Annotated in this window: 49 protein-coding genes, 3 tRNA genes, 1 rRNA gene and 1 riboswitch (1 of these 54 running past the window's edge); of the genes, 36 read left to right on the top strand and 17 right to left on the bottom strand. The window is 44.1% G+C overall.

The annotated features are described in order from the left end of the window. Nucleotides 1-499, top strand: partial view of a hypothetical protein gene (locus ICC18_RS15730; RefSeq protein WP_188175400.1) — the 3' end only. 635 nt of this gene lie to the left of the window's left edge; 499 of the gene's 1,134 nt are visible here — the last part of the coding sequence; the start codon falls outside the window, past its left edge; the stop codon is at nucleotides 497-499. 164 nt (nucleotides 500-663) lie between these two features. Next, a complete protein-coding gene (locus ICC18_RS15725) occupies nucleotides 664-1,260 on the top strand; it encodes a serine/threonine protein kinase (RefSeq protein ID WP_188175399.1) in 597 nt (198 codons plus the stop codon). 74 nt (nucleotides 1,261-1,334) lie between these two features. Here the strand turns inward: ICC18_RS15725 and ICC18_RS15720 are convergent, their stop codons facing one another. Genes ICC18_RS15720 through ICC18_RS15710 form a run of 3 tightly spaced genes read right to left on the bottom strand, consistent with a single transcriptional unit; the run spans nucleotide 1,335 to nucleotide 5,503 of the window. Continuing rightward, on the bottom strand, nucleotides 1,335-3,251 hold the full coding sequence (locus ICC18_RS15720; RefSeq protein ID WP_188175398.1) for a DUF707 domain-containing protein: 1,917 nt from the start codon (nucleotides 3,249-3,251) through the stop codon (nucleotides 1,335-1,337). 25 nt (nucleotides 3,252-3,276) lie between these two features. Further along, a complete protein-coding gene (gene galU / locus ICC18_RS15715) occupies nucleotides 3,277-4,143 on the bottom strand; it encodes a UTP--glucose-1-phosphate uridylyltransferase GalU (RefSeq protein ID WP_188175397.1) in 867 nt (288 codons plus the stop codon). A gap of 40 nt (nucleotides 4,144-4,183) precedes the next feature. Then, complete coding sequence (locus tag ICC18_RS15710; RefSeq protein WP_188175396.1) at nucleotides 4,184-5,503, bottom strand: UDP-glucose dehydrogenase family protein; 1,320 nt, start codon at nucleotides 5,501-5,503, stop codon at nucleotides 4,184-4,186. Between the two features lie 310 nt (nucleotides 5,504-5,813). Here ICC18_RS15710 and ICC18_RS15705 point away from each other — a divergent pair, with 310 nt between their 5' ends. The 9 genes from ICC18_RS15705 (at nucleotide 5,814) to ICC18_RS15665 (ending at nucleotide 14,180) form a co-directional block, all read left to right on the top strand. Further along, entirely contained in the window at nucleotides 5,814-6,572 is a 759-nt protein-coding gene (locus ICC18_RS15705; protein WP_188175395.1) for a glycosyltransferase family 8 protein, read from the top strand. Between the two features lie 133 nt (nucleotides 6,573-6,705). Next, nucleotides 6,706-7,839 (top strand): UDP-galactopyranose mutase, encoded by a 1,134-nt coding sequence (gene glf / locus ICC18_RS15700; protein ID WP_188175394.1) that lies wholly within the window; start codon nucleotides 6,706-6,708, stop codon nucleotides 7,837-7,839. After that, entirely contained in the window at nucleotides 7,836-8,999 is a 1,164-nt protein-coding gene (locus ICC18_RS34560; protein WP_188175393.1) for an enolase C-terminal domain-like protein, read from the top strand. The genes glf and ICC18_RS34560 overlap by 4 nt, the downstream gene beginning before the upstream one ends. A gap of 15 nt (nucleotides 9,000-9,014) precedes the next feature. Further along, nucleotides 9,015-9,788, top strand: a complete 774-nt coding sequence (locus ICC18_RS15690) for a hypothetical protein (RefSeq protein WP_188175392.1) — start codon at nucleotides 9,015-9,017, stop codon at nucleotides 9,786-9,788. A gap of 19 nt (nucleotides 9,789-9,807) precedes the next feature. Beyond that, nucleotides 9,808-10,581 carry a hypothetical protein gene (locus ICC18_RS15685; protein ID WP_188175391.1) on the top strand — a complete coding sequence of 258 codons (774 nt, stop codon included), beginning with the start codon at nucleotides 9,808-9,810 and terminating at the stop codon, nucleotides 10,579-10,581. 99 nt (nucleotides 10,582-10,680) lie between these two features. Next, the gene (locus ICC18_RS15680; protein WP_188175390.1) at nucleotides 10,681-11,454 is read left to right on the top strand and encodes a hypothetical protein; all 774 of its coding nucleotides are present in this window, start codon (nucleotides 10,681-10,683) and stop codon (nucleotides 11,452-11,454) included. A 22-nt stretch (nucleotides 11,455-11,476) separates the two neighbouring features. Continuing rightward, complete coding sequence (locus ICC18_RS15675; protein ID WP_188175389.1) at nucleotides 11,477-12,280, top strand: hypothetical protein; 804 nt, start codon at nucleotides 11,477-11,479, stop codon at nucleotides 12,278-12,280. Beyond that, the gene (locus tag ICC18_RS15670; RefSeq protein ID WP_188175388.1) at nucleotides 12,277-13,245 is read left to right on the top strand and encodes an SDR family NAD(P)-dependent oxidoreductase; all 969 of its coding nucleotides are present in this window, start codon (nucleotides 12,277-12,279) and stop codon (nucleotides 13,243-13,245) included. The genes ICC18_RS15675 and ICC18_RS15670 overlap by 4 nt, the downstream gene beginning before the upstream one ends. A 125-nt stretch (nucleotides 13,246-13,370) precedes the next feature. Continuing rightward, entirely contained in the window at nucleotides 13,371-14,180 is an 810-nt protein-coding gene (locus ICC18_RS15665) for a glycosyltransferase family 8 protein (RefSeq protein WP_188175387.1), read from the top strand. A gap of 76 nt (nucleotides 14,181-14,256) precedes the next feature. On the opposite strand, the gene ICC18_RS15660 is transcribed toward ICC18_RS15665, so the two are convergent. Then, a complete protein-coding gene (locus ICC18_RS15660; RefSeq protein WP_188175386.1) occupies nucleotides 14,257-15,393 on the bottom strand; it encodes a glycosyltransferase family 4 protein in 1,137 nt (378 codons plus the stop codon). A 4-nt stretch (nucleotides 15,394-15,397) separates the two neighbouring features. Next, nucleotides 15,398-16,555, bottom strand: coding sequence for a glycosyltransferase family 4 protein (locus tag ICC18_RS15655; RefSeq protein ID WP_188175385.1), 1,158 nt, complete (start codon nucleotides 16,553-16,555; stop codon nucleotides 15,398-15,400). 190 nt (nucleotides 16,556-16,745) lie between these two features. Here ICC18_RS15655 and ICC18_RS15650 point away from each other — a divergent pair, with 190 nt between their 5' ends. The 16 genes from ICC18_RS15650 (at nucleotide 16,746) to ICC18_RS15575 (ending at nucleotide 32,482) form a co-directional block, all read left to right on the top strand. Further along, nucleotides 16,746-17,546 (top strand): glycosyltransferase family 8 protein, encoded by an 801-nt coding sequence (locus ICC18_RS15650; protein WP_188175384.1) that lies wholly within the window; start codon nucleotides 16,746-16,748, stop codon nucleotides 17,544-17,546. 12 nt (nucleotides 17,547-17,558) lie between these two features. Beyond that, nucleotides 17,559-18,323, top strand: coding sequence for a glycosyltransferase family 8 protein (locus ICC18_RS15645; protein ID WP_188175383.1), 765 nt, complete (start codon nucleotides 17,559-17,561; stop codon nucleotides 18,321-18,323). A gap of 167 nt (nucleotides 18,324-18,490) precedes the next feature. After that, nucleotides 18,491-19,264 carry a HipA family kinase gene (locus tag ICC18_RS15640; RefSeq protein WP_188175382.1) on the top strand — a complete coding sequence of 258 codons (774 nt, stop codon included), beginning with the start codon at nucleotides 18,491-18,493 and terminating at the stop codon, nucleotides 19,262-19,264. A gap of 85 nt (nucleotides 19,265-19,349) precedes the next feature. Further along, nucleotides 19,350-20,117 carry a glycosyltransferase family 8 protein gene (locus ICC18_RS15635; RefSeq protein ID WP_188175381.1) on the top strand — a complete coding sequence of 256 codons (768 nt, stop codon included), beginning with the start codon at nucleotides 19,350-19,352 and terminating at the stop codon, nucleotides 20,115-20,117. Nucleotides 20,118-20,129: 12 nt separating this feature from the next. Beyond that, nucleotides 20,130-20,900 (top strand): glycosyltransferase family 8 protein, encoded by a 771-nt coding sequence (locus ICC18_RS15630; protein WP_188175380.1) that lies wholly within the window; start codon nucleotides 20,130-20,132, stop codon nucleotides 20,898-20,900. 46 nt (nucleotides 20,901-20,946) lie between these two features. Then, nucleotides 20,947-21,756, top strand: a complete 810-nt coding sequence (locus ICC18_RS15625) for a glycosyltransferase family 2 protein (protein ID WP_188175379.1) — start codon at nucleotides 20,947-20,949, stop codon at nucleotides 21,754-21,756. Nucleotides 21,757-21,812: 56 nt separating this feature from the next. Beyond that, nucleotides 21,813-23,009, top strand: a complete 1,197-nt coding sequence (locus ICC18_RS34555; protein ID WP_188175378.1) for a glycosyltransferase family 4 protein — start codon at nucleotides 21,813-21,815, stop codon at nucleotides 23,007-23,009. Nucleotides 23,010-23,031: 22 nt separating this feature from the next. Beyond that, nucleotides 23,032-24,177: a glycosyltransferase family 4 protein gene (locus tag ICC18_RS15615; RefSeq protein ID WP_188175377.1), complete on the top strand. Its 1,146-nt coding sequence runs from the start codon at nucleotides 23,032-23,034 to the stop codon at nucleotides 24,175-24,177. A 193-nt stretch (nucleotides 24,178-24,370) separates the two neighbouring features. Then, nucleotides 24,371-25,306 carry a glycosyltransferase gene (locus tag ICC18_RS34550; RefSeq protein ID WP_188175376.1) on the top strand — a complete coding sequence of 312 codons (936 nt, stop codon included), beginning with the start codon at nucleotides 24,371-24,373 and terminating at the stop codon, nucleotides 25,304-25,306. A gap of 310 nt (nucleotides 25,307-25,616) precedes the next feature. Then, nucleotides 25,617-26,432, top strand: a complete 816-nt coding sequence (locus ICC18_RS15605; protein WP_188175375.1) for an FkbM family methyltransferase — start codon at nucleotides 25,617-25,619, stop codon at nucleotides 26,430-26,432. A 21-nt stretch (nucleotides 26,433-26,453) separates the two neighbouring features. Then, nucleotides 26,454-27,290: an alpha-1,2-fucosyltransferase gene (locus tag ICC18_RS15600; RefSeq protein WP_188175374.1), complete on the top strand. Its 837-nt coding sequence runs from the start codon at nucleotides 26,454-26,456 to the stop codon at nucleotides 27,288-27,290. A gap of 537 nt (nucleotides 27,291-27,827) precedes the next feature. Continuing rightward, the gene (locus ICC18_RS15595) at nucleotides 27,828-28,751 is read left to right on the top strand and encodes an O-fucosyltransferase family protein (RefSeq protein WP_188175373.1); all 924 of its coding nucleotides are present in this window, start codon (nucleotides 27,828-27,830) and stop codon (nucleotides 28,749-28,751) included. Nucleotides 28,752-28,803: 52 nt separating this feature from the next. Then, nucleotides 28,804-29,637 carry an alpha-1,2-fucosyltransferase gene (locus ICC18_RS15590; protein WP_188175372.1) on the top strand — a complete coding sequence of 278 codons (834 nt, stop codon included), beginning with the start codon at nucleotides 28,804-28,806 and terminating at the stop codon, nucleotides 29,635-29,637. Between the two features lie 33 nt (nucleotides 29,638-29,670). Then, nucleotides 29,671-30,513 carry an alpha-1,2-fucosyltransferase gene (locus ICC18_RS15585; RefSeq protein ID WP_188175371.1) on the top strand — a complete coding sequence of 281 codons (843 nt, stop codon included), beginning with the start codon at nucleotides 29,671-29,673 and terminating at the stop codon, nucleotides 30,511-30,513. A gap of 3 nt (nucleotides 30,514-30,516) precedes the next feature. Continuing rightward, nucleotides 30,517-31,557, top strand: a complete 1,041-nt coding sequence (gmd, locus tag ICC18_RS15580; protein WP_188175370.1) for a GDP-mannose 4,6-dehydratase — start codon at nucleotides 30,517-30,519, stop codon at nucleotides 31,555-31,557. Beyond that, on the top strand, nucleotides 31,544-32,482 hold the full coding sequence (locus ICC18_RS15575; RefSeq protein ID WP_188175369.1) for a GDP-L-fucose synthase family protein: 939 nt from the start codon (nucleotides 31,544-31,546) through the stop codon (nucleotides 32,480-32,482). The genes gmd and ICC18_RS15575 overlap by 14 nt, the downstream gene beginning before the upstream one ends. Nucleotides 32,483-32,532: 50 nt before the next feature. Here ICC18_RS15575 and ICC18_RS15570 read toward each other — a convergent pair whose 3' ends face one another. Then, nucleotides 32,533-33,561, bottom strand: a complete 1,029-nt coding sequence (locus tag ICC18_RS15570; protein ID WP_188175368.1) for a mannose-1-phosphate guanylyltransferase — start codon at nucleotides 33,559-33,561, stop codon at nucleotides 32,533-32,535. Nucleotides 33,562-33,874: 313 nt separating this feature from the next. On the opposite strand from ICC18_RS15570, the gene ICC18_RS15565 reads away from it, so the two are divergent. Together ICC18_RS15565 and ICC18_RS15560 are read left to right on the top strand one after the other, a co-directional pair. Then, the gene (locus tag ICC18_RS15565; protein ID WP_188175367.1) at nucleotides 33,875-34,990 is read left to right on the top strand and encodes a CotS family spore coat protein; all 1,116 of its coding nucleotides are present in this window, start codon (nucleotides 33,875-33,877) and stop codon (nucleotides 34,988-34,990) included. A 26-nt stretch (nucleotides 34,991-35,016) separates the two neighbouring features. Continuing rightward, nucleotides 35,017-36,159, top strand: coding sequence for a glycosyltransferase family 4 protein (locus tag ICC18_RS15560; protein ID WP_188175366.1), 1,143 nt, complete (start codon nucleotides 35,017-35,019; stop codon nucleotides 36,157-36,159). Between the two features lie 88 nt (nucleotides 36,160-36,247). On the opposite strand, the gene ICC18_RS15555 is transcribed toward ICC18_RS15560, so the two are convergent. Beyond that, on the bottom strand, nucleotides 36,248-43,093 hold the full coding sequence (locus ICC18_RS15555; RefSeq protein WP_188175365.1) for a WIAG-tail domain: 6,846 nt from the start codon (nucleotides 43,091-43,093) through the stop codon (nucleotides 36,248-36,250). Between the two features lie 276 nt (nucleotides 43,094-43,369). Then, nucleotides 43,370-44,542, bottom strand: coding sequence for a glycosyltransferase family 4 protein (locus ICC18_RS15550; protein WP_188175364.1), 1,173 nt, complete (start codon nucleotides 44,540-44,542; stop codon nucleotides 43,370-43,372). Nucleotides 44,543-44,795: 253 nt separating this feature from the next. On the opposite strand from ICC18_RS15550, the gene ICC18_RS15545 reads away from it, so the two are divergent. Then, nucleotides 44,796-45,884, top strand: a complete 1,089-nt coding sequence (locus tag ICC18_RS15545) for a YheC/YheD family endospore coat-associated protein (RefSeq protein WP_188175363.1) — start codon at nucleotides 44,796-44,798, stop codon at nucleotides 45,882-45,884. Between the two features lie 59 nt (nucleotides 45,885-45,943). Here ICC18_RS15545 and nagZ read toward each other — a convergent pair whose 3' ends face one another. Both nagZ and ICC18_RS15535 read right to left on the bottom strand, forming a co-directional pair. Further along, nucleotides 45,944-47,182 carry a beta-N-acetylhexosaminidase gene (gene nagZ, locus ICC18_RS15540; protein ID WP_188175362.1) on the bottom strand — a complete coding sequence of 413 codons (1,239 nt, stop codon included), beginning with the start codon at nucleotides 47,180-47,182 and terminating at the stop codon, nucleotides 45,944-45,946. A 171-nt stretch (nucleotides 47,183-47,353) separates the two neighbouring features. Beyond that, nucleotides 47,354-48,517 carry a glycosyltransferase family 4 protein gene (locus ICC18_RS15535; protein WP_188175361.1) on the bottom strand — a complete coding sequence of 388 codons (1,164 nt, stop codon included), beginning with the start codon at nucleotides 48,515-48,517 and terminating at the stop codon, nucleotides 47,354-47,356. Nucleotides 48,518-48,702: 185 nt separating this feature from the next. Further along, a riboswitch (cyclic di-GMP riboswitch) is annotated at nucleotides 48,703-48,799 on the top strand. An 84-nt stretch (nucleotides 48,800-48,883) separates the two neighbouring features. Here ICC18_RS15535 and ICC18_RS15530 point away from each other — a divergent pair. The 3 genes from ICC18_RS15530 to ICC18_RS15520 all read left to right on the top strand — a co-directional run bounded on the left by ICC18_RS15530 (nucleotide 48,884) and on the right by ICC18_RS15520 (nucleotide 51,344). Next, on the top strand, nucleotides 48,884-49,126 hold the full coding sequence (locus tag ICC18_RS15530) for a hypothetical protein (RefSeq protein WP_223192615.1): 243 nt from the start codon (nucleotides 48,884-48,886) through the stop codon (nucleotides 49,124-49,126). A gap of 138 nt (nucleotides 49,127-49,264) precedes the next feature. Continuing rightward, a complete protein-coding gene (gene asd, locus ICC18_RS15525; protein ID WP_188175360.1) occupies nucleotides 49,265-50,053 on the top strand; it encodes an archaetidylserine decarboxylase in 789 nt (262 codons plus the stop codon). Nucleotides 50,054-50,081: 28 nt separating this feature from the next. Beyond that, a complete protein-coding gene (locus ICC18_RS15520) occupies nucleotides 50,082-51,344 on the top strand; it encodes an MFS transporter (protein WP_188175359.1) in 1,263 nt (420 codons plus the stop codon). Between the two features lie 70 nt (nucleotides 51,345-51,414). On the opposite strand, the gene ICC18_RS15515 is transcribed toward ICC18_RS15520, so the two are convergent. Both ICC18_RS15515 and pdxR read right to left on the bottom strand, forming a co-directional pair. After that, a complete protein-coding gene (locus tag ICC18_RS15515) occupies nucleotides 51,415-52,854 on the bottom strand; it encodes an NAD-dependent malic enzyme (RefSeq protein ID WP_188175358.1) in 1,440 nt (479 codons plus the stop codon). 125 nt (nucleotides 52,855-52,979) lie between these two features. Next, the gene (gene pdxR / locus ICC18_RS15510; RefSeq protein WP_188175357.1) at nucleotides 52,980-54,476 is read right to left on the bottom strand and encodes a MocR-like pyridoxine biosynthesis transcription factor PdxR; all 1,497 of its coding nucleotides are present in this window, start codon (nucleotides 54,474-54,476) and stop codon (nucleotides 52,980-52,982) included. Nucleotides 54,477-54,615: 139 nt separating this feature from the next. Between pdxR and ICC18_RS15505 the strand changes: the two genes are divergently transcribed. The 3 genes from ICC18_RS15505 (at nucleotide 54,616) to ICC18_RS15495 (ending at nucleotide 56,896) form a co-directional block, all read left to right on the top strand. Then, a complete protein-coding gene (locus tag ICC18_RS15505) occupies nucleotides 54,616-55,239 on the top strand; it encodes a GNAT family N-acetyltransferase (RefSeq protein WP_188175356.1) in 624 nt (207 codons plus the stop codon). 70 nt (nucleotides 55,240-55,309) lie between these two features. Further along, the gene (locus ICC18_RS15500; protein ID WP_188175355.1) at nucleotides 55,310-56,617 is read left to right on the top strand and encodes an aminotransferase class I/II-fold pyridoxal phosphate-dependent enzyme; all 1,308 of its coding nucleotides are present in this window, start codon (nucleotides 55,310-55,312) and stop codon (nucleotides 56,615-56,617) included. Nucleotides 56,618-56,716: 99 nt separating this feature from the next. Further along, nucleotides 56,717-56,896 (top strand): small acid-soluble spore protein H, encoded by a 180-nt coding sequence (locus ICC18_RS15495; RefSeq protein WP_188175354.1) that lies wholly within the window; start codon nucleotides 56,717-56,719, stop codon nucleotides 56,894-56,896. A gap of 44 nt (nucleotides 56,897-56,940) precedes the next feature. Here ICC18_RS15495 and ICC18_RS15490 read toward each other — a convergent pair whose 3' ends face one another. The 5 genes from ICC18_RS15490 to ICC18_RS15470 all read right to left on the bottom strand — a co-directional run. Beyond that, nucleotides 56,941-57,102 carry a hypothetical protein gene (locus ICC18_RS15490; RefSeq protein WP_188175353.1) on the bottom strand — a complete coding sequence of 54 codons (162 nt, stop codon included), beginning with the start codon at nucleotides 57,100-57,102 and terminating at the stop codon, nucleotides 56,941-56,943. A 94-nt stretch (nucleotides 57,103-57,196) separates the two neighbouring features. Continuing rightward, a tRNA-Leu gene (locus ICC18_RS15485) sits at nucleotides 57,197-57,278 on the bottom strand. Between the two features lie 15 nt (nucleotides 57,279-57,293). Continuing rightward, a tRNA-Gln gene (locus ICC18_RS15480) sits at nucleotides 57,294-57,365 on the bottom strand. A gap of 16 nt (nucleotides 57,366-57,381) precedes the next feature. Further along, a tRNA-His gene (locus ICC18_RS15475) sits at nucleotides 57,382-57,454 on the bottom strand. Nucleotides 57,455-57,561: 107 nt separating this feature from the next. Further along, a 23S ribosomal RNA gene (locus ICC18_RS15470) occupies nucleotides 57,562-57,671 on the bottom strand; the annotation flags it as partial.

The following is a 57,671-nucleotide window of genomic DNA, read 5'->3' as shown; positions in this document are numbered from 1 at the left end:
AGATCAGATGCTTGTGAACTCTAAGACTTTTGCGTTGGAGGAAGTGTTTTTTGTCACGTTAGCGTTGGCTTGCGGCGGCAGGATCCGGGAATACCCTGAGGGTAGTGAGTATAATGACATGGTGCATTGGGGAGCGAATATCACTTTCGCAAATGTGCTTCAATCCAGGCAAAATCCTTATTACTATTGGATTCATCCAATCAAGGGAGAAGAATTGATAACGTTGAGCCAACAACTGCGTACAATGTCGGTAGAGGGACCTGCTGGCCAACAGCAGCTTGATGAGAAGGTAGAACCAATACAACCTATAACACGTATCCCCAATAGGAACGGCTCCCTCTACATGCAGGCCAAACGAAAAAAGAATGTTATCCGTAAAAACTTTATATGTAAGAATGCTAAACGGGTTATAAAAAAAAGAAAAAAAACCACGAAAAGTATACCGAAAAAGAAGCGAAAACATGCGATATCAAGGAACCTAGCGAAAAAACGCCGCTAGGTTCTTTTGTTGCCCAACTTCCGTAGCTCCATCCTCACTTAATTATTTATCAATTAATGCCTATGTATATAATTATGATAAATGGTTGAAAATCTACAGCAACAATTCAATATTTTCATATAATAGATCATAGTTATCCAACGATAGGAAAGGTGATAGATGAGATGGATGATTTTAAACTAATCAAATTTAAAAAAATAAAGGAGAATGGTAAAAATAAGATTGTTATTCATAATCCAACAAAATTAATAATGATTGGGCGCGGCGTTCAAGGTGCCGTATTTAAGCTTAGTGAGGATCGTTGCGTAAAAATTTATGTCAAACGAAGCGATGCAGCAAAAGAAGGGGATGCACTCAAAGCAGCGAAGAAACTTCCTTTTGTTCCGAGATTATATGAAGTCGGATCAAACTATGTAATTATGGAATATTTAGTAGGTCCCAATTTAAAAGATCATCTAAAAGAAACGAAAAGTATATCCGAATCGATTACGAAACAAATCATAATGATTCGAAAGCAACTTAAGCGAATTGGATTTATTCGGATTAAGACCACGCTCACGCATTTTATTGTAACAAAAGGAAATGTGCTGAAATCAATCGATCATGTAGATGGACTCACGATGAATGATCCATATAATCCAACGATGTTTCTTGAACTAAAGGAATTGGGTTTATTGAATACATTCTTGGAACAAGCTATGAAAATCGATCCAGACTCATATGATGACTGGCAAAAAAATATCGATTTTAATAAGTTATAGAAAAAAATTTAGCAACAAAGAACCTAGAGAAAAAAACGAAGCCAGGTTCTTTGTTACAGTGTTCCTCATAATGACTATGCCGCTTTTTTCATTTTACGGGATTGAACTTTCTTGACGATGCGTTTCCGTAATGCAGGCGGCTTCCGCAAGCTGTTCCTTTTTACGGTTGAAACTTTTTTGGGACCTGGCCTTTGTATTAACCCGCTCCTCTTTTTGTACTTCTTCACTATTGTCATTTTTGTCTTCGGTTTTAGAAGTCTATTCTTGGGTTTCAGCACCATTTTCTTTTTAGAAACCGGCTTTTTACGAATCCATTTCTTCTTCCTTATTACCAATCGTTTCCTAGTGATAACCCTTCTGAACACTTGCCTGCGCGTCGGCGTGTTTTGCGCATAATACTGTTGTTCCTGCGGCTCAGGCTGCGGTTCAGGATGCACCTCTGCAGCTGGCGCTTGTTCCTGATGAACTACCGGTACATCCTGTTGCGGTTCCTCCATAGGAATTCCTCCGGACATCAACTGACCATTGAAATGGATCAGCCGGTCTCCTCTTACCGGATGCACAGCGTAATAATAAGGATGATGCTGCGCATGATGTGCTTCATTTTGCTCGATTTCACGCTCGTGCCGCATCACGTTAAAAGCGTGGTCGCGCGGAAATTCCCGATATCTCCCGCCGCATGCTGCAGCCAATGTCACAAACAAAACTTCCTCCAAAGCTGTTACTTGGCTCTCGTCTATCATGTTCTCTATCTTGGACATGCCTGTAAAAGCAAGCATCTTTTTTACAATACGGTGCCGGTAAACTTGAATCGGATTCAAATAACGGATAAAGTGATCGGTCTTGAATAAGTGGGCCCATTTGGCCCACTCCTCCCGCATCGGCTTTGTATGCATCGATTCCTCATCGGAGCTCGTTTGCATATCCCAACCCATACAATCGAACCCCTGCATCGTTTCGTTCAGGTAGCTCTCAAATCCGTGCTTAACGAAGAGCATTTCGTCATCCAAATTGACCAGATATTCGTATTTCACCTTATTCTCTTCCAGCCACTTCATCACGTCCCATAAGAATGGAGCTGCGTGCTTACCGGTCAAATGGTGACCATACGGACATAGGGCAACATTCAAGCTTTTGGCAAATTGGATATCGTCGCCTCCGTTATAGAGCACTATGCCCGCTTCCGGATTGAACTTGCGGATATTATCAATTTGCGTGGCAAGAACGCACTCATCTTTGCGGCCCAGAATGGCGAAGATCACTCGTTTGCTTGCCGGTATACCGTCATAATGGGTCATTCGAAAATTAACTGGCGCTTCATATTCTTCCGTAACGCGTTTTAAATGGTCCCACTGCGAACCGGAAATATTTTTATAGAGTTCGCCGCCGCCCACACGCCTCGTATGCTTGACTGTGACATCGTCGATGACGGCTAATTTTTTGTATGGAAATCCAAGCAGCTTGGGCCATACAAAATCGAGTCCCCACCCGGATTCGCTTTTTTCAAAGGTCGGCAAGAGCTTTTGAAATGTTTCTCTGGAATAAAGAGGAACCATAGGCTCAATAAAGTGAGAGTATCTCAAAAAGTAGTTAGGATTTTGAACGGTGATTCCATGCCCAAAATACGAATCGGGCGTTAAAGCCGGCTGTGCCAGTTCAAGTCCCTGCTCCATAAAAATCTTAAACATACGATTGATATCGTATGCATTTGCACTTATATCATCATCCGGCATCCAGATTGCATCATAATGATAGATTCCATCTCCGAAAGCTGCAATCGTATCCTTTACCGTAGGCCATTTTAAACCTGGTATTTCATGATAGAAGTCGCATTCTTTCGCATATCGGCCTGGCGTACTGCCGAAATAACTGAGACAAAGATCGAAGTTTTTATACTTCGCAGGTTGCAGCCATTCTTGGTGAAGTGAGGTGTCGCCAACTCTGCCAATGACAAGAAACCGCTTATCGCCTTTGACTTCAAATTGCGGCATTTCGAACCTCCTTTATATCCCTTGATTATTTCTTCTCCATAAATCTCAGATAGTCGAGGATATGATGTTTTAAATCTTCCCTCTGTGTAGCTAAGGCCAGCGTCGCCTTCACATATCCGAGATGATCCCCGACATCGTGCCATGTCCCGTTAATTTCACAGGCATGCACGGCCTCTTGCTCATTAAGCTTCGAGAGGGCGTCCGTCAGCTGAATTTCTTGACCGACTCCCGGTTCCTGTTTCTCCAGGATATCGAATATCGCTGATGTCAAAATATACCGCCCGATCATAGCAAGGTTTGTCGGCGCTTCCTGCGGCTTCGGTTTTTCTACAAGCTTGGTAATATTGTAGAATTGATCATACAATAGCTGAGCGTCGATGATGCCATAATTCGAAACATCTTTAGGATTGACAGGCTGTACGCCGATGATGGAAGTTTTATAGCGATCAAAATAATCGATCATCTGCTTTAAACATGGAACTTCGGACTGCACGAATGTGTCTCCCAATAGAACGGCAAAGGGTTCGTCATTAATGAACTTTCTTGCGCACCAGATCGCATGACCCAAACCTTTCGGTTCTTTTTGGCGAATATAATGGATATCGATGAGCTGTGCCGGCTTCTGCACCTTTTCCAGCATGTTCAGCTTTCCTTTTTGCTGTAAATGATATTCCAGTTCAAAAGCGTTGTCGAAATGATCCTCAAGCGACCGTTTGCCTTTTCCAGTCACAATGATGATATCCTCAATGCCTGATGCCACTGCCTCCTCAACAATAAATTGAATGGTAGGCTTATCAATGATCGGCAGCAGTTCTTTGGGCATCGCTTTGGTTGCCGGTAAAAATCGGGTGCCCAGACCTGCTGCTGGAATTATCGCTTTGCGAACCTTCATATTGTCCATCATCCTTCTGTTTGATTATGATAGATTCACTTCATCTGCCAATACTTTGGTAGACAAAGCCCTCTTCTTTCATCATCTCGGGGTCGAATAAATTTCGGCCGTCAAATAGAATCGGCTGCTTGAGTAAACTCTTTATTCGGCCGAGGTCCGCAAATCGGTACTGCTTCCACTCCGTAAATAACAGCAATGCATCCGCATCCATGAGAGCTTCATAGGGATTCGTAAAGTATTTGATATTCTCCTCGCCTAAAGCCTGGTACGCATTCTGCAAAGCAACTGGATCGTGCGCTTGAATGTTAACGCCGCGTTGTCTTAATAGTTCAATAGTCTCAATAGACGGCGCTTCGCGAATATCGTCGGTTTCAGGTTTAAAAGATAGACCCCATACCGCCAATTTGAGCCGGGATAAATCTTCGCCGAAGTGGCTGACGACCATCTCGTACAATTTTTTCTTCTGCTTATGGTTGACTTTATCGACGGCTTCCAATATGTGCGTAGGGACATTGCGTTCCGTAGCGCTCTGAATAATAGCCCGGACATCCTTAGGGAAACAAGACCCTCCGTATCCGACTCCGGCCGATAAGAAATAACTGCCGATTCGATGATCGAATTCCATCCCCCGCCGTACCCATTCAATATCCGCGCCAACGGATTCACAGATGCCGGCAATCTCATTCATAAAACTGATTCGTGTGGCTAACATGGCATTAGAGGCATACTTGGCAAGCTCGGCGGAGGCAATATCCATGTGGACGAGAGGATGACCTTGGCTAGTCAGCGGTAAATAAAGCTTCTCCATATATTCCAAAGCTCTAGAATTGTCAGTCCCTACGACGATTCGATTCGGATGGAGGAAATCTTCAACGGCTGCGCCTTCTCTTAGAAACTCCGGATTTGATACGATGTCAAAGTCCAATTCGGAAAGTCCGCGCTTCATAAGCTCCTCTTGGATCACGCCTCTGATCCGTTCTGCGCTGCCGATAGGAACCGTTGATTTGGTTATGACAATGGCATAAGCATGGATGCTGGCGCCAATTTGCTGAACGGCGTTCATTACGTAAGTAAGATCCGCAGATCCGTCTTCTGCTGGCGGCGTTCCTACAGCAATGAAGATGAATTGACTGCTTGCTACGGATTGCGCCAAATCGAGCGAAAAGCTCAGCCGGCCATCTTGCACGTTTCGTTCCACCAGTTGTTCCAAGCCGGGTTCATAGATAGGCACTTGTCCATTTTGCAGCGATGTAATTTTGGCCGGATTGTTATCTACACATATGACTTGGTGCCCCATCTCCGCAAAGCAAGCTCCAACCACTAATCCTACATAACCAGTTCCAATCATGCATATCTTCATGGCCGCTCTCCTTAACTTTCAAAATTTCTTTAACCCTCTCAACAAAGCTTCATCTACTTTCCTGACTCCAGCATCGGCTGCAATTTGGCAATTTCAGTGATGACCGCCTTCTAAATTGTATGCTTCTTGTCTATCTGGGAACTCGGACGGATAACCAATAGCTTGAAAATCAACGCTAACCTAGTCTTCGTGCATTATTTATTGTTGTTCGGACAGACATACAGGCATATACTCATTTTTTCTCATATCTTACATCAGCTACGATTTTGTCAATCAACAGATTTCGAATAAAAAGAAGGGTGGAATAGACTTGGATCGACTTCATATCGTGACAGCAACCAATGATCGCTATATTAAACATTTGGCCGTCATGCTGAATTCTTTACTTGAAAATAAGAAATCAAGGAACCCTGTTGATATTTATGTGATCGATGGCAATATATCTGATCAAAATAAAGCAAAGCTAAGAAGGTCTGTGAAAAGATTCAACGTGCCGATCAAATATTTGGCGGTTAATGATTCCATGTTCAATGATTTTAAGCTGAACTATAACATTAGCAAGGAAACCTATTACCGTATCCTGATTCCAAATCTTCTGGACAGAGAAATTAACAAGGCTCTCTATTTGGACTGCGATATGATCATCAAGGACGATATCACCAAGTTATGGGATACAACTTTAGTCCATAAATTCGTGGCGGCCGTCAAAATCCCGGGCAGCATCAGAGCCCGTGAGCTTGGACTCCCTGGAAATGCGGATTATTTCAATGCTGGCGTTCTTCTGCTCAACCTGAAAAAATGGCGGGAAAATAACATCGTGTTTAGGCTATTGCGTTTTTGCAGAAATAACCCCGATAAGCTTAAATTCATGGATCAGGACGCTTTAAATGCGATTCTTCATGATAAGTGGAGAAAATTGGAGCCCACCTGGAACTACCAGGTTCACCGTTATCGCGGTTTGAGAAATCCTGCGATTATTCACTTTACGACAAACCGGAAGCCATGGAACAGCAATCCTCCTTTTAAAGATGAATATATGAAATACCTGCGTAGAACCCCCTGGGATTAGCGAGGCTTATGCTTTATTTTTCATAGGCTTTCGGCAGTTACCCATACATGATCTTCTGCTTGTTCATATATGTAATGTATTACATTTGTGCGTAGCAAGTTTTCTACCGAAAACGCTAAGGAGGTTTGCCCTAATGAAAGTGGATTGGTTAATTGTTGGCTCCGGCTTTACGGGTGCGACATTAGCGGAACAAATTGCAACACAACTGGATCAGAAAGTATTGGTCGTTGAAAAAAGAGATCACATTGGCGGAAATTCCTACGACTGCTACGACGAACATGGCATTTTAGTTCATAAATACGGATCTCATACGTTCCATACCAACTCCAGCATGGTTTGGAATTACCTTTCCCGGTTTACAGAGTGGCGTCCTTATTTCCACGAAGTCCGAGTCGTCGTCGACGGCAAAAAAGTTCCGGTCCCCTTCAACTTAAACTCCATATACGCTCTCTTCCCTCAAAAATACGCCGAAAAGCTCGAAGAGCTGCTTATTCAGCATTTTGGTTTTAACGTCAAAGTCCCCATCTTGAAGCTTCGTGAAAGCGCAAGCGGAGAACTCAGCTTTCTGGCTGATTACATTTATCAAAATGTTTTCTACAAGTATACGATGAAGCACTGGCAGCTCGATCCGGAGCAGTTAGACAAATCCGTTACAGCGCGGGTTCCCGTCTATATTAGCCGGGATAACCGATACTTTCAGGATAAATATCAAGGCTTGCCCAAGCATGGTTACACGCCGCTCTTTGGGCGCATGCTGAAGCACCCCAACATTCGACTGCTCCTGAACACCGATTACCATGAGATCATGGATCAAATCGAGTTTAAACGCATGATTTATACAGGACCGATCGACGCTTACTTCAACTATATGCATGGCGAGCTTCCCTATCGGACCTTGCGCTTTGAATTCGAGAATTTGGATCAGGAATATCACCAGGAAGTAGGGACCGTCAACTACGGATTGGAGTACGACTATACGCGTGTGCTAGAACAGAAGCATCTAACCGGCCAAAAGTCGCCAAAAACGACAATATCATATGTCTACCCCGAAGAATACATCGCAGGTAAGACCGATCCATACTATCCGATTCCAAGAGATGAAAACAAAGAACGTTACAAACTTTATCAGGCAGAAGCCGAGAAAATCAAAGACAAAGTGCTGTTTGCCGGTAGACTGGGCGATTACAAATATTACAACATGGACCAAGCGGTAGCTCGCGCATTAACGTTGTTCAAAGACACGATCTTAGGGGAGGAAAGCAAGTGATTCCTTCAATGCTAGAGTCCGGATGGCGTATTGATCGGATCGAGAGTTGTCGGCTCATGGGCGAAAGATGGCGAGATATCGGGTGCAATGCAAGAAAAGGCCGGCATGGGAAATCCATGCCCCTTGATCTTGTACGGATTTCGATAGCAGGACAAACGGGATTTGGCTGGTCCGCGATTTCCAGAACGCAAGCCGAAGCTTGGATCGGTACGGAAGTCAAAGACTTGTTTACGCCGGAAGGAAGAGTAAAGCCTGCTTATTACGGAATCGAATACCCGTTGCTCGATTGGCTGGGACATATGTTGAATCAACCTGTTTACGCTCTATTTGATATCGGCGAAGGGAACAATGTCGGCAGTCCCCCCATCGTTCCCTGCTACGATGCCACGATTTACTTCGACGACCTTCATCTGGACGACGATGCCGAAGCCGTGGAATGGATGCAGATGAAAGCTTTGGAAGGATGGCAAGCCGGCCACCGGGCTTTCAAAATCAAAGTAGGTCGCGGAGCGAGACACATGCCCATGTACAGGGGAATGAAACGGGACATCGAGATTATTAAAGGTTTTCGCAAAGCGCTCGGGCCTGATGCTCAAATCATGATCGATGCCAACAACAGCTATAATCTGAACCTGACCAAAGAAGTGCTGGGTGCCACAGCTGACGTGAACATCACCTTCATCGAAGAACCGTTCTATGAGGATCCCATTCTTTATGAAGATTTGAAACAGTGGATGGATAAACAGGGACTCCATGTCATGATTGCCGACGGGGAGGGACTTACCGTTGCTCCTTCGATCGTCAGTTGGGCCAAGAATGGATTGATTGACATTCTTCAATTCGATATTCGTTTCCATGGATTTAACAAATTGCTCCGATTGGGTGACGAGCTGCGGGGCACAATTGTCAAACAAGCGCCTCATAATTATGGAGGCCCTTACGGCAACTACGCATCCTGCCATGTCGCAACCGCACTGGAGCGGTTTCTGACCATTGAGTGGGATGAAGTACGGGTTCCCGGCTTGGAAGCGCCCGGCTACGCTATCGTTGAAGGCAAAGTGCACGTTCCCGCAGCAGCCGGTTTCGGCCTTCATCTGGATGACAGCCACTTTGTTAAATCGGTGCAGGAACAAGGTTGGTCAGTACAAAGCCTAAAATAATGGAGGTCTTTCATTATGATTTGCTTCGCTTTATTGGCGCATGAAGACGAAGGAGCGCTTCGCCAGCAAATAAAAAACATCCGTAAATATAATCCCAAAGACGCATTCATCGTTTTTTATAACGGCGGACCGGATCGGGACTTCGGCAAAAAGGTTTGCAGGGAAGAGAATGTGCTGTACTGTCCCTATAGCAAACCGTTGACGCAGAGATCAAGCGGCCGGTTTTTCTATGACGTCATGAGATGGCTGGAAGAAAGAAAAATCAGATACGAGTACTTGGTTTATCTGGAATACGACATCATGTTCGTGGGTAGGGGCTTTCGTGAAATGCTCGAGTCACGAATGAAAGGCTATGATTGCTTGTTGAAATTTGTGAAAAAAGAAACCGATCCACAGAAGGCAACTTGGGACCCGGCTAAATTGATGTGGGCCGAATGGAAAGATTGGAGACCGTTCTTCCATTTGGATCATTTCTTTAGAACTTCCAGCCCAATGTCCGTCTATCGTCATGGCATTGTCAGAAAAATGCTCGCCGGCATCAACAGAGGCCAAATAGAACGCTTATTCAGATCGACCCACATTCGCTGCTTGGGTGAAATGATCTATGTCACCTTAGCCAAGAAATATGGCGCCAGATGCCTGGATCACCGCAATTCGGATCTGCGATACTTGCGCTTCAGACCCGAACTCACATTAAGAGAAGTCCAGGATGCGAAGCGCAGACCCGATGTCATGTTCGTTCACCCCGTAAAAAATCGTGCTGTCATGAAATGGATATGGGAGCACTAGATGTAGGAGGCCCGGGATCATGATTGTTTTTGCGTTATTAGCGCACAAAGATGAGCAAGCACTTCTGAAGCAAGTCAAAAATATCCGCAAGTACACCCGCAAAGATGCCAAAATTGTTTTATATAATGGCGGAACGAACAAGGACTTCGGCAAAAAGGTATGTAAACAGGAGAACGTCTTGTACTGCCCTTATAGCAGACCTCTTGAACCAAGAAAAACAGGCCGTTGTTTCTACGATATTATGCGATGGCTCGAAGAAGCCAAAATCTCCTACGAATATTTGATCTATACGGAATACGACGTCATGTTCATCAACGATGGGTTCGTACCGTTTATTCGCAAAGAAATGAAGAACTACGACTGTATGGTCAAATTGCTTAAATATGAGACGAACCCCGGCCTTGCCGTGTGGGCACCCGCCAAAACAATGTGGAAAGAATGGCATCATTGGCAGCCTTTCTTCAAACGCGATAGTTTCTATGGTACTTCCAATCCGATGCAGGTCTACCGCCATGGCACGGTTAGAAAAATACTGGCCGGGATCGATAAAGACCACTTGGAAAGACTGTTTATCAGCTCAAACTTTGGACATTTAGGCGAAATGCTCTATATTACCTTAGCAATGAGTAGCGGGGCAAAATGCCAAACTTACCCCGATATTATCAAGGAACATTTACGGTTTAGACCGGCATTTACGCTTAAAGAAGCCAAAACGGCGAAACGCAACCCCAAAATCATGTTCCTCCATCCCGTTAAAGATGCAAAAGTCCGCGATTGGATTTGCGAGCAATAACGGATTCGGGAACGCACTCCCCACAAAGTGACGTCAAGCTCTGAAACATATTCCGGATACTTTGCGGGGGACCCCAATTCATCTTAGGAGGTCCAAATCATGATTTGCTTTGCAATACTGGCCCATAAGGACGAACATGCTCTTCAGCAGCAAATTAGAAATATTCGCAAATATACGAGCAGAGACGTCAAAATTGTTCTATATAACGGCGGTGAAGATCGTAACTTCGGCAAAGAGGTTTGTAGAAAAGAACATGTCATGTATTGCCCCTACAGCAAACCCTTGCAGAGGGGGAAAACGGGCCGGTTTTTCTATGATGTCATGAGATGGCTGGAAGATGCGAAAGTTCGTTATAATTACTTGGTGTACATGGAATTCGATGTTTTTTTCGTCGGGCATGGTTTTGAAAGATTTATTCGACATCATATGGATGGTTACGATTGTATGGGTAAAATGATACGACACTTAACCAGTCCACGATCTACATCCTGGATACCCGGTAAGACCATGTGGCGAGAATGGGACGATTGGAAACCTTTCTTTCAGAAAACCAACTTCTATGGGACTTTCAATCCGATGCAGGTATATCGCCATGACATTATTAAACGCATGCTAAATTTTATCGACAGAGGCCACCTGGAGAGACTGCTGGCGAAGACCAACGTTTACGCCCTAGGTGAAATGCTCTATATCACGGTCGCCAAAAAAGTCGGCGGAAAACTTCGCCCTTATCCGAAGGAAAGTATTGAATATTTGCGGGTCTACAATCGGATTTCACTGGATCAAGCTAAAGAGGCAAAGCGCAACCCCGATGTGATGTTCGTGCATCCCGTCAAGGATGCCGACGTCCGGAATTGGATTTGCGAGCAATAGCCATCATTTAGGAGGTACGGTCATGATTTGTTTTGCCTTATTGGCACACAAGGATGAAGAAGCTCTGCTACAGCAGGTAAGAAATATTCGCGAGTACAACCCTAACGACACCCTTATCGTTCTCTATAACGGCGGTAACGATCCTGACTTCGGGAAAGCTGTCTGCAAAAGCGAAAATGTTTTGTACTGCACGTCCAGCAGACCTTTACAAGCCGGGAAAACGGGTCGATTTTTCTATGACGTTATGGCCTGGCTTGAGGAAGCCCATATCTCCTATGAATATTTGGTCTACACAGAATCCGACGTGATGTTTATCAACCACGGATTTAAAGACTTGCTGGAGCAATTGATGAATGGCTACGACTGTCTGGTAGAAGCGGTCAAAGTTGAGATGTACCCGGATAAAAGCAACTGGACAACAGCCATGCGGATGTGGAAAGAATGGCACCTTTGGAAACCGTTCTTCCGAAGCGAGTTTTTTTACGGCACTTTCAATCCGATGCAAGTATATCGCCGTCGGATCGTTAAGCGTATGCTGAGAAGAATCAATAAGTCTCACCTAGAACGATTGCTCGATAAAACGGGCGTCATTTCCATGGGCGAAATGCTGTACTTGACGATAGCGATGCAGTGCGGTGCAAAATGTCAAGAATACCCCCGCATGTACAGAAAGTATTTCCGTTATCGTCCTTTCATCTCTTTAGACGAAGTTAAGGACGCGAAACGGCTTCCGGAAGCTATATTTGCGCATCCCATCAAAGATCATTCCGTTCGTGCATGGATCAGCAGTTCGCAAACCACAAAGGACACGGAGGGACATTCATGAAAAGCAAGGTGCTGGTTACAGGCGGTGCGGGTTTTATCGGCAGTCATTTGGTCGACACGCTCCTGGCGGACGGTATGCAAACTCTAGTCATTGATAACTTTGACGATTACTACGATCGCAAAGTGAAAGAAAAGAATATAAGCGGCCACCTCAGTTCGCCTCACTATGAATTAGTGGAAGCGGACATTCGGGATAGGAACCGTATGGAACATATCTTCGAACAATGGAAACCCGAGATTGTCGTTCATTTAGCTGCAAAGGCAGGGGTTCGTCCATCTCTGGAAATCCCCCACGAATACGTGGATGTGAATCTGGCAGGTACGGTCAATCTGCTAGATGCTTCCGTGAAAAATGGCGTCTCTAAGTTCATTTTCGCTTCATCCAGCTCGGTTTACGGATTAAATGAAGAAGTCCCTTTCTCCGAAAGCGGTCCTACCTTAAAGATCGCTTCACCTTACGGGGCGACGAAAGCAGCCGGAGAAGCATTATGCCAAAGCTACAGCCATTGCTTCGGTTTGCCGATAGCGGCTCTGCGGTTTTTCACCGTCTATGGCCCGAGACAGAGACCTGATCTGGCTATTCATAAATTTGCCAGGAAAATGGCCAGGAACGAACCGATTACATTGTACGGCGATGGAACAACGAGCCGGGACTATACCTATGTGAGCGATATTGTTTCGGGTATTCGCAAATCGATGGAACTGCATGCGCGAGACTACGAGGCTTTTAACTTAGGCAATGATAATCCGACCAGCTTGCTGGCCTTAGTGCATTTACTTGAGGACGCAATGAATACGAAAGCGTTAATCGATTGGCAGCCGTTGCAAATCGGTGATGTCCCCAAAACATGGGCCGATTATCATAAAGCCCAGTCCATGCTGGGTTATTCACCTTCGACGAATCTGGAAACAGGCATTAAACATTTTGTAGAGTGGCTGCGTGAAGAAGAATCGCTCCTTCCTTGAGTATGAAGAACGAATAAGGTCACCCTTGCAGGCTGGCCTTATTTTATTGTTATTGTCAGCCAGCCCTCCCTATGAATCCATTCATATAAATATAAAGAGACTCGAATGATATACAAGGGAGGTAAATGATGAAAAAAGAACAAGTTCATATCATAACAGCAACGAACGACAAGTATGCCAAACCTCTCGGTGTTATGTTAAATTCCTTGCTGAAAAACGCAACATATAAATCTATGATCCGCATTTACATCATTGACGGGGACCTTTCCTCTGAAAAAAAGAAAAACTTAAAAAGAGTTGTAAAAAAGTTCAACCTCGACGTTAAATTTTTAAAAGTCAACAGCTCGTTATTCGATGGGTTTAAAGAAAGGCATCATATTAGCAGACAAGCTTATTACCGGATTGTAATTCCACATCTGTTAGATAAGGATATTAAGAAAGTGCTTTATATGGACTGTGACATTATCGTTAAAGAGGATATCAGAAAATTGTGGAATACCAATATCGATAATCATTTTTTGGCGGCAGGTGAAAAAGCTTTTGCTAAAAATGATGAAACCCGAAAAAGTATACTCCAGCTTCCAAGCGAAGCGCGGTTTTTCAATTCCGGTGTGCTTTTGATAAATCCGGAAAAATGGAGAGAACATGACATATCCAATAAAGTGCTTGAATTCATTACAACCAACTCGAACGATCTGATCACGATGGATCAAGAAGCATTAAATGTTGTTCTTCACGATAAATGGCTTAAATTAGATACGAAGTGGAATTATTCGACATCTCATATCAAGACCCATCCTGGTGTTAAACCGGCCATCATTCATTATACTCGTCGAAGAAAGCCATGGAACCATGGTCATCCACTTCAAAAAGAGTACTTTAATTATTTGAAAACGACAGGATGGTCCATAAATCGGACTAAAAAGAAAGAATGAGAGATTGGGCTGAGAAACTGATTAACCTTATTTTTTGGAGTAAATACTAAGGTCAACCACTTCATACTGGTTGACCTCATTTTATCTTCTTATACAGTCTCGTTAATTTTAAAGCATACTGCTCAAAGTTATATTTATTTTTTATTAGTTTTTTGTTAATGTTCCCCATTTTTTCTCGCAGCCTTTTATCTTTTAATAGCTTATTAATATATTTAGCAAAGGCTTCGGGTTTGTCATATTGATTATTCACGAAACCATTCTTACCATGCGCTATGACCTCCGGATTACCTCCTCTATTTGAAGTCACAATCGGTAAGCCGGCAGCCATTGCTTCGTAATGAACTCTAGCGAGCGGCTCTTGCCATTGGGAGGGGCAAACAAATACATCGCTCATTGTATAATAGTCGGGAAGTCCGTTGACCGGCAGGAAATTTGTAAAATAAATATACTTGGATACCTGCCTTGCCCTTCGCTGAATTTTTCTAATGTATGGGTTTACCGATAAATCCCCAAACCACTTGCTGCCTACAATAACCAAGGCTGTTTCCGGATGTTGTTTTCTTACCATTTTCATAGCTTCGATCAGGCAATGACAGCCTTTTTTAGCTTCAAGACGCCCTACAAATAGAACAACTTGAAAATGATCGGGAATTCCTAACTGCCGCTTCATCCGTAGCGCAACTACTCGTCCCTGATTGCTAAAATGAGGAGTATAACGGGAAGCATTCTCTCCAGTATAGAGTGCAGTCATCTTGCCGGAAGCAGCTGGGTATTGTTTCACTACATGCTGAGCGACAAATTTACTCACGGTAATCATATAATCAATAGTTTCAACTACCTTGCGGGATTCGTTATCACCAAGTCTTTCCCCTAACATTAAGTTGTGAAGAGATAACGTCAATCGGGATTGGGGCGATGCATTTTTAATACGAAGTATCCAACGTGGTGTGTTAAAAACTTGGATAATGTCAAAAAAGTGCTTATTCAAATGCTGCAGCACTTCCTCAATATATTGGCCCCTGTCAAAGCGAATAAACTCAACATGATTAATCATTTCGTAATTGGGCAGAGAAGGATCTTGAATGGAAAAAACCGTAACAGTATTATCCAGGCGTGCCAGAATCGGGGCAATACTGTGAATTAGCAACGGAACCGCTCCGCTCCGGATAGGCGGACAAGGCAAAAGATCCGAGTTAATCAAGGCGATCTTCATATCGTCATTCATCCTTTATAGAAAGATACAAATTCTCCAAACGCTTAGCAACGTGTTCAAAACCAAAGTCTTTTTCAACGAACCTCCTGCCTGCTTTAGCCAATTTTAAAGCTTTTTCCGGATTAGATAAGAGATTGGAAATTGAGTCCGCAAAAGCTTGAGGATTACTATAGTCATTAAGTACGATGCCGTTTTTATTATGTCGAATAATTTCAGCATTTCCTCCACGATTTGTAGTAATGATTGGGAGTCCTGCCCCCATCGCTTCATAATGGACTCTAGCTAATGGTTCCTGCCATTGCGAGCTGCATACGAATATATCCCCTAACAGGAAAAGGGATGGCATTTCACTAGGAGGAACGAAGTTTGTAAATATTACCCGATTCTTTCCGAGAGATTCGGCTAGCTGACGGAGGTTTACAACGTAATCATTCACTCGATGATCTCTAAACGATTTGCTCCCTACAATCACCAAAACGGCATTCGGATGACTCTGAATCACTTTCTTCATCGCTGTGATCAAAATGTCAGTACCTTTAGCCTTGCATAGCCGTCCAACAAATAAAATTACTTTTTTATTGTTCACACCATACTTTTTGCGAAGTTTTTTTCGTTCGGATTGGATTGAATCTTGCCATATTGGTTTGTAACGCCTTAAATTAACCCCCGAATATATGGTATGCATCTTACTTGCGGCAGAAGGAAATCGTTGGACGATTGTTGATCCAATGTAGTCACTGATTAACATTATTTTATCGACCAATCTTATAGACAGCTCCCCCATTTCATCAGATACTCTTTCTTTTCTGAACATTTCATTATGACAACTAATAATAAAGTTACTACTTGGCGTAGCAGTCTTGTATTTTAATATATTTTCGGGACGGTTAAACACATGGATCACTTGATAAGCTTGTTTAGTGGAATGTTGTTTGGCTAGCTCTTTAGCAACACCAGTCACATATTTTTTGCGCGGAATGCGAATGTAGGTAACCCCATCTACTTCTTCTCGATCAGCTTGATTGGGGTCTGCGATGCAAAAAATAGTCAAATCATGTTTACCACTTAAATAGGGAGCTACCCCATCAATAAATATTTGAATGGCCCCTCCTCTAATAGAGGGTACGGGTGACATTTCTGTACAAATAAATGCGATCCTCATCTTGTCAGCTCCATTCATTAACTTGAGATTGCTAACTCCATAATCTAGTTTATTCTATTCAAAAATAATAAAAGCGTTCATATGTTAGACTACCAAAATATTTATTCTTGAAAATAATTGGTTTGCCCTATCATTACAAGCATCAGCTTCATATAAATATTAGATAATGTGAAGAGGAGGATTTACAAATATGGATGCACGAACGAATAAGAATAGAAATTCAGAAACTATTCATCTTGTAACGGCAACTAACGATAATTATGCTAAACATTTAGCCGTCATGTTAAATTCCTTGTTGGAAAATACCATCGATACATCAAAGATAAATATATTCATCATTGACGGAGACATCTCCCATGATAATAAGTTAAAGCTGAGTTCATCTGTAAAAAAATTCAACTTGGATGTACAATTCCTATCCGTCGATGACTCTATATTCAGTGGGTTTAAAGAGAGGTTCCATATAAGCAAGGAAGCTTACTATCGAATTGTTATTCCAAACCTGTTGGATACCGACATTCGGAAAGCCATTTATTTAGACTGCGATACGATCGTTAAAAAAGATATCCGTAAATTATGGAACATCAATATAGATAATTATTTTCTAGCAGCAGTTGAAAAAGCCACTTCGAGTAAGGCTAGAAAAAAGCTCCTCCACATACCAAATGAATTCAATTTCTTTAACTCTGGCGTACTGTTATTAAATCTATATCAATGGAGAAGAAACAATATTTCAAAAAAAGTTCTTCAATTCATAGATAAAAATTCAGACATACTTAAATCTATGGATCAAGAGGCATTGAATGCTATTCTTTTCGACAAATGGCTCAAATTAGATCCAAAATGGAATTATACTACAGACCATCTGAAAAAATCACCTAAGATCAAACCAGCAATTATACATTTTACCCGCAGAAATAAACCATGGAACCTGGGTCATCCGCTTCAAGATGAATATTTTAAATACCTAAATACAACTTTATGGGACTAGAAGGTGATGAAATTGGATCCTATTTATATTGTAACGTCAACAAATGATAATTACGCTAAACCTTTAGGAGTCATGTTAAATTCCCTATTGGAAAATACTGCTGATAAATCCAGAATAAAAATATTCATCATTGATGGGAACATCTCTCCTGATAATAAACAGAAGCTTAGAAATGTTGTAAATAAATTTAATGTGAAAACCACTTTCTTAAAGGTTGACAACTCTTTATTTAAAGGTTTTCAAGATAGAGGCCACGTCAGCAAGGAATGCTATTATCGAGTTGTCATCCCTAATCTATTAAATAAAAACATTCGGAAAGCACTTTATCTGGACTGTGATACCATCGTAAAAGACGATATAAGCAAATTGTGGAGCACGAATCTCGATGGATATTATTTAGCAGCAGGTGAAAAAGCATTTCGAGGTAAACCTTCGAAAAACTCCCTCAAACATCATAAAAATTCCAACCGGTTTAATTCTGGGGTACTGTTAATTAACTTAGAAAAATGGAGAAAAAGCAACATGTCCAAAAAAGTGCTTCAGTATATAAAAAACTACCCGAAACCAATCGGTGATCAGGCAGCATTAAATACTGTTATTCAAGATAAGTGGCTCAAGTTAGATCCTAAATGGAATTACACAACAGATCATTTGATACTACTACCAAAGGTTAAACCGGCCATTGTCCATTATACACGCAGTAAAAAACCGTGGAATCATGGCCATCCCCTTCAGAATGCCTATTTCAAATATTTACGCACCACTTCTTGGAAGTAAGTAATCGCAAAAGGGACATCCTTTTTTTAAGAGATGTCCCTTTCCCTTTTCGACGATTTAAAAATGTGCTCACTTGGGTTATTCCAATATAATCACTTTTGTCCAATACTCTATCATTCTTATGAATATAGTAAAATAAGATGCTAGTAAAGGAGTGTATTGAAGCGATGACACCTTTAACACCGGTAAAATATTTGGAGACGCTGTCTAAAGGACAAGCACATTTATTTTTGTTTAGTGATGGAATACGTTATGCGGTAAAATGCAAAAGACAATCTTCACGGACAAGGGAGCTGGTAAACGAATTCGTTGTCACCAGATTGGGACAACTCCTTTCGTTGCCTGTAGTTCCATTTGAAATTGTGAATATGTCTGAGAAACAAATTCAGCATATACCTGAAAAGTTTTCTTCTAAATACAAACCAGGCAAGCAGTTCGCTAACCTATTTATAGACAATTGCATCGACCTCTCGTGGGGACCTTTTCATCCGACAAAAAAGGACATCAAGAATCACCGGGTTTTGGCCGGAATTTTCGTATTCGACCATTGGGTGCACAACGCCGACCGCACAAAAAGCAATATTCTTCTGGAACGGCTGCCGAAAGGTAAATATGACATTCATATGATCGATCACGGAAAATGTTTTCCGGGAGCATATAAATGGAATAAGGAAACGCTGCAAATGCGTACACCGTTTAATAAGGATTCTGTCGTTCATATTTGGACAGTGGGTATGCTGAATGATCTTTCGATCCTATCTTCATATATTGAGCAAATCTTGGCATTGCAGGAAGCTTCAATCGAAGAAGTAATTCGGGACATCCCCGAGGACTGGGACGTGTCGCTTCAAGACAGAAAGGCACTTGTTACCTATCTCAAAGAACAGAAAAAAACATTTCCCGATTCCGTGTATAAATTCGCAAAAAAATATGGAATTTAATTCATTATGCCCTTACGAGACTGCTCCGACCTTCATATAAATATACTAATAGAAGAATGAAGGAATTAACCCGGAGGTGTCATTTTTGGACAAAATTCATATTATATCGTCTTCTAACGATAACTATGCTATACATTTGTGTGTCATGTTAAATTCTTTATTAATGAATAAGAGTGCACATTCAAAGATTCATATTTGGATCATTGACGGAGATATCTCGCCAGAAAATAAGAACAACATAAAAAAAGTCGTACAAAAATATAATACTGAGCTCACATATTTATCCGTTGACCATAAACTATTAGATGGTTTAGAAGGCAAACAGTATAAGAGTAAAGACGATTACTATAAGCTTTATACACCTCAATTATTAAACAAGAATATTCGGAAAGCCCTCTATTTGGATTGTGATCTCATTGTGGAAGATGATATAACCAAATTATGGAATAATGATATCGATAGGTATTATTTAGCGGCAGTTATTCAACCCACTACTGAATCAAGAAAAAGAAAGCTGCGCTTACCAGAGGACTCCGTTCTCTTCAATACAGGCGTTATGTTATTGAATTTAGATAAATGGCGAAAAAATCGTATATCCGATAAAATCCTTCAGTTCATCCGAAATAACTCCGCTATTCTTACTACATTAGAGCAGGAAGCACAAAATGTTATTCTGCATAAAAAATGGCTCCAACTCAATCCAAAATGGAATTATTCAACTAAACTCTTGAAAGTTATGCCTCATCTAAAGCCCTCAATTATACATTATACAGGTTCAAAAAAGCCATGGAATGTCGGTCATCCTCTTCAAGCGTATTATTTTAAATACTTGAAATCCATACCACGGGACTAGGAGGAGATCAATATGAGCTCCATTCATATCGTAACAGCAACCAATGATACGTATGCTAAACACTTAGGTGTGATGCTGAATTCCCTCTTGATCAATAAGGCGGATAATTCAGATATGCAAATTTCAATCATTGATAGCAACATCTCTCGCAGAAATAAATTAAATCTGAGAAGAATTGTAGATGGATTTAATGAAAAAGTTAGTTTTCTTACAGTGGATCCCTCTTTATTCGATGGTTTTAAAACAAAAAAATATCTCAGCAAAGAAACCTATTGTCGTATTATCATTCCTGATTTATTAGATAAATCAATTAAGAAAGCACTCTATTTGGACTGCGATCTTATTGTCAAAAATGATATTTCTAAATTATGGAAAACAAACATAGATCAATACCATCTTGCTGCAGTAGAAAAAGCAAAGTTGGAATCCTCTGTAAAACCATCCCTTGGAATTCCAACAGACTCCAAATACTTTAATGCCGGGGTTTTATTAATGAATCTAGAGAAATGGAGAAATCAAGAAACTTCGAGTAAAGTACTTCAATATATTAAAGAGAATCCTGAAAAAATAAAACACTGCAGTCAAGATCCATTGAACGCTATTCTTTATAATAAATGGTTTATGTTAGATCCAAAGTGGAATTACACGACCAAGCATTTGAAAGTTATGCCCGGCATAAAACCATCAATTATCCATTATACTGGTCGGAAAAAGCCTGAAAACCAGGGGCATCCACTCCAGAAAGAGTATCAAAAATACTTGCGCATGACATTATGGGAATAGCTTCCAACGAAAAGAATTACACGGTAATATTCAAGGAGTGATCATATTGAGCAATCAACTTGATAAGAAAGTTACGGCGATCATTAAAACTTTCGAAAGACCACATTGTGTGGATTTGCTTATTAGAAGCATTAGAAAATACTATCCTACTCTTCCGATCATCGTAGCTGATGATAGTGAACAACCAACTATTCGCAATGATGTAGAGTTTCATGCACTTCCAATGGATAGCGGTGTTTCTATGGGACGAAATTACCTAGTTAAGCAAGTAAAAACCCCATATGTTTTATTACTTGATGATGACTTTTACTTTATTAGGGAAACAAAAATCGAAGAGCTACTTCGTGTTCTTGAGAATACGAATATCGATATTGTTGCAGGCCGATGTTTAGAGGAACGAGGTGTTAGAAGTTCACAGGGTACCTTCTCTTTAGAAAAAGGAGTTTTATATATTAATACAAAATCTTATGAAAAGGAATTCAAAGTTAAGCTATATGACATTGTTACTAACTTTTTCCTGGCGAGAACGAAGTCTTTACTCCAGTGTACGTGGGACGAGCGATTTAAAACAGGAGGAGAGCATTTAGACTTTTTTCTAAATCACAAAGGTAAACTGAAGGTGGCCATGCATCCGAAAATATTTATTTACCATTTTAATGATATGTCTATAGAAAAATATAATCATTACAGAAATAGGGACAAAGAAAAATATGATCCCATATTCAGGAAAAAACATAGCATTACAAAAATTAAAAGAGAACATAAATTTTTCCAGCCTCTTAGTAGCGTAAAAAATCACTTAAGTACAAAAACCATTAAATATTTGTTAAAAAAGGGCCTTCTCAAGAAAGAGTAGCTTTTTAAATTTCAATGTTTCTGCGGTTGCTATTTTTTTTCAGGAGGTAAGGCTGTGTGAAAAAGCTTAGTGTTGGTATTATCCTTGGTGAGAATATTCCTTCTTATCGGGCTCATAGCTTTAACGTATTGAAAATGGCTCAAGGTTTTAAAAACATTGGCTGTAATGTAGAGGTTATCACTTCAGAAAATAAAAATACAGTGAAGTATCAAGAAAAAATCAAAGACATATACGCCCATTATGGAATTAACAAAAAAATTAAAATCACCTATTTGATACCGTCCCGGAAGGCATATGAGCGCGGTAAGACAAAGCATGATCCGGTTTTTTGTGAAAATACGCTTAGTTATATTAAAAAGAAAAATTTTGATTTCGTTTTTTGCCGGAGCAACTATCTGATGCCTTATTTAACAGTAAGAGAAGGTATTCCGACTTTTTTAGAGACACATGATAGACATAAAATTAATAGTCCCGAAATGAGGAGATTTGCTGACGAGGTCGCTCATTTGGACGCTTTTAAAGGGATAGTCACCATTCATGATGAGCTTAAACTTGAACTAATAAATGGGGGGTATCCGACAAAAAAAATACTTGTACTAGAAGACGGAGTTGATAAAGATAGATTTGAAATTTCCAATGATAAAAGGCTGTGGAGGAAGAAACTAGGATTTAATCCAGATCAGTTATATGCGGTTTATTGTGGGCATTTATACAAAGAAAAAGGAATAGAGGTGATTTTGCAAGCTGCTAAAAAGCTACAAGAATTGAAAAATCTCGTCTTTCTGCTAGTCGGAGGCAACGAAAGAAATAAGCAGATTTGGGAAAATTACTGTATCAAACACGCTATTGGGAATGTGACCTTTATCGGATTTGTCCCTAATGCACGGGTCCCAGAGTATTTGAAAATTGCAGACTGTCTTCTTCTCGCTTATAAGATTAAAAATATGAACTATAAAATCATGGATATTCAAACAACATCCCCCTTAAAATTGTTTGAATATATGGCTTCTAAACGACCTATTATTGCCACAAATATCCCTACAATAAGCAAGGTGCTGCAACATGAATCCAATGCTCTTTTGGTACGCCCGGATGATATAACGGAGTTTTGCAAAGGCATAAGAAGAGTACTTGCAGATCAAATTCTAAGTTCACATTTGTCCGAAAAAGCTTACCAAGATGCTAATAGGTATACTTGGGAGGAAAGATGTAAATCTATTGTACAGTTGTTTGAAAAGAAGCGAGAATTTTGAATACTTCATTGAGGATGATCATATGAAGATAGCCTTGGTAAACTCAGACAAACTTCCATGTCCACCCATTCGGAGTGGAGCAGTCCCACTCTTAATTGATCAGATTGCCACTTATTTAGTACGTATGGGCTACTCAATAACTGTTTTTTCCATACAAGATCCATTATTGTCTAATTATGAAATAAAGTGTGGTGTCGAATTTATTCGCTGTCCACAATCTCGTTATATAGAAGAAGTGCTATTTCATCTAGAAAATAATTTTTTTAACCTCATTCAGGTCTACAATACCCCGCTTTGGATTTTACCAATTAAACGTGTAACACCTATGTCCAAAATAACGCTATCTCTGCACAATTTAAAGTTGGGTCATAGCGTTGGTGATTATGAATCGATAAATATCATCGAAATCGTTGATCATATCATAACTGTCAGTAAATTTGTTGCACAGGACATCATTAGCCACTATCCCGCTTCTTCTAATAAAATAACATCCCTTTATACGGGAGAGGATCCTTCCCACTATATATCCCACTTCAGCGATAGAGGAACTGGAATAACTAAAAAGATGAAGGGGAAATTGGGTATCCCTCTAGATTACAATGTAATTCTTTTCGTAGGACGGCTTGTTTCTAAAAAGGGCTGTCATCATCTAATTGAAGCTATGAGATTCGTAATAAAAAAAAATCCAAAGACAGCGTTGGTCATTGTGGGCAGCAAGGAAATTGGAACCTCTATTCATACCAATTATATTCACGGTTTAAAGGAACGCGCAAAACAAATATCCAAACATATTCATTTTACTGATTTCCTTCCTGTAAACGAACTACCAGATTATTATACAATGAGTGATGTTTTTGTCTGTCCATCGCAGTGGCAAGAGCCGTTAGCCAGGGTTCATTTCGAGGCAATGGCAGCAGCTCTACCGGTCGTGACAACAATGCGGGGAGGTAATCCAGAGGTCGTAATAAACGGCAAGAATGGTTATGTAGTTGAACAATATGACAATCCTAAGGCGTTTGCCAAGGTTATCTGTTCATTGTTACGAGATGAGAGTTTAAGGTGCAGAATGGGAAATATCAACCGGAAAATGATTAGAAAAAAAATGAATTTTAAGAGTTATGCAAAAAATATATCTCATTTGTACGAGAAAATAATTAATTCAAAGTAACAATAGACAAATGCATCCTCGGTTACAAGTTATTGGTGTCGATTACGGATTAATTTGAATTATTGCAAGTACAAATGCCCATCTTGTCAAAAGATTAAGCAGGATTTGGAATAGCACTTTCTGAAAAGCAGGAATTACTATAACATGGGATTTCAAAATATAACATAGATTATTTAGGATTGGAGCGATATCAGTGGGGAAGCTAAAGTTATTGTATTCCACATTAGATGATGAAAATTATATACATGAATATAAAAAGTACTTTAAATCGGAACTTTCAAAGCAATCTAATGTTGAAGTTCGTTATATCACCAATGGTGGAAATGTCAAAGATATCCTTGCTGAGTTAGATTTTAAACCTGATTTTATCTACATTGATGAACTTTTCAAAAATTGTAAACCAATACAAGGACTAAATAATATAAACATACCTATAGGTGTAATGTACCATGATCTACATTCAAACCAAAATAAATTCAGGAAGTTAATAAAAGAGTATCAACCTGAGCTTATCTTTGTACACTACCGGGATTATTTTATAAGTGAGTTTCCTGAACTTGAACATAAATCTCGTTGGCTACCTCATTTTGTCCATAATGAATTATATAAAGATTACCATCTAAAGAAAGATATTGATTACTTATTATTAGGAGCAACCACGGAGAAATATTACCCATTACGCAATGCAATTATGAATAAAATGACTGGTAAAAAAGGTTTTGTATATCATAAGCATCCAGGGTATCGATATTTTTCTGAGACAGAAAAGAAGACCATGTTCATAGGGGGGAACTATGCAAGGGAAATAAGCAGGTCAAAAATTTTTTTTACTGATGATTTAATTTATAAGTATCCTATTAAGAAATACTTTGAAGTTCCTGCATGTAAAACGCTGCTTTTAGCTTCCGGATCACAAGAATTAAGAGATTTAGGGTTTTTAGATGAAGAAACATTTGTTGAAATCAATCAAAAAAATTACTACAAAAAAGCAAAATATTACCTTCAGAATGAAAAAGAAAGAATGAAAATAGCACAACAAGGTTATGAAATGGTGCACACTCGTCATACTACAGAAATCAGAGTCAAACAATTTTTGGAATATATTTCACAAGCATTGCATTTAAGGTAGAAATAATTTTATTGAATGTAGGGAATGATGCGCTCCCCGAATAGGGATGGATAACTAACTTTATGAAGTTTTCGATGATAGTTAGCAGTCGATACAGCCTGCTCTTTCACTGCTTTAGGCTTTAGCGCTGCATTCGAGATCGATGCCGATGGCCATATAGGCAGTCTAGATCAAGTCAGTTTTCATGTTTGGTTTTATACCTTTGTTATTTAACCATTGATCGTGTAAACACAGTCTTTCTAGTAAAATTGCGGTATAGTTTTTTGAAATTGAATCACTTCATAGAGAAAAATCTGAAGGGAATGTAAACATGAAAAAAATTAAATTCCTAGATAGTAGTAATTCGATTTATGTAAACAAAAAAGACCGTAGGGGGCGGTTACTACTCAAAAAAAAAGGTGTTACTCAACCAAAAATAACAACTTTTTGGAAAAAAACTGTTGATTCATTTCATCCAACATTAGTATTAGACGTTGGAGTTAATTATGGCGAAATATTATTCTCCTCAGATTATCAAAATAATGTCCGAATCATAGGCATCGAAGCAAATCAAAATCTTGAAAAGTATATTAGTAATTCCCTAAGAATCCATCCAAATAAAAATCAGATGCAAATATTATATGCTCTTGCATCTGACTGTAATAAAGAAAACACTTCTTTTTTTGTAAGTAACGACTTCTCAGGGGTCTCTACTGCAGTACCAAATCCATCTTTCAATCATTCTAAAGTCAGAAGTATAAAAATCGATTCTCTTTTCCCAAATATTAAACTTTCAAATAATAAATTACTATTTAAGATAGACGTTGAGGGCTTTGAAGAGAAGGTTTTAAAAGGAATGACCAAGCTAATAACAAAATGCAAGGATGTTATTGGCTGCATCGAATTTAACAATAAGTATCTTGAATCCGCAGGTACAAATATTAATCAATATCTAAGTTTTTTGAGTAAACATTTTAAAGTGTATGAAATTAGAGGAGAGCATAAATTAGTACGATTCAACATCCTAAATTATGATACTATTTCACATTATTACAAAAGTGATACTATTCATACTGATTTTTTACTAACAAAAAATGAAGATATATTAAAAAGTCTCAATTATTCTATTAAAGAATTCCACTGCTAAATATAGAGATGGAGGGCCGATATGATTCGGATGATCTCGATGAGGACGCTTGGCAAAAAAGGCCGCTTTGGCAATCAGATATTTCAATATGCCTTCATTAAATTGTACGCATCAAATTATAATCTAAAGTTTGAAACTTGCTCCTGGGCAGGCCAATACTTATTCGGCCATCAGGATCCTCCGATTACTCAAAAATTGCCGCAAACTAAAAAAGATATAGCTCTTGTTGGTTTATTTAATCACGATAAACCACCGTACGTAGAGGTAGATTTTAAAGGGAAATTTTTAGTCTATTCAAGCTTTTATCGTCCATTTAAAAGTCAATTCCTTTCTTGGTTTCAACCGACTAAGGAAATATATAGCATTGTTAATCCTGGACTGAAGCAACTTCGGAATATGGGCAACACAATAGTTGGAATCCACCTTAGAAGAGGTGATTTTTTAGATTTCAAAAACGACAAACATTGTTGGGTATCTCCAACTACATGGTATCTAGACTGGCTTGAACGCTTGTGGCCGACATTGAAAAATCCGGTTTTATTTATTGCAAGTGATGATTTACCTAGCGTTCTACCTGACTTTAAACAGTATAAACCCATTACATCCAAGGAATTAATTGATTTTTCCCAACAAATCACTTCATCCAAATTGGATATTTCATTCTATCCAGATTATTATCTTTTGACTCAATGTGATATCTTGGCAATTTCTAATAGCACATTCTCATTTTCCGCCAGCATGTTAAATAAGCATTGTAATACTTTTATGAGACCTGATATAAATAAACAAAAGCTTATATCCTATGATCCCTGGAGTAGTACACCGGCAATAAGCGCTGATAAAAAAAGGTTGAAATAATGCCCCTCGCAATAGTTCATGAAGAACGAAACCAATCTCAAAGCTGGTAAAAAGGAAACCATACGAACTTCACAATGTTGCTAGAACGTTGAAAACAATATCACGATCGTCTACATGATAGCCAAAAAGCTGCGATTTCCTGGCTCCGAGCAACTGAGCACAATAATTTTACCACTATAACTACTTACTTCAGAGATTGAATCAGCGGTCAATCATGTTTCCTACTTGATAACCGCTGTTTTTGCTATTCTTCAATCACAAAAAACACTCGCTTCCATAAACGGAAGTGAGCGTCGAAAGCTTCTTAAATTCTAAGAAATACCATCTATTCGTAGTACTTCTTTGTTTTTTTGTAAGAATATCCTTTTACTAAAAACTTAAGATTAAACCCTGTGCGTCATCTTCAAATAATATTCTAGATAAATAGTTATTTATATCATATCGGTTTCGCTTAAACATCATAGAATAATAGTATATCTGGGGACGTCTTCACAAACCGAAGCGGTGTTTTCATGAATGAGAGACGGAGGGATACTATTGAGTGAAAAGAAGAAATATTTGCTCATAAAAGCTCGGAGAGCCGGGTTTTGGTCTGACTGCTTGCATGTAGCAGGTCAATTGCTTCTTGCAGAACTTACAGGTAGAACTCCAATTGTTTACTGGGGTTCCGAGTCCTTATATGCTTCGGAAAAACCGAGTGAACAAGATGCTTTTACTATGTACTTTAAACCTATTTCCAAGTACACAATCGCTCATTTGGAGAGAGGACAACATTCCTATTATCCAAGTATATGGCATTCAAAAAATTTGAGACAACATGTGCAGCGCATTTATTACAAAGCAAACGAAGCTATGAATAGACAGGAAGATGTCCTTGTAAGCAATGCTTATGCAGGGGTTAAAAAAATGATCCCATTCATCCAGCCGAATCACCCTGCTTACGGATTAAAAGTATCTCAAATCTATCCATACATCCTTCAAAAATATTTCAAACTTCAAGCTGATACAGATAAAAAAATAAATCAATTTTATAACATTCATATGCGAAACAAACAACCTTTACTTGCCGTACACATTCGAGCCAGCGATAAAATACGGGAATGCAAAGATTTATATGAGATTAACTCGCGTTACCCTAAAAAGTTAGATCAGTTATTACTTGAAAATCCAAATCACTCCATATTTCTATTAACAGATTCCGTACAAATACAGGCTACCTATAAGCAGCTTTACGGTAATCGTTTAATAAATACCAATGCAAGGCGTACAGCGTCTGATCATACCGGTGTTCATACGCAACCTGATTATAATAAACAAGAAAAAGGATTTGATATTGTCAGAGATACATTTCTTGCGTTGAGGTGCGATACTTTCTTAGGAAACCCACGCTCCAACGTCACTAAGGCAATTAGTTGGCTCAAACCTTGGGAAAAAAATAAAATTCACTATATAAAAAGTTGATCCGCAGAAAGGAATGAAGTAGATGAGTCCCATACACAATGGATTAATTACAATGAGCAGATTAGGACCAAGCAAAAATAAGTGGCGCGGAAGGTTCGGAAATCAATTCTTTAAATATGCATTCCTTAGAATCTACGCTGCTCACTATCAACTAGAATTCGAGACGAATCCCTGGGTCGGCCAATATTTATTTGGTCATCGAGACCCTCAGATCACTCATAGTTTCCCAAGAATTAAAATAAGTAAAAAGGCAAAAAGAAACCTATTCAAACATAATAATCCGCCATACGTAAATGTCGATTTTTCACAAAATATTTACAAAGTAGATGTGTACCGGCCATTAAAAAAACAAATCATTTCCTACTTTCAACCGACTGAAGAAGTATACAGCATGGTGAATCCCGGTTTAGTTAAACTTCGAAAAAAAGGAAAGACAATCGTAGGAATACACATTAGAAGAGGCGATTATTTAAAATACAATAACCATCCTAAATACTGGGCAGCCCCGAGTAAATGGTATTTAAACTGGCTAGAACAACTATGGCCGACATTGAAGGATCCGGTTTTATTTATAGCAAGTGATGATTTAACTAATGTAATATCGGACTTTAAATCGTATGACCCCGTAACATCCAAGGAGCTGATACCACATTTCCCTTTAATCGTTCCCTCCCATCTTGATGCTTCGTTCTATCCTGATTATTATTTGTTGACTCAATGTGATTACTTGGCAATTTCGAACAGTACGTTTTCATTTTCAGCCAGCATGTTAAATACGCGTTGTAAAATTTTTATGAGACCTGATTTAAGCAGTAAAAGCCTTGTTAAATATGATCCTTGGAATAGTCGTGCTAAATTAACAATCAAAACCCCCGATAAGCAATAAGTTCGGGATACCTAGAGTAGCAGGAGGACCGATATGAACAAAATGATCTCGATGAGGACGCTTGGCAAAAGTGGCCGCTTTGGAAATCAGGTTTTTCAATACGCGTTCTTAAAAATTTACGCTTCTTACTATCATTTAAAGATTGAAACTAGCTCCTGGGCAGGCCATTTTTTATTTGGCCATCAAGATCCTCCGGTAACCCATAAATTGCCGCAAGCCAATATTAAAGAAATGGCTCGAAAAGACGACTTATTCATACACGATAATCCCCCCTACGTTAATGTCGATCTAAAAAAGTATTCTCATTTTGTCTCTACAAGTTTCTATCATCCTTTTAAAAGTCAATTTTGTTCTTTGTTTCAACCGACTAAGGAAATTAATAGCATTGTTAATCCTGGACTTAAGCAACTTCGAAATATGGGTAATACCATTGTTGGAATCCACCTTAGAAGAGGTGATTTTATAGATTCCAAAATCCCTAATTATTGTTGGGTATCTCCGACTTCATGGTACTTAAACTGGCTTGAACATATGTGGCCAACATTGAAAAATCCGGTTTTATTTATTGCAAGTGATGATTTAGCTAGCGTACTGCCAGATTTTAAACAGTATAACCCAGTTACATCCAAGGAGTTAATTGATTTTTCTCAACAAATCACATCATCCCCAGTGGATGTTTCGTTTTATCCTGATTACTATCTATTGACCAAATGTGACTTTTTGGCAATCTCAAACAGCACATTTTCATTCTCCGCCAGCATGTTAAATAAGCGATGTAAAATTTTTATGAGACCTAATATAAATGAGCAAATGCTTATACCCTATGATCCATGGAACAGTAAACCCGTATTAAAGGCTGAGAATAAATGGAGGTAAAGAATGAAAAAGGCACTGATTACCGGAGTCACCGGACAAGACGGAGCCTACTTGGCTGAGCTTTTACTAGAGAAAGGCTATGAAGTTCACGGGATCAAACGGAGGAGTTCTCTCCTTAATACGCAGCGTATCGACCATCTGATGGAAGATGCCGGGGTGAACAATCGCCTTCATCTACACTACGGAGATCTAACTGATGCTACAAATCTGATTCGTATCATCCAAGATGTACAACCGGATGAAATCTATAACCTCGCTGCTCAGAGCCACGTCAAGGTATCGTTCGAAACACCTGAGTACACAGCCAATTCAGATGCAATTGGTACGCTGCGACTATTAGAAGCAATTAGAATTTTAAAGCTTGAGAATAAAACAAAGTTTTATCAGGCTTCCACGAGTGAATTATTTGGTAAAGTGCATGAAGTGCCCCAATCCGAATCGACTCCTTTTTATCCACGAAGCCCCTATGCAGCAGCCAAATTGTATGCCTATTGGATCACGATAAATTATCGGGAAGCCTACAATATGTACGCTTGTAACGGCATTCTTTTTAACCATGAATCTCCTCTTCGAGGAGAAACCTTCGTTACAAGAAAAATCACCCAAGCAGCGGTACGCATTAAGTTAGGGCTTCAAGAGAAACTATACCTCGGCAATCTGGATGCGAAACGGGATTGGGGCTATGCTAAAGATTATGTTGAAGCAATGTGGCTAATGCTGCAGCAAGATGAACCTGATGACTTCGTGATCGCTACTGGTGAAACCCATTCCGTGAGAGAATTCGTTGAATTAGCCTTCTCTGAAGCAGGAATCTCCATTGCCTGGATCGGGCAGGGGGTAGAAGAAAAAGGGATTGATTCAAACACCGGCAAGGTCATTATAGAGATACACCCTCGTTATTTCAGACCTACTGAGGTCGATCTTTTACTAGGGGATGCCAGTAAGGCCTTTGAGAAACTAGGGTGGGAATCTAAAGTCACCTTTGAAGAACTTGTTCGATTGATGGTACAGGCAGAACGGGGGAAATATAATGCTCAAAGATGACAGGATTCTGATTGCAGGCGCTAACGGATTAGTTGGATCAGCAATTGTAAGAAAACTTACTGATTTGGGATACACCAATATTCTCGCCCCTACCCGTCAACAACTTAATTTACTGGAACAGCAAAAAGTTTTTGAGTTTTTTGCAGCTGAGAAACCGGACTACGTCTTCCTCGCTGCTGCCAAAGTAGGGGGAATTCTTTCCAACACGATGCTGCCTGCAGATTTTATTTATCAAAACGTCATGATTCAAACAAATGTAATCGAAGCCTCATATCGGCATCAAATAAAAAAACTTCTATTTTTAGGAAGTTCTTGCATCTATCCAAAATATTCTCTTCAGCCCATTAAAGAGGAGTATTTACTCAACGGAGCTCTGGAACCAACAAATGAGCCTTACGCGATAGCAAAAATTTGCGGAATTAAGATGTGCCATGCCTATAACCATCAATACGGGACGAATTTCATATGTGTTATGCCTACAAACATCTATGGACCAAACGATAATTTTGACCCCACTCATTCCCATGTTCTCCCTGCTCTCATACGAAAATTTCACGAGGCCAAAGTAAATGGAAATGAATTCGTGGACATATGGGGAAGCGGTTTGCCCAGAAGAGAATTTTTATATGTAGATGATTTAGCAGACGCATGTGTCTATTTATTACAGCACTACGATTATCGGGATATTGATTCTATTGTTAACATCGGTTCGGGAACTGACTTATCAATCAAACAATTGGCATTAAAAATCAGGGAAGTTGTAGGATTTTCAGGCGATCTTCAATTCGATACCTCCAAGCCCGATGGAACTCCAAGAAAACTGCTTGATGTAAGCAAAATGGATAAACTAGGCTGGAGGGCAAAGACCTCATTAGAAGAGGGCATCCAAAAAACATATTCCTGGTTTACGTCGACCGCCTATTGATGAAATAATAAAGCCACCCTTTCACTGGGTGGCTTTATTATTTCATTGTCCTAATCAGATGATTTGGCAGCACTTATCATGTCCATCGCCATTTTAATGTGCTGCTCCTCTGACTTCCGGCAAACGAGCAACCCGTCTTTCGTAGAGACGATGATGAGATCCTCTACGCCGATCGCAATAACTTTCTGCTCTTCCGCATAAACGATTGAGTTGTTTATATGAAGCGGGTAAACATCACCAAAAATGATGTTCCCTTGTTCATCTTTTGGGAACACCCGCTCCATGGCAGTCCATGAGCCGATATCGTCCCAAACAAAATGGACAGGGATAGTGAACACAGTCGTAGCCTTTTCAAGTATGGCATAATCCACGGATAGTTTAGGCAGAGTTGCATAGACCGTCTCTAAGGGCTCTTCAGATAACCAAAGCTTGTTCCATAAGTCTCTTTGATAAAGCTTCATATAATAATCAATTGTGGATGGCTTCCAAATGAAAATACCGCTGTTCCAATACGTATCCGGCTCAAGAAGCAATTCGCGGGCTCGCTGCTCATTTGGCTTCTCTACGAATTTCAAGACACGTTGGGCTTGGCCAGCGATCGACTCAGAAGCTGCTCGAATATACCCGTATCCCGTTTCTGGACGAGTAGGGACAATGCCTAAAGTAACGATCGACTTCTCTTTTCCCGCTAAACGTTCTGCTTCCAGCAAGGCTTTCATTAATGCTTTATCGTCTGGAATATACTGATCCGATGGCGCCGTTACCAACACATCATCAATACCCTGCTGCAAAAAAAATCGCGCCGTTAATGCTATGCAAGGCCCCGTATCTCTTTGATCCGGCTCAATAATCAAACGGCTCGGATCTAAGTACGGAAGTTGCTCACGAATTAAAGTAATATAGGATGATCTTGCGACTACATAAATATCAGCAGCATCTATATTCTTGCGAAATCGGTTATATGTCATCTGGAGCATGCTATCGCGGGAAGTCAGCGCCAAGAATTGCTTGGGTCTCTCTTCTACACTTCTTGGCCAAAACCGCAATCCTTTACCTCCGGCCATAATCACTACTTTCATCAAGGGTCATCTCCTTCGAAGCAACTAAATGTCTCTTTCATTCTATGCTCGCAACCTATTAGAAATATGGACGAATAACGATTAACGAGACAAATAGTTTCAAGTTACTGCAAAAAGCAGGACCCGCGTACCGCATGTACACTTCTCAATAACAATTTAACTTGTAACATTGCGCGGCCGAGCGTTTACAAAATAGACAATTCTACCTAGTTGCTCGTCCGTATCCGTGATGTTCTTCCAATAATATACTGTATAGAGTTTCAACCATACGTAGTGACGATAGACTATTCTCTAGTTAGAGGTGAGGCAAAAAATGGCAAGCTATCAAATTCAGCGCTGGGACCAGGTACCAACGGCAAATCCGGACACACATATCCCTCCCAAGGTGGAGAAAATCGCAAAAGAGGTCATGGCGCAATATAAAATGCAAGTTCAAAGCAAAACGTTGATTACGACTAAGCCCGATAAAGGTGGCGCCATCTGGAAGCTTGCGACGGATAAAGGACCGCGCAGCTTGAAGCTTCTACATCGTCTTCCTTCAAGAAGTCATTTCAGTATAGGAGCGCAAGATTATTTGGTGAAAAAAGGGGCGCGGGTCCCCGCGCTCGTTCGGACGAAAGATAATAAGCTGTATGTAGAAGCCGGGGGTAAGGCTTGGATTGTTACCGAATGGATTGAACAACTGCAACCACCTTCCAAGATTGATTTAAAGGGTGCTGAGCAACTTTGCTACGGCCTTGGGGAATTTCATCGCAAGTCCAAAGGCTACGTCCCTCCCGCAGCTGCCGCAAAATCCTCTCGTCTGCGCCGGTGGCCTGATTATTATGAAAAGCTGTTGACAAAAATCGGCTGGTTTCAAGATGTCGCAAAAGTGTATAAAAATTATGCAGCGAGCAACAAGCTGTTATCTGTGACGGATACATTTGCAAATCAAGCCCGCAATAGCTTGGAACGTCTTCGAAAATCTTCATACGCCAAAATGGTAGCCAAGGGCGAGGCTCACTGGGGGTTGGTCCACCAGGACTATGGCTGGTCTAATGGACAGCTCGGACCGGGGGGTTTGTGGGTCATAGATTTGGACGGTGTCGCTTACGATCTGCCTATCCGGGATTTGCGTAAATTGATTACCAGCACCATGGAGGACTTAGGCAAATGGGATTTGAAATGGGCGCGCGGGATGATCAATGCGTACCATAAAGCAAATCCGATCGACGCCGAAACCTATGAAATTCTGATGATCGATTTGTCTTTGCCCAATGAGTTTTACAAGCACACCAAGGAAATTTTCCATGAACCTGAAGTGTTCCTCAAGACCGAAGCTGCCAACATGCTGACCCATGTGCTGGAATGTGAAAAAACGAAGTGGAGCGCACTGAAGGAGCTTCAAAAAGATAGTAAAAACTTCAAGTCCGGTAAGTACGGGAAGTAAAAAGAAACCAGCGGAGGTAAGATTGCATGAGAATATTGATGATTTGCACAGAAAAACTCCCGGTTCCTCCTATTCGGGGAGGTGCTATCCAGACTTATATCTCCGGTATAGCCCCTCATCTTGCGCAGAAACACGATCTCACCATCCTGGGGATATCCGATCCGGAGCTCCGTAACCTGGAGACGAAAGACAAGGTTCGCTATGTGCGGATCGAAGGCAATTTTTTTGATGTGTATACGAAAGGCATTATCAAATTTCTGCGCGAAAATGAAAATAAATTTGACGTCATCCACATCTTCAACCGTCCCCTTCTCGTTCTCCCCATTCGAAAAGTAGCTCCCAAAGCGCGCATTTTTCTCAGCATGCACAACGATATGTTTGAACCTCTGAAGATCGAAGCCAAAGAAGCGGAAAAGGTCATCTCGGAAGTTGAAGGCATTACCACGGTCAGCAATTATATTGGCCAACGGATTCGCACGTTGTTTCCTTCCGCCGCTTCCAAGCTGCGTACCGTTTATTCAGGCGTCGATCTGGATCGTTTCATTCCCTACGAACGCTCGAATGCGGCCCGCAAAATACGTGAAATGCTGCAGAAAAAATATAAGCTGGGATCCAGAAAAGTGATTTTGTTCATCGGCCGCATATCGCCCAAAAAAGGAGTAGACGTCCTGATACGCGCCATGAGCGAGCTCAAAAAACGCCATCCCGATGTCGCACTTATTGTGGTAGGAAGCCGCTGGTACAGCGATGAAAAGATTAGCGATTACACCGCCTATGTACGCGCTCTAGCTGCCAAGTCGCCGGTTCCCATTATTTCTACCGGTTATATTCCTGCCGAAAAAATTCACGAATGGTTCTGGGTTGGCGATGTTTTTGTTTGCGCTTCCCAGTGGGAGGAGCCGTTGGCCCGTGTGCATTATGAAGCCATGGCTAGTGGCATGCCCTTCGTGACCACGAAAAGAGGCGGCAATGCGGAGATTATCCAAGACAATAACGGTCTGCTGGTCGAAAAACCGGCTGATCCGAAAGCAATTGCCGCCAAAATAAGCAAGCTGCTCGATAACAAGGCGCTTCGCCAGCAAATGGGAAGAAACGGTCGGGCGATGGCCGAGAAGAAATACGGCTGGAAGCGTGTCGCGAGCGATGTATTAAAGGCTTGGAAAGGTTAACGCCTCCGTAACAGCCTCAGCATCGTACATGATAAAGCCGCCCCTTTTCACAGGAGCGGCTTTACTTTTTCATTATGCGGCAACTCATTTATGCTTTTGTCCCTGTAGCCATCCAGTTGATGATGCCGTAGATTTCTGCCGAGAATCGAGTGCGGACGACTGACAAGATCGCGTAGTTTTCGTACTTTTGCTTGATAACCGCATAACAAGCCGTATGATTCGTCGTCGCGGTCAACACATAATTCATATCGGCGAATGTCTCATCGAAATAGATCTGCACATCGACGATTTCGTCATTCACTTTGAAATCAAATGAAGCGAGACCGAACTGCTGAACCGTGTTCAACTTCGAAGCAGGGAGCTGTATCGTTTTGAAGGACAATTTGCTCTCATCCACGCTACCATCCTCCAGCTTGGAGCCGCTGATCGAGCCGAGCGCAATGTGCTCTCCGTACACGGAGCCGATAACCAGCTTGCTGCCGTCCACACTGCCCGCGGTCAGCTTGCTGCCGCTGATCGCACCTTCTACCAAATGATCGCTGCCCACGGAGCCAATCGCTAACTTGCTGCCATCTATACAGCCGTTCGTTAAATGATCGGCACTCACAGCGCCTGCGGCCAGCTTACTGCCGTCCACACTTCCTGACGCCAGCTTCGCGCCGGTTACCGCATCATCCGCGAGATGGTCGCTGCTTACGGCTCCACTCACGAGCTTGCTTCCATCCACGCTGCCTGCAGCGAGCTTGGATGAGCTTACCGAACCCGTTGACAGGTGATCGCCGTACACGGAACTGGAAGCCAGCTTGCTCGCATCGACGCTGCTGGCCATAAGCTTCGTTCCGCTAATCGTGTTGTCAGCCAGATGCTCTCCTTTCACGACGCCTTTGGCCAGTTTGCTGCCATCTACACTGCCTGCAGCCAGCTTATCTGTGCTTACGGCACCGTCGGCCAGATAATCGCTGCTGATAATCCCGCTTGCCAGCTTACTTCCGTCTATACTTCCTTCTGCCAGATGATTGCTGCTAATTATTCCATGCATAAGCTTATTGCCGTCTATGCTGCCGTCAGCCAATTTACTTCCGCTAATCGCGCCATCCACCAGATGGTCGCTGCGGATTGCGCCGCTCGCCAGCTTGCTTCCATCGACACTTCCTGCAGCCAGCTTCGCTCCTTCAACCGCTCCGTCCGCCAGGTTATAACTCATGACCGCCCATGCAGTCAGCTTACTGCTATCCACGCTGTCCGCCGCCAGCTTCGTTCCGTCTACCGCTCCGTCCGCGAGATGCTCGCCATGCACCGAATTAAAGGTCAGCTTGCTTGCGTCCACACTGCCTGCGGCCAACTTGATCCCGCTCACGGATCCGTCACCCAGATGATCGAACGAAACGGCTCCATGGGCCAGCTTGCTGCCGCTGATCGCACCTTCGGCCAAATGATCGCTGCCCACGGAACCGATCGCTAACTTGCTGCCATCTATACAGCCGTTCGCCAAATGATCGGCACTCACAGCGCCTGCGGCCAGCTTACTGCCGTCCACGCTGCCTGCAGCCAGCTTCGCGCCGGTTACCGCATCATCCGCGAGATGGTCGCTGCTTACAGCTCCACTCGCGAGCTTGCTGCCATCCACGCTGCCTGCAGCGATCTTGGATGAGCTTACCGAACCCGTTGACAGGTGATCGCCATACACGGAACTGGAAGCCAGCTTGCTCGAATCGACGCTGCTGGCCATAAGCTTCGTTCCGCTAATCGTGTTGTCAGCCAGATGCTCTCCTTTCACTATGCCTTTGACCAGTTTGCTGCCATCTACACTGCCTGCAGCCAGCTTATCTGCGCTTACGGCTCCGTCGGCCAGATGCTCGCTGCTTACAACCCCGCTAGCCAGCTTACTTCTGTCTATGATTCCTTCTGCCAGATGATCGCCGCTAATAATTCCATGTATAAGCTTATTGCCGTCTATGCTGCCGTCAGCCAATTTACTTCCGCTAATCGCGCCGTCCACCAGATGTTCGTCTCGGATTACGCCGTTCGCCAGCTTACTTCCGTCCACGCTGCCCAAAGCTAGCTTGGCTCCGCTTACGGCTCCATCAACAAGATGCTCCTCAGCGACGGAACCGAACGTCAACTTGCTGCCATCCACGCTCCCTGCAGCTAATTTCTCTAAACGAATGGCACCATCTTCGATGTGTTCACCATATACCGAGTTGCTCGACAGCTTGCTTGCATCCACACTCCCTACGGCCAACTTTGCTCCCGTTATAGATCCATCCGCCAAATGCTCGTTTTCAACGGCACCAATCTTCAACTTACGGCTATCTACACTGCCATAGGCCAGCTTCTCTCCGCTAACAGCGCCGTCGGCCAGATGCTCGCTCCTGATAGCCCGACTCGCCAATTTGCTGTAATCTACTGCACCATCCGCCAGGTGCTCACCACGTACCTCACCATGCGCAATCTTGTTGCCTGATATACTGTCTTCAGCCAGCTTGCTGCCGCTAATCGCACCGTCCATCAGATGCTCGCTGCTAATTGTGCCGTTCACCAACTTACTGCCGTCTACGCTGCCAGTTGCCAGCTTTGCCCAGCTTACAGCTCCATCGGCAAGATGCTCGCCGCTAACTGCCCCATTCGCCAGCTTGCTGCCGTCTACACTGCCTGCGGCCAATTTCACTGCACTTACGGCACCGTCTTCGAGGTGTTCACCGTATACCGAACCGCTTGCAAGTTTGCTCGCGTCTACGCTCCCTACCGCCAATTTCGCTCCGGTTACAGCTCCTTCAGCGATATGCTCACAGCTTACTGCCCCATTCGTCAACTTGCGGCCATCCACGCTGCCTTCCGCTAACTTTGCTCCGCTTACAGCTCCGTCTGCCAAATGTTCGCCGCTTACAGCGCCGCTTGCCAGTTTTGAGCCGACAACCGCTCCGTCAACCAGATGCTCGCCGGTTACCTCTCCTATAGCCAGCATATGGCCTGATATGCTGCCCGAAGCCAGTTTGCTAAGGCTAATGGCACCGTCCGCCAGGTGTTCGCTTCTGATCGTACCGATGGCCAGCTTATTGCCGTCCACACTGCCTTCTGTCAGCTTTGCTCCGCTCACGGCTCCATCTGCAATATGCTCGCTTTCAATCGCTTTGCTCGCTAATTTGCTGCCATCCACACTGCCTGCCGCTAATTTCGCTGCGCTCACGGCTCCATCAGCCAGATGCTTACCAAATACCGAATTGCTCGCCAGTTTGCTCGCATCCACGCTGCCGGCTGCCAACTTGACGCCGCTTACGGCGCCGTCTGCAAGATGCTCGCCTTCTACAGCGCCACTTGCCAGCTTGCTGGAACTCACGCTGCCTGCCGCGAGCTTCGTACCGCTCACAGCTCCGTCCATCAGATGCGGGCTGCCTACGGCTCCGCTCGCCAGTTTGGTGCTATCTACCGCTCCGTATGCCAGATGCTCGCTGCTTATCACTTCATGACCCAGTTTACTGCCGTCTATGCTGCCTGCACCCAGCTTATTGCTGCTGATCGCTCCGTCCGCCAAGTGTTCGCTGTTGATCGTCCCGCTTACCAGCTTACTGCCGTCCACGCTGCCTGCTGCCAGCTTCGCCCCGCTTACAGCTCCATCAGCGATATGATCGCTTCCTACAACCCCGCTCGCCAACTTGCTGCCGTCCACACTGCCTGTTGCCAATTTCGACCCATTTACTGAGCCATCGGCTAGATGTTTACCGAATACCGAGTTGATCGTCAGCTTGCTCGAGTCCACACTGCTTGCCGCCAACTTGACTCCGCTAACCGCTCCGTCTGCAATATGTTCGCCCTCTACGGCGCCGCTGACCAGCTTGCTGGCATCCACACTGCCTGCCGAGAGCTTTGCTCTGCTTACGGCTCCGTCAGCAAGATGCTCACTATCCACAGATCCTCTCGCCAACTTGCTGCCGTCCACACTGCTTGATGCCAGCTTATCCCCACTAATGGCGTTATCCGCGAGATGTTCAGTATTCACGGATCCAAAAGCCAGTTTACTGCCGTCTACACTGCCCGCTGCGAGTTTCGCACCGTTCACCGCTCCGTCCGCCAAGTGTTCATTGCTTACGGCGCCGCTCGTCAACTTACTGCCGTCCACACTGCCTGGCGAAAGCTTCGCGCCGCTGACCGCTTCGTCAGCCAAGTGATCATTGCTTACGGCGCCGCTGACCAGCTTGCTGCCGTCCACGCTTTCCGCTGCTAACTTTGCTCCGTTCACAGCTCCATCTGCAAGATGCTCGGTACCTACAGCCCCGCTTGCCAACTTGCTGCCGTCGACACTGCCTGCCGCTAGTTTGGCTCCTCTTACAGCATCATCTGCGAGGTGTTCGTAACCTACACTTCCAATTATCAGCTTACTCGAATCTACACTGCCTGCTGCCAACTTAATCCCGCTAACTGCACCGTTAGCGAGATGTTCATTTTCTACCGATCCGCTCGCCAACTTATTGGCATCCACACTGCCTGCCTCTAACTTAGCACCGTTCACCGCTCCGTCTATAAGATGCTCTCTGCCTACAGACTCGCTTGTCAGCTTGCTGGCATCCACACTTCCCGCTGCCAATTTCGCTCCGCTTACGGCTCCGTCCGCCAGATGCTCGCCTCCAACGGATCCCCTTGCCAGCTTACTGCTGTCTACGCTGCCTGCTGCCAACTTCGCTCCGCTCACAGACCCAGCAGCGAGATGATCGCTGTCTACAGATCCGCTTACCAGTTTGCTGCTATCTACACTGCCCGGCGTTAACTTTGCTCCGTTCACAGAACCGTCTGCAAGATGTCGAAGATGAATCGCCCCGGCAACAAGCTTGCTGCCGTGAATGCTCTCATTCGCAAGCTTCGCCGCTGTGATCGATCCATCTGCAATGTGCTCGCTGTTTACAGCCTTGCTGGCAAGCTTGCTTGTCGTCACGCTTTGATCTGCCAGCTTTGATTCCGTCACTGCCTCATTATCTAGCTTAGATGTATTCACAACATTGTCGCTGAGATGGGGTGTGCCAATCGCACCTTCCTGCAGATGATGTGCTGTTATTGCACCGGGTGCAATCTTTTGCTCAGATACAGCGCCATCGGCCAAAATCTCTTCCGTAATGGATTGTTCAACCAGCTTGCTGCCATCCAAGCTTCGGTCTGCAAATACATCAAGCTTAATCGAATTCGCACCAAGGTGTTCGGATGAGATGGAGCCCTGTTTAATATGAGAGCCATCAATAATATTTTCTTGAAGATGACGCGCTTCTATTGTTAATGATGCGATTTTACTGCTTGTTACCGATTCTTCTGCAATTTTGCTCGTCGTTATCGCCTGATCGTGCAGTTGTCTGGTAATGATTTCCTCGTCCGCAATATGTTCTCGATGGATCGCATAAAGCCTGATTTGCTCTTCTCCAACCGAACGATCCGCCAGATGCTCCGTAAATATGGATCTGCTAAGCAAATGCCCGCCATGTATGGCTCTAGGTGCAATTTTTTCCGAGGTAACACTTTCGTCTTTCAGCTTATTCGAATCTACACTCCCGCCCGCTAATTGCTCGCCGGTCACCGATTCCGCAGCAAGCTTGGAAGTCGTAATAGCCGAATCTTTAATATGCCTGCTTTCAATTGCCTGGTCTCGAATATGTCGGGGTTCTATGCTCCCTTCAACGACTTTCTCCGATGTGACAGAAGCATCTTGCAGTAAATTCGAAAGAATGGAACCTGCTCGCAAATGCTCAGAAACAATTTCCCCGGGACGAATATTCTCGGCTATAATAGCCCCTTTGGCAATATGAGCCGATTGAATGGAACCTTCTAACAAATGGCTGGATCCTACAGACTCCTTGGCTAATTTGCTGCCAGTCACCGCTTGATTTGCGAGCTTTTCTTCCGTGACCGATTCCTGCGCAAGTTTATCATTCGTAATCGACTCGCTTTGCAAGTGAAGCGATTCAATTGCATGTTCTATGATATGGATACTGTTTACTTGACTGGGAGCAATGGTCGTGCTTTGCACACTTCCCGGGGCTAAATGCTGATATAGAACGCTGCCCTGCTGTATATGAATGGAACTGATGCTCTCATCGGCTATTTTATCATGCGTGACCGATTGATCTCTTAGCTTATCCGTTGTAATCGTGGCATCGGTAATTTTCGCCGTATCAATAATATAATTGCTCAGATGCTTCGATTGGATGGCTCCGCTTCGAATCTTATCGGCAGTTACGGCTTGATCATCAATCAATTCCGTAGAAATCACCATTTCGGACAAATGATGCGGAAGAATCGAACCGTTAGCTAATTTAATCGAATCAATGACTTGATCGGCCAATTTATCTGCAGTAATGCTGTTATCGACCAGCTTATTCCCCGAAATGGAATGATCGTGAAGCTTTTCGCCAGAGATGCTCTGCATGGCAATGTGTTCATCGTGGATAGCGCTATGTGCTATTTTATCCCGGGTCACACTGGAAGAAGCCAGCTTGGTATGATCTATAGCGAAATCTTTGATGACTTTGGTTCCGATACTTTGTGGTTTGATCTTGCTTTCATCAACTGCACGATTGGCGATCTTATCTGCTGTTATTGCTTCTTCTACGATATCGTCCGTGTAAACAACAGGGGTAGAAGAAGTCATACCTGCTCTTCGCTCAGTAAGTAGAATGAGTGGAGGAGCAGGTGTGGACGAGCGGTTAGAAGGACCGGGTTTTGGAGGTTCGTTTTTTTCTATTACAGGAGTTTCTGATTTGCTGGGCTTGTTGACCAGCTTCGGTACACTCGTTGTAGTTACTGGTTTGACAGGGTCCGGCTCCGTACGATTCCGCTTAGGTTGATCGGGCGGAGTATCCGATTCATCCAACCATTGAAGCTCATTCGTGCTGGCATTCACTCTATGCACATGTTGCTTTCGAGGGACGCCACGGTTGTTGTTCCGTTTGCTCATAGACTCCTCTCCATTTCTTCATGATCTAGTCATTTGTAACATATTCATGCAAGCATAGAGATGTACGTTCGCCCGTAAAAATGTGCGTGTACCCAGGTGCGATTCGTACATATGCAACTTGTATGAATCGTCACCCAGGTGCGATTCGTACTATGCAATTTGTATGAATCGTCACCCAGGTGCGATTGGTACATATGCAATTAGTATGGATCGTCACCCAGGTGCGATTCGTATGCAATTTGTATGAATCGTCACCCAGGTGCGATTCGTAGTCACCTAGGTGCGATTCTTGCACATCTTTCGATATAGTTCATAACGCTGCAGCGCACTCCGCTCCCACGTAAACAATTGCTTCACTCTCTGGATCCCCTGCTCCCCCATCGCATTCCTCAGTTCGTCATTCTCGAGCAGGCGAAGTAAATATTTGGGCAGTTCTTCCGCTATATTGTCGTAATTGACTAAATAACCTGTATTCCCGTCGGCAACAATCTCTTGTATCCCCCCTGACCGCGTTGCGAGTACCGGTACTCCTGTTGCCATGGCCTCCACGTTTACAAGGCCGAACGCTTCATTAGGCGCTGAAGGTACGGCTACTACATCGGCAATCTGAAACCACTGAGCAATATCATTGTGGGAAACATAAGGAATGAAACGAACGTATTGGGGCATCGTACCGCCCATTCGATGAAGACTGCGGACATAATCCGTTTGACGGTCGGATCCATAAGAGGCGCTCCCGACAATGATAAGCAGGGCATTCGGTTCCGTAACAACAACCTGCATCATCGCATCCAGGAGATGGTGCACACCTTTCTTAGGAATGAGCCTGCCTACGAATAGGATAATTTTGTGATTCTCATAACCAAGCTCCTTCAGCTTTTGGATGCGCGATTCGTTTCCTTGTGGAGACCATTTGGAAATAAATCGCTCCATATCCACCCCCAAATGCTGAGATACAATCTTATGTGCACTGCCGGGGACCTTGCGTTGAATCAATTTTTTTAAGAATTCACTATTCACAATAACGACATTGGCCGCGCGTAAACAGGCAGTCAGCTCTGGAATCGTAATGTGAGGGGCGGATATGAAAGTTGTGGAATGCAGCACCAGGCTTATCTTGGCCCGCGGATGCTTTCTTCTCAAATAACGAACAAACCTTGGCCGATTCTCAACCTGAATAAAGGTGGGTTTCAGCTTAGCAATTTTTTGGCTTATTCCCTCTATATAAATAGCAGGATTGCCATATCTGACCCTGGCATAATGCACACCTTCCTTCATCTCGTTGCTTCGCTGATGGGGTGTCTTCCGTCCAAGCACGCAGACTTTCATGCGCTTCGCCAACTGCTCAGCTGTTTTATGGACAACCTGTTCCACGGAACTGCTTGTTTCTGAGGGTACGGGGAAGACGCCCGGTGTTACAATAGCAACGCTTATGGGTAAGCCACTCATGTCCTTGCTCCTTTCCCATGCTATGCTTGAGGCGATCTGGCAGGGATGAATTCATTCTCCTTCAGCTCCTTTTTACTATACATATGCGGATTTTTCGGCTTAGTTTGGGTGCCTGCCCTCCCGCTTCTGGTCAAACACCACTTCTTTCTTCCCGCCTATCGGCATCCGTACAATCAGGATGGCATGCTTTTCCATAAACTGCATCAAGATCAGCTTTGCTTCAAGTCGGGAAATAAGGAGTGAAAACGAACCAATGGGAAATCCCTACGTGGGTATATTAATTAACGATTCCTTATTCGAAGGCATTCCCAAGGGGAAGACAAAATACGAAGCTATCCACTATTACAGCGAAGCAGGCAAGGAATTTGGCATAGTTCCCTGTTATTTCCGCATTCATGATGTTAAGCTGGATACACTTAAAGTAAACGCTTATGTACAACATGGAGATCGCTATATCCTAACTTGGATGGATTTGCCCAAAGTCATTCATAACCGTGCCATTTATCTGGATCATATGTCTTATCAGCAGTTGGAAAGCTGGACGAAACGAGGCATCATTCTTTTTAACCGCTGGAACCGTTACAGTAAATTGCTCATTCACCAGCTCCTCATGAAAGACGAATTCCTGCGGCCTCATCTTCCGGGTACTTATCCTGCAACATTAAACAATTTGAAAACCATGATGGATGCTTATGATTCTCTCATTATTAAACCAACGAACAGCAGCGTCGGCCGGGGCGTGATGAAAATGGATCGGATCCAAACCGGTTGGAAGCTTATCTATCCGCAAAGTATGAAAATAAGCAACAAGATCTGGCGCAGCGTTCAGTTCAACCATAAGCTTCCTCTGGTCCTGCAAAAGAAACTCAGAAGCAGAGCTTACATGATTCAACAACGCTTGCCGCTCGCTACGTTCGACGGACGTCCTTTTGACCTTCGCATATCCGTACAACGCGGTGCTGGGGGTGAATGGGGAATTACTGGGATCGTTGCCAAAGTGGCATCGAGAAAATTGTTTTTGACAAATGTCGCACAGGGCGGTGAGGTCAGAACACTCTCCGAAATTCTTGCCGCCGAATATCCCATGCTTGACCCCACCATCGTGTATCAGCAAATTTCCGATTTCTCCTTGAGGGTCGCCAATCATCTGTGTAAGGAACTCCCGCAATTAGCCGACATCGGACTCGATATCGGTATCACCAAAGACGGATTTCCCTTATTTATCGAATGCAACGGTAAAGATCAGCGCTACAGCTTCCGTGAGGCGAATATGCGTAATGAATGGAAATCCACATATTACAATCCGATTGCTTATGCCAAGTATTTATTGAATGGAAGCTGAACCAGAAAATAAAAAGCCTTTACTCCCCATAGGTCAAACCACCAGGGAAGCAAAGGCTTTTATTTGTGAAGATACTTGGACAGCAGCTGCTGCACCGCGGTATTCAACTGTTCAATGTCGGGTGTACGCACAGCATCATCCTTGACTTGATATTTCTGCTTTATTTTCATTATGCGAACGACGCTTTGGTTGATCGTCTCCATAGGGATACGCTTCTCTTGCACCGCATTGCGGAGCGCGTTAAAGACGGTGACGACTTTGTTATAATCATGACCGACCATCACAACATTAGCCCCGGCCAGAACCGATTTCACGGCTGCTTCACCCAGCTCGTTGTTTTTAACGATAGCCCCCATCGTCATATCGTCCGTGATGACGATCCCCTGAAATCCCATCTCCTGACGAAGCAAGTCCGTCATGATCTTCTTCGACAACGAAGCCGGATTCTGCGCATCCACCTTGGGCAGCAGAATATGAGCGACCATCACCGCATCCGCATCCTGCTTGAAAGCTTCCGCGAAGGGTACCAACTCCAGTTTGCGCAACCTTGCCAAATCGTTCTGCACGACCGGAAGCCCGACGTGCGAATCTACCGACGTATCGCCATGTCCGGGAAAATGTTTCACGACAGGCATCACATGCTGCGCCTGTATCCCTTTCATCGTCTGAACGCCCATAGAGCTAACAATAGAAGCGCGGGTACCGAAAGAACGATCGCCGATAACCGGATTATTCGGGTTGCTGTTAATATCAAGCACCGGAGCAAAATCAACATTCAAGCCGAAAGCCTTCAGCTCTTGCCCTAGCAGGCTGCCTACGCGGAAAGCGAACTCATTGCTGTTCGTTTTGCCGATCTCTATGTTCGCGGGCGTTTTGACGATTTCATTAGGAAGGCGCGTCACTTTGCCGCCCTCTTCATCCACACCGATCCAAAGCGGCAGCTTGTTCCCTGCATTTGCTCCCTTTAAAGCAGACACCAGCTCAACAAGCTGGCTCGTCGACTTCACATTCGTTTGATACAAAATCAAACCTCCGACATGATAGGTTTCAATCAGTTCACGCGAATGAAGGTTCACTTCATATCCATCGATTCCTGCAATAATCAATTGTCCGATTTTTTCATCCACGGTCATCCGCTGAAGAAGCTCTATGTCAGTTGGCGGAGCGGATGGAGTCGCGTGCAAATCTGAAGGGTGCGGCTGGGCGGCGTGATTGCTATCAGATGATTGCTTGATGCAACCTGTTACCAGCAAGAGACTCACACTCAACCACACGATAACACGAACGAAGCGATTCATTACGTCACCCTTTTGCCAGACTCCGAAACGATTTCCTAATCTATATACTTAAACGTCGCTCTGATCCAGTTTGTTGCAGATGAAATCTGTATTCCCATCGAAAGTGCAACCTATACGTCCAGCTAAGGGGTCTGAATGGACTAAACCGCTTTTCCTCCTAACGAGTGTAGCTCAAAGTCTCTGCTTGTTCATGGCGTTCCCGTAAAGCTTTTCCAACCTTTCAGCAACGATTTGGAATCCGAAGTTCGCTTCTGCCGCTGCTCTGCCTGCTTTCGCAAGCCCCCCAGCATCTTCCGGATGGGTAAGAAGAAACGTGATGGCGTCGGCAAACGCTTGCGGATTCGTGTAATCATCGATGACGATGCCGTTAACAAGATGGTTGATGATCTCGGCATTGCCGCCGCGTCGGGTTGTAATAATCGGCAGTCCTGCCCCCATGGCTTCATAATGAACCCTGGCTAATGGTTCCTCCCATTGCGAACTGCATACAAACAGATCGCCGATGAGATAATGGGACGGGATCTGGCTAGGGGAAACGAAGTTCGTAAACACGACGCGCTTATCACCAAGAGCTTCGGCAAGTAGATGGAGATCAGTCATGTACTCATCCAACCGGTCGTTGTCGTTGATAGACCCCCGGTTTCCGATTATAACCAGCACGGCATCCGGATGCTGCTGAATAACTTGCTCCATGGCATGGATGAGCACGTCAGGACCCTTCACTTTACTTAGTCGTCCTACAAATAATACAACCTTGTTGTGCTCTACCCCGTACTTTTTTCGGAGCTCCTTGCGGATCTGCCCGGCATCGTCCGACCAAACTGGTACAAATCTGTTTAAATCGATCCCGGAATATACGGTACTTATTTTCGATCGAGCGAATGGAAACCGTGTAACGATCGTTTGACCGATATAGTTACTTATGGACATGATGCCGTCAGCGATACGAATCGCCAAGTCCCCTAGTTGATCCGATATTCTCGATTCATTAAACATCTCGTTATGCAGGCTGACCACGAATCGGCTGTCCGGCATCGCGTGCTTGTAGATAAGAAGGTCTTTGGGACGGTTGTATACATGGATCAAATCGTAGGGCTGCTCCTCCTCGGTTAATCGTTTGGCCACACCATACGCATAACCTTCGCGTGGAACACGAATATAGCGGACACCATTAATGATTTCCCGCTCGGGCAGCTCAGGGTCCGGAGTGCAATAAATCGTAAGTTCATGTTTGGTGCTGACATAAGGCGTGATACCGTCGATAAAAATTTGAATGGCCCCACCCCGGAGCGGTGGAACCGTAAGTCTTTCGGTGCAAATGAATGCAAGTCTCATCTAATCCTTCTCACTCCTTTCTTTAGGATATGAGATTGCTCAATAGAAGAAACGGCGATAAGAGGTGGCAATACGTCCATGCCGTTTAGAGTATTATTATAGTTGGCATGACCATAGCTACCTTTCGAATGACAGTTCACTTGTTTTTGTGATATGATAGTTCACAAGAATAAAGCGTTTACATTTCGGAAAAAAGGCATCCCCGTACGAAAGTCGGGTACGCAAAGCCACGGGTCTACGGCGCATGTCACCAACATTCGCTATGGCAGCCGGGTTACCCTAATCAGACGAGCTATGCCGCCTGTTTAGGGCGGCTTTTTTGTTAATTCGGCCCTACCTATTCATACCAGGAAAAGAGGTCTTTCTATGAGAAACCCTGTACCGAGGCCGTTCACAGATGATCGACCGCTTCACAAGGATGCCGTTCTGCAGAATTCGCTGCCCTTGATTGCCGCTTTGGAGCAAATCGCACGCTGTAAGTATTTCACGGGTATTTCTGAACATGCACCCAGAACGCCGATCCATTGCATCAAATACGCCGGTTCCCAAGTCCCTATCTCTGTCAACCTTGCTGCCTGTCATACCTGCGGGGAATATAAGCCCAGTTAGAAGAATTGTACGAAAACAGCCGCCAGGCTGTTTTTTTCTTAGGTTCGCGGTCATCTCCTGTCCGATTCGACAATTGATTCTTTTACCTTTCTGTGGCAAGATAAGCGAAGAAACATTTATGAACAGGAGTTATTACCTATGTCCAAACCGTTTTTTCGATTGCTGACCGAGCTGTCTTCACGCAAATGGGTTTCGCAGCTGACGGGTGCTTTCGCCAAATCCAAAGTCAGCCGTCTTTTCATTCCGCACTTTGCCAAAACCTATGGCATTCGGATCGAGGATGCTGAAAAACATATCAAAGACTATTTGTCCTTGAACGACTTTTTCACGCGCAGATTAAAATCCGGTTTGCGTCCGATTCATGAGGATACATCTCGCGTCGTTAGCCCCGTTGATGCCATGATTACAGGCATTGGAGATATTAAGGATGGTTTGATTCTGAATGTCAAAGGCCAGGACTATACGATCGATGAACTGCTGAATCGTTCGCCGCGTACGGTCAATTATAAGAACGGTTTTTACTTCGTCCTGTACTTGAGCCCTACCGACTACCACCGTATTCACTCTCCAATCACGGGTGACATCCTTGAGAAAGAACACGTACCGGGGAAAGTATACCCCGTGAACGAATTTGGTCTTCGCCATATGCGCAGAGTGTTGAGCCGTAACGAAAGGCTCATTACTTTCATGCAGCATGAAACAGGCGAAGTTGCCGTAGTAAAAGTCGCGGCGCTGAACGTAAGCAGCATTCAATATGTGGAACCATTGCCGAATCACATGGAACGCGGACAAGAATTGGCCTATTTCGAGTTTGGTTCTACCGTCGTCCTCTTGTTCGAAGACGGGATGTTCGAACCCCGCCAAGATTTGCAGCTAGGTTCTAAAGTGAAAATGGGAGAAGAACTCGGCAGCTTCATAGAGAAATAACATACCGGGCTCCCGGAGGGAGAGTTCCATGGCGTCAACGACAACGACGTCTCCGAAACCAGGCATGCAAGGTTTGCAAGGAACCGGAGATATGAAACCTACTGTGTATCGCATCCTTTTTGCCATTAGTCTCGTACACTTGCTCAATGATTCAATCCAATCCGTCATTCCAGCCATTTTTCCCATTTTGAAAAGCGAAATGGGCTTAAGCTATACACAGGTAGGCTGGGTACAGTTCGCAATTAACTTTACTGCTTCCATTATGCAACCGGTCGTGGGGTTATACACCGACCGCAAACCTTCTCCGTACATGCTGCCGATCGGAATGGCATCGACGTTAACCGGGATGTTGCTGCTCGCTTTTGCGCCATCGTACTGGGTCGTCCTGCTTGCAGTAAGCTTCGTTGGTCTTGGCTCCGCGGCTTTCCATCCTGAAGGTTCGCGTGTATCCCATATGGCCGCAGGCGGACGCAAAGGTCTGGCCCAATCCATCTTTCAAGTCGGCGGTAACGCAGGCCAATCGCTCGCTCCGATCATGACCAAATGGATCTTCATTCCTCTCGGGTTATTCGGTTCCATATGGTTCACCGGCGTAGCGGCGATAGCCATTGCGGTACAGTTGTATATTGCGCGTTGGTACAAATCCGTACTGGCAACAGCACCTGTAAAGGTCACAACAGCCGTGCAGCGCGCCGTCAGCCCGCAGCGTCGCAAGCAAGTGCTTTTCGCTATCTGCATGCTCATCTTCCTCGTCTTCGTCCGCTCTTGGTACGGAGCCGCGATGAGCGGTTACTTTGCCTTCTTCCTGCAAGATAAATACGGCTTGTCGATTGATCGCGCACAAGATTTCATCTTCCTGTTTTTAGCTGCCGGTGCGGTTGGAACGTTTTTTGGCGGACCGCTGGCAGACCGTTTTGGCCGAAGAAATGTAATCTTCTTCTCCATGCTCGGTTCAGCGCCCTTTGCCTTATTGCTGCCTTATGTGAACTTCACTTGGGCATACATCCTGCTCGTCATTATCGGATTTATTCTTTTATCCAGTTTTTCCGTAACCGTCGTTTATGCCCAAATGCTGTATCCCGGAAAAGTAGGGACCGTCTCCGGTCTTATCACCGGACTTGCATTTGGAATGGGCGGCATCGGGAGTGTCGTGATCGGGAACATGAGTGACACGCTCGGTACAACCCGAGTGATGGAACTATGCGCTTACCTGCCGCTCCTTGGTTTACTGACCTTCTTGCTCCCTTCTGACCGCAAATTGAAACAATGGACAGAAGAAAGCGGTACGTAATCATCTTTCATAGAATAAAAGAAAACCTTGAACCAGCTGTTAGAAACAGCATCGTTCAAGGTTTTTTTACTCATTCCTGATGTGCATCCTGCAGCTCACGCGGACTTCTGCGTCTAGCTACACCCGATTCATAAGCTGCTTCTATCACAGCCTCACGAACCTTTTCAACAACGGAATGATTGAATACACTCGGAATGATGTAGTATTCATTCAATTCATCATCATTTACAACCGATGCGATCGCTTTAGCGGCAGCCAGCTTCATTTCTTGTGTAATGCGGGAAGCCCGGCAATCCAACACGCCGCGGAAAATCCCAGGGAAGCACAGCACGTTGTTAATCTGATTCGGATAATCCGAACGTCCAGTCGCCATAACTCGCACATACGGCTCCGCTTCCTCCGGCGTGATTTCCGGTGTCGGATTCGCCATTGCAAAAACGATCGGATCGGACGCCATACGTTTCACATCCTCGACTTTCAGGACACCTGGACCTGAGAGACCTATGAAAATATCGGCTCCGGCAATCACATCCGACAGCGTACCGCTTTGCAAATGGGGGTTCGTATTTGCTGCGTACCATTCCCAAGCCGGGTTCGAATACGTCACTCCATGCACAATTGCACCTTGCCGATCTACGCCTATCACATTCGTAACCCCGGCAGCGAGCAGCATCTTCGTACAAGCAATGCCCGCCGCACCGATGCCGGTAATGACCACTTTGCAGGACTCCAGAGGCTTGCCAATCAGCTTAACCGCATTAAGCAGCCCCGCAAGAATCACAACCGCTGTGCCATGCTGATCATCATGAAATACTGGAATATCAAGTTCTTCGATCAGCCGCTCTTCAATTTCAAAACAGCGCGGCGATGAAATATCTTCGAGGTTAATACCGCCAAACGCAGGCGCAATCGCCTTCACCGTACGGATAATTTCTTCGGTATCCGTCGTATCCAGACAAATCGGGAAGGCATCTACCCCCGCCATTTGCTTGAACAGCATCGCTTTTCCTTCCATGACCGGCATCGCCGCTTCCGGACCGATATTGCCTAACCCCAGCACCGCAGTACCGTCCGACACAACAGCAACCGTATTCCGCTTAATCGTCAGCGAATGCGCTTTCGACGGATCTTCATGAATCGCCATACAAACCCGGGCTACCCCCGGTGTATATACACGGGACAGGTCGTCCCTATTTTTGATAGGCATTTTCGGACTTACTTCAATTTTACCACCCAAATGCATCAAGAACGTTTGGTCAGACACGTTAATCAGCCGTACGCCTGGAATGCCTTTTAACGCCGCAATAATAGATTCGGTATGCTGCGGATCGCTAACTTTAACCGTAATATCGCGAGTCGTCGTCGTTTTGCTTGCGCGCGTTACGTCAATGGCCACGATATCGCCACCGGCATCTCCAATCGCAGTTGCGATTTTTCCGAATGTGACCTGCTCTTTATGCATTTCCAAACGCACAATGACGCTTGTGCCTCCACCGTTCAATCCCGCCATTCCAAGATTCACTCCCAAGATTTATTAATTGACCACATGTAAGATCATAGCATAGAAAATGAATGCTGCCAAAAAACTTGTACAAAAAAGAGGACACCCTCATGTCAAGGCAGCCCTAGATTCCTTTATATCAAGCGGTTTTCTTCCCCTACCTGACGCATAAGAGCAACCCCGCGCCGCATCTCCGCCTCAGCGAGATGCGAGAATCCGAAGCAGGCCCCTGAGCGCTCAGCGGGCAGACCATAGAATCCGGCGTCGCTCCATACGACGCCTGCATCACGGCATGCGGCTGCATAGCCGGCGTAGCTGCGGGAGTCCCCCCGCCACCAGCCGAACAGATGCAGCCCTGCGTCGCTCTCCACCCACTCGAAGAGGGTGGAGAGCTGCTCCTGCAGCAGCGCCTGCAGGAGCAAGAACTTGCTCGCGTACACCCGCCGCATGCGGCGCAGGTGTCGCTCGTAGCCGCCGCTCGCCATGAAAGCGGCGAGCGAGCGTTGTTCGAGCAGCCCCGAAGGGTGCGGCTCGAACAGCCGCTTCGCGGCCACAAAAGCGTCGTGCAGCGCCTCCGGCAGCACGACATACCCGATGCGCAGGTCCTGCAGCATCGTCTTCGAGAAGGTGCCGATGTAGACCACTCGGCCCTCCTGGTCCAGCACCTTGAGCGGCTCGATCGGCCGCCCGCGGTGCCTGAATTCGCTGTCATAGTCGTCTTCGACGATGACAGCGCCCTGCGCCGCCGCCCAGCTCAGCAGCTGCCGGCGGCGCTCCAGGCCCAGCACCGCCCCCGTAGGGAACTGGCGGCTGGGCGTCACGAACAGCAGCCGCGCGTTCCACGGCTGCGGAACAAGCCCTTGCCCGTCCACGGTAGCGGGGACGGGCATACCGCCGGCCGCCATCACGGCGCGGATGGCTCCCTGATACCCCGGGCGCTCTACGATCACGGGATCGCCCTCATTCACAAGCGTTTGGGTCAGCAGCGCGATCGCTTGCATGGACCCGTTGACGATCACGATGCGTTCCGGCGGCGCATCGATCCCGCGCGTCCGCCTCAGGTGCTGTGCGATCGCTTCGCGAAGCGCATAATGCCCCTCGGCGACGAAGGCTTCCTCTTGCGGCGACTCCGTCATGCGCCGCACCTGCTCGTATACGCAGCGGTTCCACATCTCCCGCGGAAATTCGTTCATATACGGATGACCGATTTGAAAAGAAATGACCTTTCTCGGATCGATGCAGGAACTACCCGTTCGGTCAAGCTCCCTTTGTCGTTCTTCAACTATGGCAGCAGCAAATGCATCCTTCTTCCGAATTCGCATCGCCCAGTCCGAAAGTTTGGGCGGCTTTTCCGATCTGCCTCTGCGCTCTTCTTTCCCTCCCCGATATACCACAAACGTGCCCCGGCCCACTTCTGCCTGCAAGTAGCCTTCAGCGATCAGCATGTCGTACACCTGATTAACCGTTCCTCTTGAAATCCCGTATATGACAGCCAGTTCTCTGCTAGATGGCAGCTTGGTATTTAAGCTAAGCTTTCCTTGCAAAATCGCATCATGCAGCGCGTGGTACAATGCGGCATATTTGCTTGCATACTGATCTTTATAAGTAGGATAAGGAATATGAAAATCCATGCTTTTTCACCCGCTCTTTTGAATCGCCAATCAAAATGGTACATAAAAAACCGTGTAAAATGGTTCTTTTATAAAAGCCTTTTCTCCTATATTCTAACAAAACAACAAACAAATCGTAATACGATAAGGAGTAAAATGAATGAACTTGTCACCTCATACTCTAGATGGAGATCGTATCACATTGCTCCCTATGTCGGAATCCCATATCCCGGGATTAGCAGATGCAGCAAATGATCCTCGCATTTGGGCGTACATGGAACCGTTATTGCACCTGTCAGCTGTTGAAAGCTACGTCAGAGAAGCATTGCAGGAGCAAGAAACCGGTCTTAGCCTCCCATACTGCGTATACGATAAGGAACTTGGTAAAATCGTCGGCAGCACACGCCTTTTTGAAATCTCAGTCTCCCATCGTCACGCGGAAATTGGTTATACCTGGTATCATCCTCACTTTTGGCGGACTCATGTGAATACGGAGTGTAAATATTTGCTGCTCCGTTACTGCTTTGAGACGTTAAACATGCTACGCGTACAGCTTAAAACCGACCTTCGCAACATGCGATCACAGACCGCCATAGCTCGGCTTGGAGCCCAAAAGGAAGGCATTCTGCGCCAGCATCGCATACTCCATGACGGATATATACGCGACTCGGTCATGTTCAGCATCATCGATTCCGAATGGCCTAGCGTGAAGAAACGGCTGGAAGGATTCATGAAACCATACCCCCTTTTAAAATCATGCGAAAAAAATTATTCAACGCAGTGACGTACTCCGGTGAAAATGATATAATAACTCCTAAAAATGAATAGCTCATTGGAAGGAATGACCGAATCTTATGAATCCTCTGGCACGACAGTTAAACGAGACCTTGGAACGCGAAAATCCTCACGTGTACGCTATGCTTTCCGCATTAGGCAAATCGATTTACTTCCCTAAGGAGGGCATTCTCAGTCAATCTGCAGAAGCAAAATCGAAGGCCAAGAAATACAATGCCACGATCGGTATTGCTATCGAAAATGGACAGCCTATGCACCTGAAGGTGATCCAAGATACTCTTTCCACCTACGCGCCAAAAGATATATACGAATACGCACCGCCTGCCGGTAAGCCTGAGCTTCGCACCGCGTGGCGCAAAAAAATGCTCGTTGAAAACCCGAACATTGGCGACAAGATGATCGGAAATCCCATTGTGACCAATGCATTGACACATGGTCTCAGCATTGCGGCCGACCTGTTCGCCGACGCAGGCGACACGGTTATCATTCCTGATAAAAACTGGGAAAACTACGAGCTTACTTTCGAAATTCGCCGCGGCGCGCAAATCGTGAATTACCCGCTTTATAACGAGCAGCAGCAATTTAATGTTGCAGGGCTTCGTGAAGCGCTTCTGGCCCAAAAATCAAAAGGAAAAGCCATCGTCGTTCTGAACTTCCCGAACAACCCGACTGGCTATACGCCTGGCTCCCAAGAAGGCAGGGAAATCGCAGCTGCGATCAAAGACGCCGCTGATGCCGGCATTAATGTAGTCGTACTAACGGATGATGCCTACTTTGGCCTCTTCTTTGAAGATTCCCTGCACGAATCGTTGTTCGGCCAATTGGCAGGACTTCACCCTCGCGTACTTGCCGTCAAAATCGATGGCGCTACAAAGGAAGAATACGTCTGGGGCTTCCGTGTCGGATTTATCACCTACGCAGGCAACAGCGATGCATTGCTTAGTGCTCTGGAGCAAAAAACGATGGGCATCATTCGTGCGACCATTTCCAGCGGTCCGCATCCTTCCCAAACGTTCGTCCTACATGCCTTGAACTCTCCGGAGTTTAACGAGCAAAAACAAGAGAAGTACGAGATTATGAAAGGCCGTGCCAACCGTACCAAGTCGATCCTGGACAGCGGTAATTTTGATGACGCATGGGGCTACTACCCTTTCAACTCCGGCTACTTCATGTGTCTCAAACTGAAAACCGTCGATGCGGAGACACTTCGTGTACATTTACTCGACAAATATGGTGTAGGCACTATCGCTCTAGGAGAAACCGACTTACGCGTTGCTTTCTCCTGTATCGAAGAAGACAATATCGAAGAGCTGTTCAACCTCATTTATCAAAGCGTTAAAGATATAGAAACAGTGGCTGCCAAATAAATCGCCATGCTTACAAAAACAGCACCTCTAACCTCGGTTAGAGCGTGCTGTTTTTGTTAATAGTATTACCGTTACATTAAAATTAGGAGGCTGTTTTACATGAACAAACAAAGAGCAACTGATATCGCCGCTTCGCCTGTTATGGCTAATGTCACGTATCAAGGGGTTTCAGTTTATATTCAACACGTGGATGAAGATAATGAAACAGCGCGGATCTACCCAATTGGTCACCCCGAGGAAGAAGAAGAAGTTCCTTTGAATGGCTTAATTGAACATTAAGCTCATGCCCATTCAAAAGAGGAGCCTCCTTAGAGGTAGGCTCCTTATTCTTCAATATCCCGAATAGCACTTGGATCATCTACTTGTCCATTGAGCTGATTGGCATATTCCCTCATCAAATCGAATTCTGGCTTGTTTTCATAATCAAACACGGTTTCGTTATTTATAATTTGAGCTTTCCAGTCATCCCTTTTCTCAATATTCATAACTACTCCTCCTGTCTTAGGATAGGATATGCAGATTTATGAAACAATATTAAAAATACAAAAAAACCTTGATCATCAAGGTTTTTGTTTGAGATGCGGTCGGAGGGATTTGAACCCTCACGCCTTGTGAGCGCCACCCCCTCAAGATGGTGTGTCTGCCGTTCCACCACGACCGCGTATGAAATTGAAAACTGGGGATCTAGGATTCGAACCTAGGCATGACGGAGTCAAAGTCCGTTGCCTTACCGCTTGGCTAATCCCCAATATTGAAGGGAAAAGGGCGATCGATGGGACTTGAACCCACGAATGCTGGAGCCACAGACCAGTGCGTTAACCCCTTCGCCACGACCGCCATACCAGGGTTTTGCTCCCTGAAAACTAGATACGAAACTTGCGTAAAGTGTGAATGTTGCAGTGCTACGTATGTATACGTAGATGCTTACCTCTAATTGAGGTGTTTTGGTTAAGCCCTCGACCGATTAGTATTCGTCAGCTGCATGCATTGCTGCACTTCCACCTCGAACCTATCAACCTCGTCGTCTACAAGGGGTCTTACTAATTGGGAAATC

The sequence above is a fragment of the Paenibacillus sedimenti genome (genome assembly GCF_014534655.1).
Lineage (GTDB): Bacteria > Bacillota > Bacilli > Paenibacillales > NBRC-103111 > Paenibacillus_E > Paenibacillus_E sedimenti.
This window is presented reverse-complemented; position numbering and strand designations above follow the sequence as displayed.

Excerpts from the sequence above, each read along its gene's own strand:
- ICC18_RS15725 (WP_188175399.1), top strand. The coding sequence starts at position 664 with ATGGATGATTTTAAACTAATCAAATTTAAAAAAATAAAGGAGAATGGT.
- ICC18_RS15720 (WP_188175398.1), bottom strand. The coding sequence starts at position 3,251 with ATGCCGCAATTTGAAGTCAAAGGCGATAAGCGGTTTCTTGTCATTGGC.
- galU (WP_188175397.1), bottom strand. The coding sequence starts at position 4,143 with ATGAAGGTTCGCAAAGCGATAATTCCAGCAGCAGGTCTGGGCACCCGA.
- ICC18_RS15710 (WP_188175396.1), bottom strand. The coding sequence starts at position 5,503 with ATGAAGATATGCATGATTGGAACTGGTTATGTAGGATTAGTGGTTGGA.
- glf (WP_188175394.1), top strand. The coding sequence starts at position 6,706 with ATGAAAGTGGATTGGTTAATTGTTGGCTCCGGCTTTACGGGTGCGACA.
- ICC18_RS15690 (WP_188175392.1), top strand. The coding sequence starts at position 9,015 with ATGATTTGCTTCGCTTTATTGGCGCATGAAGACGAAGGAGCGCTTCGC.
- ICC18_RS15685 (WP_188175391.1), top strand. The coding sequence starts at position 9,808 with ATGATTGTTTTTGCGTTATTAGCGCACAAAGATGAGCAAGCACTTCTG.
- ICC18_RS15680 (WP_188175390.1), top strand. The coding sequence starts at position 10,681 with ATGATTTGCTTTGCAATACTGGCCCATAAGGACGAACATGCTCTTCAG.
- ICC18_RS15675 (WP_188175389.1), top strand. The coding sequence starts at position 11,477 with ATGATTTGTTTTGCCTTATTGGCACACAAGGATGAAGAAGCTCTGCTA.
- ICC18_RS15670 (WP_188175388.1), top strand. The coding sequence starts at position 12,277 with ATGAAAAGCAAGGTGCTGGTTACAGGCGGTGCGGGTTTTATCGGCAGT.
- ICC18_RS15665 (WP_188175387.1), top strand. The coding sequence starts at position 13,371 with ATGATGAAAAAAGAACAAGTTCATATCATAACAGCAACGAACGACAAG.
- ICC18_RS15660 (WP_188175386.1), bottom strand. The coding sequence starts at position 15,393 with ATGAAGATCGCCTTGATTAACTCGGATCTTTTGCCTTGTCCGCCTATC.
- ICC18_RS15655 (WP_188175385.1), bottom strand. The coding sequence starts at position 16,555 with ATGAGGATCGCATTTATTTGTACAGAAATGTCACCCGTACCCTCTATT.
- ICC18_RS15650 (WP_188175384.1), top strand. The coding sequence starts at position 16,746 with ATGGATGCACGAACGAATAAGAATAGAAATTCAGAAACTATTCATCTT.
- ICC18_RS15640 (WP_188175382.1), top strand. The coding sequence starts at position 18,491 with ATGACACCTTTAACACCGGTAAAATATTTGGAGACGCTGTCTAAAGGA.
- ICC18_RS15630 (WP_188175380.1), top strand. The coding sequence starts at position 20,130 with ATGAGCTCCATTCATATCGTAACAGCAACCAATGATACGTATGCTAAA.
- ICC18_RS15615 (WP_188175377.1), top strand. The coding sequence starts at position 23,032 with ATGAAGATAGCCTTGGTAAACTCAGACAAACTTCCATGTCCACCCATT.
- ICC18_RS15605 (WP_188175375.1), top strand. The coding sequence starts at position 25,617 with ATGAAAAAAATTAAATTCCTAGATAGTAGTAATTCGATTTATGTAAAC.
- ICC18_RS15600 (WP_188175374.1), top strand. The coding sequence starts at position 26,454 with ATGATTCGGATGATCTCGATGAGGACGCTTGGCAAAAAAGGCCGCTTT.
- ICC18_RS15590 (WP_188175372.1), top strand. The coding sequence starts at position 28,804 with ATGAGCAGATTAGGACCAAGCAAAAATAAGTGGCGCGGAAGGTTCGGA.
- ICC18_RS15585 (WP_188175371.1), top strand. The coding sequence starts at position 29,671 with ATGAACAAAATGATCTCGATGAGGACGCTTGGCAAAAGTGGCCGCTTT.
- gmd (WP_188175370.1), top strand. The coding sequence starts at position 30,517 with ATGAAAAAGGCACTGATTACCGGAGTCACCGGACAAGACGGAGCCTAC.
- ICC18_RS15575 (WP_188175369.1), top strand. The coding sequence starts at position 31,544 with ATGCTCAAAGATGACAGGATTCTGATTGCAGGCGCTAACGGATTAGTT.
- ICC18_RS15570 (WP_188175368.1), bottom strand. The coding sequence starts at position 33,561 with ATGAAAGTAGTGATTATGGCCGGAGGTAAAGGATTGCGGTTTTGGCCA.
- ICC18_RS15565 (WP_188175367.1), top strand. The coding sequence starts at position 33,875 with ATGGCAAGCTATCAAATTCAGCGCTGGGACCAGGTACCAACGGCAAAT.
- ICC18_RS15560 (WP_188175366.1), top strand. The coding sequence starts at position 35,017 with ATGAGAATATTGATGATTTGCACAGAAAAACTCCCGGTTCCTCCTATT.
- ICC18_RS15555 (WP_188175365.1), bottom strand. The coding sequence starts at position 43,093 with ATGAGCAAACGGAACAACAACCGTGGCGTCCCTCGAAAGCAACATGTG.
- ICC18_RS15550 (WP_188175364.1), bottom strand. The coding sequence starts at position 44,542 with ATGAGTGGCTTACCCATAAGCGTTGCTATTGTAACACCGGGCGTCTTC.
- ICC18_RS15545 (WP_188175363.1), top strand. The coding sequence starts at position 44,796 with ATGGGAAATCCCTACGTGGGTATATTAATTAACGATTCCTTATTCGAA.
- nagZ (WP_188175362.1), bottom strand. The coding sequence starts at position 47,182 with ATGAATCGCTTCGTTCGTGTTATCGTGTGGTTGAGTGTGAGTCTCTTG.
- ICC18_RS15535 (WP_188175361.1), bottom strand. The coding sequence starts at position 48,517 with ATGAGACTTGCATTCATTTGCACCGAAAGACTTACGGTTCCACCGCTC.
- ICC18_RS15530 (WP_223192615.1), top strand. The coding sequence starts at position 48,884 with ATGAGAAACCCTGTACCGAGGCCGTTCACAGATGATCGACCGCTTCAC.
- asd (WP_188175360.1), top strand. The coding sequence starts at position 49,265 with ATGTCCAAACCGTTTTTTCGATTGCTGACCGAGCTGTCTTCACGCAAA.
- ICC18_RS15520 (WP_188175359.1), top strand. The coding sequence starts at position 50,082 with ATGGCGTCAACGACAACGACGTCTCCGAAACCAGGCATGCAAGGTTTG.
- ICC18_RS15515 (WP_188175358.1), bottom strand. The coding sequence starts at position 52,854 with ATGGCGGGATTGAACGGTGGAGGCACAAGCGTCATTGTGCGTTTGGAA.
- pdxR (WP_188175357.1), bottom strand. The coding sequence starts at position 54,476 with ATGGATTTTCATATTCCTTATCCTACTTATAAAGATCAGTATGCAAGC.
- ICC18_RS15505 (WP_188175356.1), top strand. The coding sequence starts at position 54,616 with ATGAACTTGTCACCTCATACTCTAGATGGAGATCGTATCACATTGCTC.
- ICC18_RS15500 (WP_188175355.1), top strand. The coding sequence starts at position 55,310 with ATGAATCCTCTGGCACGACAGTTAAACGAGACCTTGGAACGCGAAAAT.
- ICC18_RS15495 (WP_188175354.1), top strand. The coding sequence starts at position 56,717 with ATGAACAAACAAAGAGCAACTGATATCGCCGCTTCGCCTGTTATGGCT.
- ICC18_RS15490 (WP_188175353.1), bottom strand. The coding sequence starts at position 57,102 with ATGAATATTGAGAAAAGGGATGACTGGAAAGCTCAAATTATAAATAAC.